36 protein-coding genes are annotated in these 50,955 nt (G+C 71.9%); 26 read left to right on the plus strand and 10 right to left on the minus strand.

From position 1 onward, the window contains the following. Positions 1-379, plus strand: a 379-nt coding sequence (locus BL253_RS31860) for a transposase (protein WP_198946483.1), incomplete at its 5' end; no start/stop codon positions are given. 394 nt (positions 380-773) lie between these two features. Then, positions 774-2,720 carry a RiPP maturation radical SAM C-methyltransferase gene (locus BL253_RS31865; RefSeq protein ID WP_076821042.1) on the plus strand — a complete coding sequence of 649 codons (1,947 nt, stop codon included), beginning with the start codon at positions 774-776 and terminating at the stop codon, positions 2,718-2,720. 59 nt (positions 2,721-2,779) lie between these two features. Here the strand turns inward: BL253_RS31865 and BL253_RS31870 are convergent, their stop codons facing one another. From BL253_RS31870 to BL253_RS31895, 6 genes are all read right to left on the minus strand, one after another. Continuing rightward, on the minus strand, positions 2,780-3,988 hold the full coding sequence (locus BL253_RS31870; protein ID WP_131831618.1) for an ATP-binding protein: 1,209 nt from the start codon (positions 3,986-3,988) through the stop codon (positions 2,780-2,782). A gap of 101 nt (positions 3,989-4,089) precedes the next feature. Continuing rightward, entirely contained in the window at positions 4,090-4,251 is a 162-nt protein-coding gene (locus BL253_RS42555) for a hypothetical protein (protein ID WP_158230456.1), read from the minus strand. Positions 4,252-4,337: 86 nt separating this feature from the next. After that, positions 4,338-6,293 (minus strand): asparagine synthase-related protein, encoded by a 1,956-nt coding sequence (locus BL253_RS31880; RefSeq protein WP_076821047.1) that lies wholly within the window; start codon positions 6,291-6,293, stop codon positions 4,338-4,340. Beyond that, the gene (locus BL253_RS31885) at positions 6,277-6,762 is read right to left on the minus strand and encodes a lasso peptide biosynthesis B2 protein (RefSeq protein ID WP_241835321.1); all 486 of its coding nucleotides are present in this window, start codon (positions 6,760-6,762) and stop codon (positions 6,277-6,279) included. The genes BL253_RS31880 and BL253_RS31885 overlap by 17 nt, the downstream gene beginning before the upstream one ends. A 41-nt stretch (positions 6,763-6,803) precedes the next feature. Then, positions 6,804-7,208 carry a PqqD family protein gene (locus BL253_RS31890; RefSeq protein WP_076821088.1) on the minus strand — a complete coding sequence of 135 codons (405 nt, stop codon included), beginning with the start codon at positions 7,206-7,208 and terminating at the stop codon, positions 6,804-6,806. A 95-nt stretch (positions 7,209-7,303) separates the two neighbouring features. After that, positions 7,304-9,013: an ATP-binding cassette domain-containing protein gene (locus tag BL253_RS31895; RefSeq protein WP_076821089.1), complete on the minus strand. Its 1,710-nt coding sequence runs from the start codon at positions 9,011-9,013 to the stop codon at positions 7,304-7,306. 665 nt (positions 9,014-9,678) lie between these two features. On the opposite strand from BL253_RS31895, the gene BL253_RS31900 reads away from it, so the two are divergent. The 10 genes from BL253_RS31900 to fxsT all read left to right on the plus strand — a co-directional run bounded on the left by BL253_RS31900 (position 9,679) and on the right by fxsT (position 26,443). After that, complete coding sequence (locus BL253_RS31900) at positions 9,679-10,791, plus strand: nucleotidyltransferase family protein (protein WP_076821050.1); 1,113 nt, start codon at positions 9,679-9,681, stop codon at positions 10,789-10,791. A 432-nt stretch (positions 10,792-11,223) separates the two neighbouring features. After that, positions 11,224-11,832: a choice-of-anchor P family protein gene (locus BL253_RS31905; protein WP_076821052.1), complete on the plus strand. Its 609-nt coding sequence runs from the start codon at positions 11,224-11,226 to the stop codon at positions 11,830-11,832. Positions 11,833-12,069: 237 nt separating this feature from the next. Next, the gene (gene priA, locus BL253_RS31910) at positions 12,070-12,810 is read left to right on the plus strand and encodes a bifunctional 1-(5-phosphoribosyl)-5-((5-phosphoribosylamino)methylideneamino)imidazole-4-carboxamide isomerase/phosphoribosylanthranilate isomerase PriA (protein ID WP_076821054.1); all 741 of its coding nucleotides are present in this window, start codon (positions 12,070-12,072) and stop codon (positions 12,808-12,810) included. Next, the gene (gene hisF, locus BL253_RS31915) at positions 12,807-13,571 is read left to right on the plus strand and encodes an imidazole glycerol phosphate synthase subunit HisF (RefSeq protein WP_076821055.1); all 765 of its coding nucleotides are present in this window, start codon (positions 12,807-12,809) and stop codon (positions 13,569-13,571) included. Before priA ends, hisF begins: the two co-directional genes overlap by 4 nt. Positions 13,572-13,734: 163 nt before the next feature. After that, the gene (locus BL253_RS31920) at positions 13,735-15,771 is read left to right on the plus strand and encodes an ABC transporter ATP-binding protein (protein WP_076821057.1); all 2,037 of its coding nucleotides are present in this window, start codon (positions 13,735-13,737) and stop codon (positions 15,769-15,771) included. Then, on the plus strand, positions 15,768-17,768 hold the full coding sequence (locus BL253_RS31925) for an ABC transporter ATP-binding protein (RefSeq protein ID WP_081438899.1): 2,001 nt from the start codon (positions 15,768-15,770) through the stop codon (positions 17,766-17,768). The genes BL253_RS31920 and BL253_RS31925 overlap by 4 nt, the downstream gene beginning before the upstream one ends. Before the next feature lie 157 nt (positions 17,769-17,925). Next, positions 17,926-18,777: an effector-associated domain 2-containing protein gene (locus tag BL253_RS31930; protein WP_131831619.1), complete on the plus strand. Its 852-nt coding sequence runs from the start codon at positions 17,926-17,928 to the stop codon at positions 18,775-18,777. Between the two features lie 192 nt (positions 18,778-18,969). Further along, positions 18,970-20,703, plus strand: a complete 1,734-nt coding sequence (locus BL253_RS31935) for a VMAP-C domain-containing protein (RefSeq protein ID WP_076821061.1) — start codon at positions 18,970-18,972, stop codon at positions 20,701-20,703. 107 nt (positions 20,704-20,810) lie between these two features. Beyond that, positions 20,811-21,893: an AAA family ATPase gene (locus BL253_RS31940; RefSeq protein WP_076821063.1), complete on the plus strand. Its 1,083-nt coding sequence runs from the start codon at positions 20,811-20,813 to the stop codon at positions 21,891-21,893. Next, positions 21,890-26,443, plus strand: coding sequence for an FxSxx-COOH system tetratricopeptide repeat protein (fxsT, locus tag BL253_RS31945; protein ID WP_076821064.1), 4,554 nt, complete (start codon positions 21,890-21,892; stop codon positions 26,441-26,443). The genes BL253_RS31940 and fxsT overlap by 4 nt, the downstream gene beginning before the upstream one ends. A 35-nt stretch (positions 26,444-26,478) precedes the next feature. On the opposite strand, the gene BL253_RS31950 is transcribed toward fxsT, so the two are convergent. From BL253_RS31950 to BL253_RS31960, 4 genes are all read right to left on the minus strand, one after another. Beyond that, the gene (locus BL253_RS31950; RefSeq protein WP_081438900.1) at positions 26,479-28,515 is read right to left on the minus strand and encodes an HEXXH motif domain-containing protein; all 2,037 of its coding nucleotides are present in this window, start codon (positions 28,513-28,515) and stop codon (positions 26,479-26,481) included. Then, a complete protein-coding gene (locus tag BL253_RS42560) occupies positions 28,515-28,688 on the minus strand; it encodes a hypothetical protein (RefSeq protein WP_158230457.1) in 174 nt (57 codons plus the stop codon). Before BL253_RS42560 ends, BL253_RS31950 begins: the two co-directional genes overlap by 1 nt. Before the next feature lie 200 nt (positions 28,689-28,888). Then, positions 28,889-29,560, minus strand: a complete 672-nt coding sequence (locus BL253_RS31955) for a helix-turn-helix domain-containing protein (protein WP_081438901.1) — start codon at positions 29,558-29,560, stop codon at positions 28,889-28,891. Between the two features lie 125 nt (positions 29,561-29,685). Continuing rightward, positions 29,686-30,963, minus strand: a complete 1,278-nt coding sequence (locus BL253_RS31960; protein ID WP_241835322.1) for an amidase — start codon at positions 30,961-30,963, stop codon at positions 29,686-29,688. A 246-nt stretch (positions 30,964-31,209) separates the two neighbouring features. Between BL253_RS31960 and BL253_RS31965 the strand changes: the two genes are divergently transcribed. From BL253_RS31965 to BL253_RS32030, 14 genes are all read left to right on the plus strand, one after another. Next, positions 31,210-32,412 carry an LLM class flavin-dependent oxidoreductase gene (locus tag BL253_RS31965; protein ID WP_076821068.1) on the plus strand — a complete coding sequence of 401 codons (1,203 nt, stop codon included), beginning with the start codon at positions 31,210-31,212 and terminating at the stop codon, positions 32,410-32,412. Positions 32,413-32,441: 29 nt separating this feature from the next. Further along, on the plus strand, positions 32,442-32,852 hold the full coding sequence (gene hisI / locus BL253_RS31970) for a phosphoribosyl-AMP cyclohydrolase (protein WP_076821070.1): 411 nt from the start codon (positions 32,442-32,444) through the stop codon (positions 32,850-32,852). Next, a complete protein-coding gene (locus tag BL253_RS31975) occupies positions 32,839-34,416 on the plus strand; it encodes an anthranilate synthase component I (protein ID WP_076821072.1) in 1,578 nt (525 codons plus the stop codon). Before hisI ends, BL253_RS31975 begins: the two co-directional genes overlap by 14 nt. Before the next feature lie 60 nt (positions 34,417-34,476). After that, positions 34,477-35,211, plus strand: coding sequence for a Trp biosynthesis-associated membrane protein (locus BL253_RS31980; RefSeq protein WP_076821073.1), 735 nt, complete (start codon positions 34,477-34,479; stop codon positions 35,209-35,211). Between the two features lie 501 nt (positions 35,212-35,712). Further along, positions 35,713-36,519, plus strand: a complete 807-nt coding sequence (trpC, locus tag BL253_RS31985) for an indole-3-glycerol phosphate synthase TrpC (RefSeq protein ID WP_076821075.1) — start codon at positions 35,713-35,715, stop codon at positions 36,517-36,519. A 94-nt stretch (positions 36,520-36,613) separates the two neighbouring features. Then, positions 36,614-37,855 carry a tryptophan synthase subunit beta gene (trpB, locus tag BL253_RS31990; protein ID WP_241835324.1) on the plus strand — a complete coding sequence of 414 codons (1,242 nt, stop codon included), beginning with the start codon at positions 36,614-36,616 and terminating at the stop codon, positions 37,853-37,855. A gap of 87 nt (positions 37,856-37,942) precedes the next feature. Beyond that, positions 37,943-38,815 (plus strand): tryptophan synthase subunit alpha, encoded by an 873-nt coding sequence (trpA, locus tag BL253_RS31995; protein ID WP_476644128.1) that lies wholly within the window; start codon positions 37,943-37,945, stop codon positions 38,813-38,815. Between the two features lie 114 nt (positions 38,816-38,929). Beyond that, entirely contained in the window at positions 38,930-40,111 is a 1,182-nt protein-coding gene (gene lgt, locus BL253_RS32000; RefSeq protein ID WP_076821078.1) for a prolipoprotein diacylglyceryl transferase, read from the plus strand. Continuing rightward, complete coding sequence (locus tag BL253_RS32005; RefSeq protein WP_076821080.1) at positions 40,068-40,802, plus strand: VIT1/CCC1 transporter family protein; 735 nt, start codon at positions 40,068-40,070, stop codon at positions 40,800-40,802. The genes lgt and BL253_RS32005 overlap by 44 nt, the downstream gene beginning before the upstream one ends. A gap of 393 nt (positions 40,803-41,195) precedes the next feature. After that, positions 41,196-45,755, plus strand: a complete 4,560-nt coding sequence (gene gltB, locus BL253_RS32010) for a glutamate synthase large subunit (protein ID WP_076821081.1) — start codon at positions 41,196-41,198, stop codon at positions 45,753-45,755. A gap of 34 nt (positions 45,756-45,789) precedes the next feature. Beyond that, positions 45,790-47,235 carry a glutamate synthase subunit beta gene (locus BL253_RS32015; protein WP_076821083.1) on the plus strand — a complete coding sequence of 482 codons (1,446 nt, stop codon included), beginning with the start codon at positions 45,790-45,792 and terminating at the stop codon, positions 47,233-47,235. Between the two features lie 475 nt (positions 47,236-47,710). Beyond that, positions 47,711-48,457: an adenylate kinase family protein gene (locus BL253_RS32020; RefSeq protein WP_241835323.1), complete on the plus strand. Its 747-nt coding sequence runs from the start codon at positions 47,711-47,713 to the stop codon at positions 48,455-48,457. Between the two features lie 342 nt (positions 48,458-48,799). After that, positions 48,800-49,999 carry a cytochrome P450 gene (locus BL253_RS32025; RefSeq protein ID WP_076821086.1) on the plus strand — a complete coding sequence of 400 codons (1,200 nt, stop codon included), beginning with the start codon at positions 48,800-48,802 and terminating at the stop codon, positions 49,997-49,999. Positions 50,000-50,431: 432 nt separating this feature from the next. Next, positions 50,432-50,955, plus strand: a 524-nt coding sequence (locus BL253_RS32030; protein WP_198946484.1) for a hypothetical protein, incomplete at its 3' end; no start/stop codon positions are given.

Raw genomic sequence — 50,955 nt, forward strand, 5'->3', positions numbered from 1 at the left:
AGGCCGCACCGGCGAGCCGAAGGCGTTCGCCTGGACCGACTACCGCGACCTGGTCGTGGAGGCACACCGCCGGCTGGGCCGACCTGTCGTGCTCGTCTGGGACAACCTCAACCGGCACACCTGCGCCGAGATGACCGCGTTCGCCGCCGCCAACGAACGGTGGCTCACCGTGATCCRCCTACCCGCCTACGCCCCCGACCTCAACCCCGTTGAGAACGTGTGGTCCCTGCTCAAACGCGGCGAGCTCGCCAACCGCCTGTTCACCGACGTCGACCACCTCGCCGGCCACATCCGAACCGGCCTGGGCCGCATCCAGCACCACCCACACCTGCTCGACGGCTGCCTGGCCGCCACCGGCCTGACCCTGGAACCAGCATGATCAGCGGAATCGACACCACGGATTAAAGCTCGTTAGCRCCCGCGCGAGCCGGCACGCCCTTCCACCCCGGATATTCCGACGCCGGGCGCACGGCTGCCGGTGTGACTGGTGGGGCCGGGCGGCAAATGTCGGCGTCAACCGCGCTGGAGCCAAGGTGGCCGAATCCATGATTCGGGTGACTCCGCGCGGTGACGTGGCCGCCGGCACGCCGGATCACATCCGTGTCGGGCGGGAACAGGGGCGCTAGGGTTTGCGCGTGGCTTTCGGGCCAGGCGCGGGCGCCAACGTTTCTGTCCGCGTCCACCACCCGCATCCCATTAGGGCGTTCATCGCGGCGTTGGTTCGGGCGCCAAGCTGGAGGAACCGTGGGCGACAACCATTTGGGTGATTTCCTATGAAGGTACTGCTCGTGAGCATGCCCTTCGGGGGTTTGCGGCCGGCTATTGGCATAAGCCTGCTGGCGGTCCGTCTCAGGGAGATCGGCGTCGAGGCGTCCTGTCTCTATCTCAACGTCCGGTTCGCCGGTAGGATCGGCGTCGACACATATGAACAAATCGCGGAGACGACGTCGAGTTCGACGCTGGCCGGCGACTGGGTCTTCGGGGAGGCCGGCTTCGGGCACCGGCCCCATGCCGACGAGGCGTATCTGGCGACGCTTGCCGGCCGGCTCGGCCGCTCGTCCGAGGAGATCGAGGCGCTGGTACGTGCCCGCGCCGCCGCGGCGGACTTCGTCGACGAGGTCGAGCGGGAGGTCGACTGGGGTGCCTGGGACATCGTCGGATTCACGTCCACGTTCAACCAGAACGCGGCCTCGCTGGCGTTGGCCAGGCGCATCAGGGAGCGTGGCCCGGCCCCATTGATCGCCTTCGGCGGGGCGAACTGCGAGGGCGAGATGGGGTTGGCGCTGCACCGCGCCTTCGGCTTCATCGACTTCGTCTGCTCCGGTGAGGCCGACCGCACCTTCCCCGAGCTCGTCTCGAGGGTGGCGTCCGGGGCGGACGACTTCGACATCCCGGGCGTGATCTCGCKGCGGGGGGACACGAGCCACTATGTCCGCCTGACGCCTGAACCGGTGCGAGACCTCGATGAGGTGCCGGTGCCCGAGTATGACGACTACGTCGCCCAGACGCGGCGCTGGCTGCCGGCGGACGAGCGCGGACCGGTCGTGCTGCTGGAGGCGTCGCGAGGCTGCTGGTGGGGGGAGAAGAGCCATTGCACCTTCTGCGGCCTCAACGGGCAGTTCATGAAGTTCCGGAGCAAGAGCGCCGACCGGGTGCTGCGGGAGATCACAACCATGGTCGACCGCTACCGGCCGCGCTACATCCAGATGGTCGACAACATTCTCGACATGGGGTACTTCAGCGATCTCATCCCGAAGCTGCGCGACAGCGGCCTCGAGGTCGGCATGTTCTTCGAAGTGAAGTCGAACCTCTCCAAGGACCGTGTCCGTGCCCTCTACGCCGCCGGTATCCGGACGCTTCAGCCCGGTATCGAGAGCCTCAGCGACCCGATTCTTCGTTCCATGCGCAAGGGGACGACCGCGCTGCAGAACGTCCAGCTGCTGAAATGGTGCCGGGAGGTCGGGATCGAGGTGCAGTGGAACCTGCTGTACGGGTTCCCGGGCGAGGACCCCGCGGAATATGTCAAGATGTGTGGCGTCATCGACGCCATCGGTCATCTGCAGCCGCCGGTCGTCGTGAGCGCGGTGCGTCTTGACAGGTTCAGCCCCTACTTCGTCGAGGCCGACTCCCTCGGCATTCGGAACATCCGCCCCATCCGCGCCTACGAGCACGTGTACGACCTGCCGGCCGACCTGCTGGCGGGCCTGGCGTACTACTTCGAGTTCGACTATGCCGACGGCCGTGACCCCGAGGACTATGCCGGCGGAATCCGRGCGGCGGTGGGCCGCTGGCGCGACAACCTCGGCGGTGGTGATCTCCTGTACGCGGACCACGGCGGCAAGCTCGTGATCTGGGACCTTCGCGCGGGCGCCCGTCGTGAGATCACGGTGTTGACCGGGCCGATGCGGGAGGCTTTCCTCTTCTGCGACCGCCATCGTGCCCGACGCGAGGTCGAGCGCCTGCTGCGCGAGCGGGGACTCGCCGAGGACGCCGCCGGGGCGTTTCTTACCGGGCTGGTCGACGACCGGCTGATGCTCGAGATCGACGGCAGGCTGCTGAGCCTGGCGGTCATGGTCGTGCCCGCCGACCCGGATCCCGGCGCTCGCGGGTTCGTCCCCCAGATGCGGCAGCCAGAGCTTGACCCCGCCGGCGCTCGCGAGCCGAGCGCCGACATGCCGATGGCCGACGGTCGTCGCACGCTCCCGGTGACGCTGGCGTGACGCGGACGGATTGCCTGCGCCGGGGCGAGCACGAGGTGGCGCTCGGGCCGACCGGTGGGTTAGGCAGCGGCCGCGAAGGCGGCCATGAACCTGACGGCGTCGTCGAGCGCGGCCGGGGTGTGCTGGTAGGCCAGGCTGGCGAAGGTGACGCCCTGCGCCCACTGGGTGAGAAAGCGGAACTCCACAGCAGCGCGGCCTACCGTCATCCCGCTGGTTCGTACCAGGCCCGCGCGCAGTACCAGGAGGCCCTCGGCTGGGCGCAGAGGCGCGACGGCGACCGGTGAGGACGGCGCCGAGGCACCGTCCTCACCGGCTCCGGCCGCTCCAGCGGCGTCTGTCATGTCCACGGGAGTACCGGCACCGGCGCGGGCCCTGGACCCGTCCGGGGGGTCGATCCTGACGACCGCGGCCACCGGCACCGGACGATCGGCATTTCCGGCGACCACATGGCGGCTCTTGGCCCCGTAGTGGGGCAGTGGGATTCCGGCACCCAGGCCGAGCAGCCGGCTGGACTCGTCCCAGAGCCGTACCTCGCGGCTGCAGGACAGCACCCGCGCCCTGCGCGGGCTGTGCTGGCTGGCGCCGCCGGAGGGGCGCGCGCCGAGCGGGCCGGGATCCTCGTCGTCCGCGAGCCGCAGCACGGCCGAGTCGTCGCCGAGCAGCGGCCAGCCGATCCGGTGGTGCAGCGCGGCGGCGAGAGTGGACTTGCCCGCCCCAGATGGGCCGCAGAGCAGCAGGGCGCCCGCGGGGCTGACCAGCGTGGCGGCGTGAAGCACTTCGGTATCGGGGCGGCGTGCGAGCGCCCACGGAACGACGGTCGCGACGAGGTAGTCCGTCTCGGCGGTGTGCGGCTCACCGCACAGGTGCCAGTCGACGGTGCCATCGGCGCGGAGGGTGAAGGCCGACAGGCCGTCCGCGGCCAGGACATGGCGGCCGCCGTCGGCGACGCGCACCTCCAGCGGGCCGCGAGGAGTGGGAATGCGGGCCACGGATCCGTCTCCGGGGACGGGTCGCGCCGACCGCCGGACGACGACGGGCAGGCCCGCGGGTCGCGGATCCGGGCCGTCCTCCACCAAGTACCGGTGGTACCCGGGAAGGACGAGGTCGCAGTGCACCTCGACCGCGCCGAACCGGTACCGGTGCGGCAGTGCCCCGCCGGCACCGGTACCGGATGTTCCGAGCCGCGCAGCGGACCCGGCCGTCGAGGGAAGGCCGTCGCCGTGCGCTGATGCGCCACGCGCTCGGCACTGGCACGGCGGCGTATCCATCTGCGTGCGACCTCTCTCCCCGCGGCTGGCCGGCGTACTGCCGGCCGTTGGTGTTTCGTCCGCGTGCCTACTGGGCCCCACGCGCTGGGCGCGGCACGGGCCTAGGAAAGCGGCAGTGTGCCGATGAACTGGTCAGGGTTGAGGCTGAGGCCCAGGTTGCCGGTCTGCACGGCAAGGCTGCCGTGGCAGGTGAGGCTCGGCTTCTCGTAGCCTTCTCGGGGGTTGGTCCGTGCCTCGGTGGCGCTGGGCTGCAGGGCGGTCATCGCACTCTCCAAGGTAGGTGACTGTCATGGCTGATCGTAGCCATGTGCTCCGGTTTAATTACGGAGAGTAGCAGTCGATCTCTCGTCTAGAGCCGTACGCCCGTGTTGGCGAGCCACGTGTCGGCGGCGAGCACGTTCCAGAGGGCCATGAGCCCCCCGTACCGCGGGTTGGCGGGCGCGCGGCCCGCGCGGGCGGCGGCCGCGGCCTCGTTCCAGGCCCGGTCCGCGACGTCGACGTCCACCCAGCCGCCAGTTGCCAGTGGGCCGCCGGCCAGCAGCCCGCGGACCCCACCCGCGGCGTCCACCGCGTCGACCAGCGCTGGGAGGAAATGCACCTTCCCGACCCGGTCGCGCACCAGCTCCGGCAGCGCGTGGCCCGCCGCCGCGCGCAGCACGGCCTTGTTCATGGGCTGATACAGCGTCGCTCCTGGTATCGACAGCGCCGCCTCGATCACCCGGCGGTCATGCAGCGGGTGCCGCCAGTCGAGACCGGCCGTCGCGAACATCGCCCGCGCCGGATCGAGCAGCCGCTGCGCGGCCCGGTACGCCACCGGATGCCACCGGTTCTGATGGTCCGCCGAGGCGAACGCCGCGGCGTCGGCGGCGGCCGCGGTGGCGATCCGGTCATCGATGCCGAGATGGCGGATCCGCTCCGTCCGGATCCACGGGGGGACGGCGTACACCGCGCCCGGCTCGGGAAGGTGGCGTACGTCGGCCCGGTCATGGAGGAAGGCGGCGGCGGCCAGCGAGCGGGTGGTACGCGCCAGCGCGAGCAGCTGCCGGGGGCCGGTCACCGGGCCGAGCTGGCGCAGCAGTATGCCGAGCCGGCCCGCCCGCATCAGGTCTGGCAGGTGCCCGCGGCGGCGCTGGAACCAGTCGTCGCCGCCCTCCCCGGACAGCAGGACGCCAAGCCCCTCGCGCCGCGCGGCTTCCCGGACGGCGTCGGCGAGCGCGGCGTTGGCCCCGGGCGGCAGTTCGAGGGTCTCGGCGCTCCAGGCCCGCCACTTGTCCCAGTCGTAGGCGTCGGGCTTGACCCGCAACACGGGCACGCCGAYGTGCTCCTCGACGGCGTCGATCCACGGTGACTCGTCGTGCGGCTGGCCGGGAAACACCATGCTGATCGGCACCAGCCGGATGGGCCCGCTCGTGCTGGAACCACCGCCTCGCGCCAGGTCGGCCACGACCCCGGCGACCGTGCTCGAGTCCACGCCGCCGGACATCGAGACGCCAACGCCGCCGTCCGCCGCGTCCGAGCAGCGTGCGGCGTCGGCCACCGCGGCCCAGAGCGCCCGCCGCGCCGGCTCGGCCGCCACCTCCACCGGCACGGGCGCAAGCGGCGGGACGATGGAGTACAGCGAGGTGAACGGGCGGCGGACGGGCCGCTCTCCGGCCCGCGCCCGGATCTCGACGAAGTGGCCGGCGACCACGCGCTCGACCCCGCGCAGAAGCGTCTCGTGCTCGGCGGACTGGCCGAGCACGAGCATCGTCTCGACGAGCAGCGGCTCGTTGGCCTCGAGTGGGATGCCCGCGGCGCGCAGCTGGGCGAGGTCGGTGGCGACCAGCACCCGATCGGCGTCGTGATACCACACGAGCTTGCGCAGGCTGCGCGGCGGCCGAGCCAGCACCAGCCGCGCCGTTGCCTCGTCGAACACGAGCGCCGCCCAGTCGCCCAGCAGCCGGTCGAAGCAGGCGACGCCGAGCCGTCCCCAGCTCGCGGCCAACCGGCCGGACACCCGCCATTCCTCCTTCCCGCCGGCCTCCACGCCCGCGGCCTCACCGGGCTGCTCCCTGGCCTCGCGAGCCGGGAGCCCGGCGCCGGGCGGTGACCAGCCGTCGACGACGGCGAGCACCCCGCCCGCGGGATGAGCGAGATCGGCGGCCGGCCCGAGCGCCGGGCCGGCCGCCGCCGCGACGGCCAGCGGCCCGACGGCCCGGGTACGAACGGTGCCCGTCGTCGGGGTGGCCGAGGCGGCGAGCATCCGTTCGGCGAGCGAGGTCGTGGCTGGCTGGCCGTCGAGGCGAAGCTCAGCGCAGAACGTCATGGTTCGCTGCCTCCTCGGGCTGGGTCTGGTGCCGGATCTGCGGGGCCACCGGGTGGTGGCTCATCGGAAAGGTGGCGATCGGCTGGAACAACGCGGTCGGGTCGGCGACCTCGCCGTGGACGGCGCCGTCGAGCTCGACCCAGGCATGCGCCGCGAAGCGGCTACCGGCCTTTCGCCGTACCCCGACGACGAGAGTCGCGCGCCGTCCCACCGAGGCCGCCAGCCAGCAGCGCAGCAGTGACCGGGGCAGGCAGCCCTCCGAGCCGCGCCAGGCGGCGCCAGCCTCGGCGGCTAGCTCGTCGAGCCGGTCGGCGGTGAGCGCGTGACGCCCAACCGGGAACCACCAGGCCGTGGGCGAACCGGCGGCCCGCCCCGCGGCGGCGACCAGTACCGGCAGCGGCCGGCGCCGCACCGCGATCTCGATAGCTCCGGCGGCGAGCCACAGCTGGGCTCTGACCGCGTCGTCCATGGCGATTGCCGTGCGCCGGCGTACCGGCCGGCCCGCCGTGGTCATGCCGGCTGAGGGGCCAGAACCACGAGGCCGCGACGCAGCAGCTCGTCGAGCAGCTCGTGCAGGTCCCGCTCCGCCTCGGATGCCTCGACCAGCCACCTGTCGGTGACGGCGGCGGCTGCCCGCCGCACGGCCGCGCCGCGGGGGACAGCCGCCGTGCCGAGCTGGCGCCACAGATACGCTCCGGTCTCGTTCAAGGCGAAATAGGACCCATCGGCCGGATGCAGAAGGACGATCTCGTCGTCGAGGTCGGCGTTGTGGACTCCTGGGCCGATCCGGACCTCGTCCAGGTCGTCGGGCCGCGGTGGCGGCGCCTCGGCTCGTCCGTCGGCCGGGGCGGGGCGGGCGGGCCCGTCGGTGGCTGGCTCTCGGTGTGGCGGGGCCTGGCGGTAGCTGTCCAGCATCGGTACCTCCGTCATGGGGGCCGAGACCACCGCCGGCCCACGACCTGGCCGCAGGGCGCGTGTAGGTCGTCCGTCGTCCCTGCTGATGGTGACAATCAAAGCACTCTCTGTGCTTCTTTCGGCGTGTAGACGCTCGCCTGCAGCAACGCGTCGCGGAAGTACCCCACCGTCCCCGCGAGGTCCGCCGGGCTCGCGAGCGCCACGAGCCGGCCGTGCTCCAGGACCGCGATCCGGTCGCAGTCGAGCACCGTGGACATCCGGTGCGCGATGATCACGACCGTGGTGGCCGGGTCGGCCCTCGCCACGGCGGTCAGCAGCGCCTGCTCGGCGGCTGCGTCCAGGGCGCTGCTCGGCTCGTCGAGCACCAGCAGGTCGACGGGCCGGACCAGTGCCCGCGCCAGCGCCACCCGCTGTCGCTGCCCACCGGACAGCGCGGCGCCATGCCGGCCGGTGGCGTGGTGGATGCCGTCTGGCCAGGACGCCAGCTCGGGACCGAGCCCTGCCGCCCTCGCCGCGGCCAGGACGGCGGCATCGCTGATTCCGGCTCGTAGGAAGCGGACGTTGTCGGCGATCGTGCCACTGATCATCGTGGGGTCCTGGCCCACGGTGGCGACCCGGCCAAACCAGTCATCCGAGTCGATCTCCGCTCGGTCGACGCCGTCGATGAGGATCTTCCCCGCGCTCGGCTCCAACAGGCCGAGCAGGAGGCGGGCGAGCGTGCTCTTCCCTGCGCCGCTGCGCCCGACGACGCCGAGCCGCTCGCCTGGGCGCAGGGCGAGGTCGAGTCCGGCCAGCGCGGGCCGCCCTCGGCCGGGGAGGTCGTCGCGATGGCGGACCTCGACACCGGTCAGCGCAAGTCTGGCGGCGCCTCCCTGTGGGTACGCACGCCGTCCCGGCGCCCGGGAAGGCGTCCAGCTGGCCAGGCGCTCCTCCACCCGATCCACGTACGCGAGGCGCTCGCGGATCAGGTGCACGGTCGCACCCAGCGCCGACGCCTGTGCCAGGCAGCGCATCGCCAGCAGGATGACCAGGCCGAGGGTCGGCAGCGCCAGGTCACCGAGCCAGAGCACCACCAGCAGGACGACGGTCAGCGCGAGCACGGCGAGGTCACGGGTCAGCCGGGGCGTCACGGTCGCCTGGAACATCGTCTCGCGGTGCAGCCGGCCGGCGAGCTCGGCCCGTTCGGCGAGCGCCGCGGCCTGCGCGTCGCGGACACCGAACACCCGCAGGTCGGCCACGACCAGGGTGGTCTCGGTCAATGCCAGGCCGAGCCGGCTGCCGGCCTCGGTCGCCCGTCGGCTGGCCGTCCTGGTGTGCCGGCCGCCGAACCGGGCGCAGCCGCCGACCACCCCCACGACGACGAGGAGCGCCCCGGTGGCCAGCGGGCTGACGAGCAGGGCCGCGGCGGCGAACGTGGCCAGCCGCAGCGACCCGGCGACCGCGTCCGCGGCGTGCTGGGCGCCCACCGCCACCTGCCCCGCGTCGCTGGTCGCGAGTTCCTGCAGCCGGCCGGTCGGCTCCGCGCGCTGTGCCGGCCAGTCCGCGTCGAGGTAGGCGCGCGTGAGCCGGCCGCGGATCGCGGTGAGCGCGGCCGCGCCGACGCCGGTGGTCACCCGGGCCGCCAACACCGTGACGGCGGCGGAACCGGCGGCGACGAGCAGCGCCGCGGCGGCGAGGGGTCCGCGCCCGCCGGCCAGCCAGCCGGGCAGCGCCCAGCCCGATCGCGCCTGGCCGGCGGCCAGCGCGATCAGGAAGGTCATCGCGAGGAACTCCAGCACCCCAGAGAGCACTCCGAGCAGCGCCATGGCGGCCACCCGGCGGCCCGGCCTGCTTACTCCGGTCGTGGCGCGTTCCCACCAGCGACGAACGCGGGCGCCGGTCGGTCGAAGGCGAGGGCGGGCGGGTGTTGTCATGCCGGGAAGATAACTATCAATCATCGATCGGATACGTTAAGTAATCGATGGTGTCGCCACCCGCTCGGGGCGCGCCGCCATCCGGCAGGTCGGGCCAGGCGGGACGACACGTTGGGGCGGCGATCGGGGTTGGCGAGGCGTCCGGCGTCGTGCCCGCCGGGTCGGTCGGGGCGGGCCGGCCGTCGAGATGGAGTTCTCCGCGGAAGCTCATGGCGTGCTGCCTCCGATGGGTCGCAGTGGGTAGCTGGCGATCGGAGGGGACGCGGCAGGGTCGGTATCGCCAAGGGATAGAGGATGGCCAGTGGTCATCGATCAGTTACGATAGGTAACTGACGGTGCTCTCCGTGGGGCGGCCCGCTCGGTGGCATCCGATGGGCGATAGCTGGCCCGTCGGACGCTCCGCGGGTGGCACAGCGGGAGGCTGGCACCGCGACAGGCGATGCGCGGAACCGGATCGTCGGCCGTGCCGGCGGTCGAGGCTGCCGGGCCGCGGGCCGTGGCAGACCGCGTCGAGAAGCGTCCAGAAGCGCGCAAGCGCGCAAGCGCGAGGAGCGGGGATGTCCGTGCCCATACGACGGTCGGCGCCGGCGGGCGCGATCCCACCGGATGGTGGCTCGAACGACGTGCGCCCGACGTGTCCGTCGGTCCTCGCCGGGCCGTCGGGCCCCCCCAGCCCGGACGCGACGGACCGCGTCGCGCGAGCCGCCCGAGCCCTGGCCCAGGACGCGGCGGACGCCCTGCTGATCGAACGGCTGCACCGGGCCGGCATCCGGCCCATGTTGCTCAAGGGGTCGGTGACTGCGCGCCGGCTGTATCCCGGTGAGCACCGTCCCCGGGCGGACTGCGACCTTCTGGTCCACCCCGCCCAGTTCGCCCAGGCGCGGGCGGTCCTCGTCGCCGCGGGGCTGCGTCCCTATGATCCGTGCCCGTACGCCCAGATGTTCGGGCACCCGACCGGGCAGGCAGTCGACCTGCACTGGACGCTCCCGGTGGCGACCGTACGCGCCGAGCGGCTGTGGGCGGTGCTGTCCCGGCACACCGCCGAGTTCCGGCTGGGCGGGACCGTCGTCGCCACGCTCGACCTGCCCGCGCACGCCTGCCACCTGGCGATTCACGCGATGTCCACGCCCGCCCGGTCGCAGGCAGCGCGCCGCGACCTGGATCGGGCGGCCGCGCTGGTCCCGCTCGTGACCTGGCGGGAGGCGATGAGGGTCGCCGACGAGCTCGGCGCGCGGCCGGCGGTCGTCGCCGCGTTGCGGACTGGCTCGCCGGGTTGCCGGCGGCTCGCGGACGCGTTGGGACTGCCGGTGCGGGTGCCGTTCGCGCAGCGGTTGTGGCTGGCGGACACCAGCCTGCTGCTCACCGCGCGGCAGGTGCTGCGTGCCGCGCCGGCGGAGCACCGCAGGGTGATGCTCCGCCGCTGGTTGCTTCCGACGATGGCTGAGATCGCGCTCTGGGGCGAGCGGCCGGAGGTCCGGGCTTCGACACCGACGGTGCTGCCCCCGCTCGGGCGGATGCTGTGGTACCGCGTCCGTCAGGTCGTGGTGTTCGCGGTCGCGATCCACCGCGCGGCCCGCGCGCCGGCCGGTTCCCGCCGTCCCGACGAACCGGCGCTGTCCGCCCCGAGGCCGCCCGACACGTACCCGCCCGCCGACCTGACCGTCGCCTGACGTGGGCTCGCCGCCAGTGCGGCGAGCCCACGTCACGCTCCCACGTCACGCTCCCACGTCACGCTCCCACGTCACGCTCGCGTCGAGTTTCGGAGTATTGCGGCGTCTTTATCGCCAGGTCTCCACGGATCGGCGGGATTCTCTTCGCTCTCTCCGCGACGCGGCGCGGGTGCGGCGAGGTGAGGAGGCGAGGAATTTCGACGCCAGTTTAGTTCCGTCGAAATTGCGGCGGATATGCGTCGATAAAAGTCCATCATGTTGATGGGCGATGAACCTCCTTTTTCGCTCGTAACCCCTGCCCGGGTACCGCGCGCGTTACCTTCGGCCGGGGAACAAAGTCCCGACACCGCCTAGCCAGGCCCGAGTTAATTGGGGCCGCGGCCGCGCGAGGGCGTACCCGGTCGTTTCTGAAAACCGCGGAAAGGAAATCTCATGAAACTGTGGACTCGACGTGCGGGGCGTTGCGCCTGCATTCTCGCGCTCRCCGTCGGCGTGGGGCTCGTGGCGGCATCCCCCGCCTCCGCCGCGCCGCCGAACAGGGGAATCGGTCTTCAGCTGACCGGGATCATTCCCGGTGTCCCGTTCGTCGCCAGCTCCTACCCGGGCTCCTCGCCGAACCATGCCGGGAGCGTCAACCTGCCGTCGCTGCTCACCACCGGCGTCGTTGACACCGCCGCCGGCCCGACGAACGCGAGTGCGAACGTCAACAACCTCGCCTTCAACCTGACAACGGTCGCGGCCCTGAACGCCGGCACGCTCGCGTCGAGCTGTTCCTTTGACCCGTCCACTGGCGCGGTGACCGGGAACGCCCAGCTCGAGAACGCGAAGATCGTCGTCCTCGGGGCGCCGATCGGTATCGCGCCGAACCCGGATCCGAACACCATCCTTGCCATCCCCGGTGTGGCCACCCTGACTCTCAACCGGCAGAGCACCGCGCCGGACGGCACGCTGACGGTCGACGCGGTCGCGGTCAGCCTGTTCGGTGGCCTGGAGAACGTGGCGGTCGCGACGTCGACCTGCAACAAGGCCAGTCTCGCCTGAGKAACAACCCGAGATGCCTCGGCACTGCCCCGGCGACCCCCCGGCGTAGCCCAGGCTGAAGGGGCGTGGAGCGACCATCGGCGGCACGCATTTGATACGTGGCCTGTTCGGCAAGCCACCCGCATGCCGCCGGTGGTCCCCTTCCATCCGTCCTGCCTGCCCGTACAGGCCCCACACCCGTCCCGCGCTGGGTCTCCGCCGGTCCGGGCCTGGTCCGCGGACCCGTAGGGTGGTCGCGTGACGCTCACCCTGCTGCCCGCCGTGGACGTCGCCGACGGCCTGGCCGTTCGGCTGGTCCAGGGCGAGGCCGGATCGGAGACCTCGTACGGCGACCCGCGCGACGCCGCGCTCGCCTGGCAGCGCGACGGCGCCGAGTGGATCCATCTCGTCGACCTGGACGCGGCCTTCGGCCGCGGCTCCAACCGGGAGCTGATCGCCGAGGTGGTCCGCTCCCTCGACGTCGCCGTGGAGCTGTCCGGCGGGATCCGCGACGACGACTCGCTGGACGCGGCGCTCGCCACCGGCGCGGCCCGGGTGAACGTCGGCACCGCCGCGCTGGAGAACCCGGACTGGGTGCGCCGGGCGATCGACCGGGTCGGCGACCGGATCGCCGTCGGGCTGGACGTGCGCGGCACGACGCTGTCCGCCCGCGGCTGGACCCGTGACGGTGGCGAGCTGTTCGACGTCCTCGCCAGGCTCGACGCCGACGGCTGCGCCCGCTACGTGGTCACCGACGTCCGCCGCGACGGCACGCTCACCGGCCCGAACCTGGAGCTCCTCGCCGCGGTCACCACCGCCACCGACCGGCCGGTCGTCGCCAGCGGCGGGGTGTCGTCGCTCGCCGACCTGACCGCGATCGCCACCGTCCCCGGTGTCGAGGGCGCGATCATCGGCAAGGCGCTCTACGCCGGCGCGTTCACCCTCCCGGAGGCGCTCGCCGTCGCCGGCGGCGAGACCGCGGCGGGCGCCCGGCGATGAGCGTCGCGGTCCGCGTCATCCCCTGCCTGGACGTCGACGCCGGCCGGGTGGTCAAGGGCGTCAACTTCACCGGTCTGCGCGACGCCGGCGACCCGGTCGAGATGGCCCGCCTCTACGACGCCGAGGGCGCCGACGAGCTGACCTTCCTCGACATCACGGCCTCCAGCGGCAACCGGGAGACGACCTACGACATCGTCCGGCGCACCGCCGAGCAGGTCTTCATCCCGCTGACCGTGGGCGGCGGGGTGCGTGCCGCGGACGACGTGGACCGGCTGCTGCGCGCCGGGGCGGACAAGGTCGGTATCAACACGGCCGCGGTCGCCCGCCCCGAGCTGCTGCGTGAGTGCGCGCTGCGGTTCGGCAGCCAGTGTGTCGTGCTGTCCGTGGACGCGCGGCGCTCGCCCGGCCAGGACGGGCCGCGCTTCGAGGTGACCACCCACGGCGGCAGGAAGGGCACCGGCATCGACGCCGTCGCCTGGGCGGCGCGCGCGGTCGAGCTCGGCGCCGGCGAGATCCTGCTCAACTCGATGGACGCCGACGGCACCCGCGACGGCTATGACCTCGAGATGATCGCCGCCGTCCGCGCGGAGGTGGACGTCCCGGTGATCGCCAGCGGCGGGGCCGGCGAGCTCGCCGACTTCGCCCCCGCCGTCTCCGCCGGCGCCGACGCCGTGCTGGCCGCCAGCGTGTTCCACTTCGGCCACCTCCGGATCGCCGACGTCAAGGAAGCCCTGCGCGACGCCGCCGTGCCCGTTCGCTAGGCCCCGTTCGCCAGGCCCCGTTCGTCCGGCCCGAGCCACCTGGCGGCCGCGTGGGAGTACGCGGCCCGTTCCTGGTGTTGCAGGGTGGATGTCACGCGCCTGTCACCGGGCTGTAGCGAAACAGCGGCCGGGCGGGCGTGCGCGCGTTGGTGAGAGGAGAGAGGTGCCCGCACCTGGTGACGTCCCGGACGAGCCGCCGAACCCCGGCGGCCACGTCGTCGACCACCTCAACCCTCCCGGGTTCGCCCGGTCGGCGCTCGCGATCGACGGGACCCGCTCGGTCATCCAGCGCGGGCTGCGGATCCTGCTGCTGGCGGTGCGCGAGGAGCGGCGCCTGTTCGCGCTGTCCGTCTTCGGCAGCGCGCTGTTCGGCCTCGCGACGGTGGCCAGCTCCTACGTCCTCGGCGAGGTGACGCAGCGGGTCATCGTCCCGTACCTGCGCGACGGGCATGCCGCCTGGGGGAGTGTCGTGACCGCCGCGTCGCTGGTGTTCGCGGTCGGCGCGACCCGCGCCGTCGGGATGTTCTTCCGCCGGTTCGCGGCCGGCGTGCTGCAGTACCGGATGCAGGCCCACTACCGGCGCCGTGTCACCCGCCAGTACCTGCGGCTGCCACTGGCCTGGCACCAGCGGCACTCCACCGGCGCGCTGCTGTCGAACGCGAACGCCGACGTCGAGGCGCTGTGGGCGCCGATCGCGCCGTTCCCGTTCGCGGTCGGTGTGGTCGTGATGCTCGCCGCCGCCATCGCCCTGCTGGTCGCGACCGACCCGCTGCTCGCCGCCGTCGGTTTCGTCGTCTTCCCGCTCGTCGGTGTCCTGAACCTCACCTACTCGCGGCTGGTCTCGCCGCTGTTCGCCAGGGTGCAGGAGCTGCGCGCCGAGGTGAGCGCCGTCGCGCACGAGTCGTTCGACGGCGCGCTCGTCATCAAGACCCTCGGCAGGGAGGCCGACGAGACCGTCCGCTTCCGCCGGTCCGCCGAACAGCTGCGAGACGCGATGATCCGCGCGGGCCGGGTCCGCGGGGTCTTCGACCCACTGATGGAGGCGCTGCCCAACTTCGGCGTGCTCGCCGTGCTCGTCGTCGGCGCGCACCGGATCGGCTCCGGCGACCTGTCGGTCGGTGACCTGGTCCGGGTGGCCTACCTGTTCACGCTGCTCGCCTTCCCGATCCGGGCGATCGGCTGGGTGATCAGCGAGATGCCCCGCTCGGTGGTCGGCTGGGGCCGGGTGTCCGCGGTGCTGACAGCCGAGGGCGAGCAGGAGTTCGGCACGGAGCGCCTGGCCGGCACCGGCCCGGCCACGCTGCGCCTCGAGGGCGTCGGCTACCGGTACCCCACCCCGGCCCCCGCCCCCGCCCCCGTCGGCGCCGCCGGCGGCACGGAACGGCCCGGTGGCGACGAGGAGACGGAGGCGGCCGCGGCGCTCGCGGAGGTCACCTTCGAGGCACGTCCGGGCAAGGTGCTCGCGGTCACCGGGCGCACGGGCGCCGGGAAGTCGACGCTGGTGAGCCTGCTCGCCCGCCTCGTCGACCCGGACACGGGCACCGTCCGCCTCGACGGCGCCGATCTGCGCGACCTCGCCGCCGACGAGGTCACCTCCGCGGTCGCCCTCGTCGCCCAGCAGGCGTTCCTGTTCGACGACACGGTCCGCGCGAACATCACCCTCGGCCTCGACCTGTCCGACGACGCCGTCTGGGAGGCGCTGCGCCTCGCGCAGGCGGACCGGTTCGTCGAGGCCCTGCCGAGTGGCCTGGACACCGAGGTGGGGGAGCGCGGCACGACCCTGTCCGGCGGCCAGCGCCAGCGGATCTCGCTCGCCCGCGCGCTGGTCCGCCGCCCACGGCTGCTCGTCCTCGACGACGCGACCTCCAGCGTCGACCCGCGGGTCGAGGCGTCGATCCTCGCCGGCCTGCGGGCGCTCGGCTCGGCGGGGTCGTCGACCGTGGTCGTCGTCGCCCACCGCCGGGCGACGATCGCGCTCGCCGACGAGGTGGTCTACCTGGAGTCCGGCCGGGTCGCGGCGCATGGCCGGCACGACGAGCTGCTCGTCGGCTCGCCCGGCTACGCCGAGCTGCTCACCGCCTACGAGCGCGCCGCCGCCGACCTGGAGGCGCCGACCGGATCGGACGCGCCGGCGGACCTGGGCCTGGACACGGACGACCCCCGCCACGGCGACGCGTTCGACGAGGAGGTCCTGTCATGACGGCCGCCACCCCGCCCGTCCGCGGCGACGAGCGGCCCGAGGTGGACGGACAGCCCGTGAGCGCGTCGGCCCTGCCCGCTCCGGCCGCCCCGATCCCGCCACAGCGCGCGGCGGCGTCGACCGCCCCGGCCGGCGACGACGCGCCCGACTCGGCTGACGCGCGCTCGGCGCGGGAGGGCCTGTGGAGCACCGCCCGGCGGCTGCGCCGGCTCGCTCCGCAGGCGACGAACGGGATCGGCGTGACACTACTGCTCGCCCTGATCGCCACCGTCGGCAAGATCGTCATCCCGCTGACCGTGCAGCAGACGCTCGACCGCGGCGTCAGCGGTGCGGACGGCGTCGACCTGGGCCTCGTGCGTACCGCCGTCACGATCGCGGCGGTCGCGATCGTGGTCACGGCGACCGCCACCTACGTGATGAACGTGCGGCTCTACAAGGTCTCCGAGGGAGCGCTCGCGACGCTGCGGGTGCGCGCGTTCCGGCACATCCACGACCTGTCGATGCTCACCCAGGCGACCCAGGCCCGCGGTGGCCTGACCGCCAGGGTCACCACCGACGTGGACCAGATGTCGCAGTTCCTGCAGTTCGGCGGCGTGATGCTGGTCGTCTCCGTCGGCCAGATGATCGTCGCGACCGTGCTGATGCTGGTCTACTCGTGGCCGCTGACGTTGCTGGTCTACGTCTGCTTCGTCCCGATGGTGTTCGCGACCCGCGGCTTCCAGCGCCGGCTGTCCACCCGGTACGCCCTGGTGCGCCGGCGGGTCGGGGACATGCTCGGCGCGGTGTCCGAGTCCGTGGTCGGGGCGCACGTGGTGCGCGCCTACGGCGCCCAGCGGCGCACCGCCATCCGGGTCGACGACACCGTCGAGGCCTACCGCTCGGCGCAGAGCAGGGCGCAGGTGCTGGTCGCCGTCGTGTTCTCGGCGGGCGAGCTGGTCAGCGCGGTCGCGCTCGGCGGGGTGGTGCTGCTCGGCGTGAGCCTCGGTGTAGGCGGCCACCTGTCCACCGGCCGGCTGGTGGCGTTCCTGTTCCTGATGACGCTGTTCGTCATGCCGGTGCAGATGCTCACCGAGGTGCTCAACGACGGCGCGAACGCGCTGGCCGGCCTGCGCCGCGTCCTGGACATCCTGGACACTCCCAGCGACGTCCGCGATCCCGCCGAGCTCGACGTCGGCGGTGAGGGCTCGGGCGGCCCCGCCGGTTCTGACAGCTCCGGCGGCTCCGGCGGCTCCGGCGGCCGGGACCTGCCGCCCGGCTCGCTCGACGTGACCTTCGACCAGGTCACGTTCCGCTACCGGACAGGCCCGCCGGTCCTGCACGGCATCGACCTGCGGATCCCGGCCCGCGCCCGGGTCGCCGTGGTCGGTGAGACCGGGTCGGGCAAGACGACGATCGCCAAGCTGCTGACCCGGCTCATGGACCCGACCGCGGGCGAGGTCCGCATCGGCGGGGTGCCCCTGACCGAGGTGCGCTTCTCGTCCCTGCGCGGCCGGGTGGTCATGGTGCCGCAGGACGGTTTCCTCTTCGACGCGACGGTCGCCGACAACGTCCGCTACGGCCGGCCCGGTGCCACGGACGAGGAGATCACCGCCGCCTTCGAGCGGATCGGCCTCGCCGACTGGCTCGCGGGCCTGCCGGCCGGGGTGCGCACGGCGGTCGGCGAGTCCGGCGGGCTGCTGTCGGCGGGCGAGCGCCAGCTCGTCGCCCTGGCCCGCGCCGAGCTCGCCGGCCCCGACCTGCTCGTCCTCGACGAGGCGACCTCCGCCGTCGACCCGGCGACGGAGGTCCGCATCGGCCAGGCGCTGCTCGAGCTCACCCACGGCCGCACGTCCGTGACGATCGCCCACCGCCTGTCCACCGCCGAGACGGCCGATCTGGTGCTCGTCATCGACGCCGGCCGCGTCGTCCAGCGCGGCACCCACGCCGACCTCGTGACCCAGCCCGGCGTCTACCAGCGCCTGCACGAATCCTGGTCCGCCGGCATCGCCGTGTTGTAGCGGTGGGCATCGCTGCCACGCGGTGGTCGGCCAGCTGCCACATGGCCGAAGGTTTTGCTGGTCGGTAACCATCCGGGCGCGCCGGGTCCGGATGGCCCGTTGCACAAGTACGGACACTGTCGGACACTGGCCAGACGCGCCGATCAGGATGACCGGCGTGGCCGAGCCGGGGGGACCGATGACCGGGGCGGACGGTGGTGCCGGCGTGAACCGCTCCGGCGCCAAGTCCGTCCCGCCTCACCCTTCCCCCGGTGCCGGCACGGTGGGGCCCCGGCTGGCGTACGACCGGGATGCCGACCTGGAACGGCTCGTCGACGCGCTGGAGCGAGCGCCGAACTTCGCCCAGAACGCGAGCCGCCGGCTCCTGGTCGCCCGGGTGGAGCGGTACGCCGAAGGCCGGCTGTTCGTGCCGGAGCACGACATCGCACGCAACTGGTTCACCGAGCTGGTCAACACCCTGGACGAGACGCCGGGCGGCCTGGCCGCCCTGGCACGAGCTGTCACCATGCTCGCGTCGAAATCGCGTCTGGCCGACACGGTCACGGTGCTCGCCACCCGTCTCACCGCCGCGCCGGTGCCAGCCGGTCCGGTGCCGGCAGCACCAGCGCCGGCCGACGCCGGGGACACCTTGGCGGGCCACGCGCCCGCTGCGTTGCCGCCCTCCGGGCCGGCGGGCGCGGCCGCGTCGCCGATGCCCAACGGGGCATCCCCCGGGTCATCCGCTGGACCGCCGGAGGAGCCCCGCGACCTGACCGAGGTCGAGCTGGCAGAGCTGGCCCGTCTGTTCGTCGAGCCGGCCGACGCCATCAGGGTGCTGGTCGACGCCGGCGTTCCCCGCGTCCGCGTGCCTGCCTGGGGCACCCGAGACCCGGACGGGTACTGGTACGACATCGCCGTGCGGCTACGCGACGGGCTCCTGATGGACGGCCGCCGCCGGGTGCTGGCGGCAGCCCTGCAGCGATACCCAGGTAACTGGATCTTCCTCGGCCTCGAGCCCCCCCTCGGGTGAGCCGGGGTGACGTTGGTGGCTGCTCCGCCGGAAACACGACACGGCCGCCCGGTTCAGCCTGCAATGAGCGACTCTGGTTGCCACAAGGCTGTGCGGACTACCCTGAGCGGCAAAGCTGTTTCGATCCGTCAGAGTGCGGCATCGCCGACATCGGCAAAGACCTTGACCGTGTTGCGATCTTGCGGGGGATTCGTGACCGACCTGGACCCGTCGCGGCCGTGGCGCGACGCTGTCCGGGCATCGATCGTCGACCAGATCATCGAGTACCTGGACCGCGCCACCGACCTGCGCAGTGCTCCTGTACGCGAACTCCTGCTGCAGCGCTTCTCCAAGCACGCCGGCCGGACGTTGTACGTGCCCGAGTTCGAGGTGGCGCGCGACTGGGTGGTCGCGTTCGTGGACGGCGCGGCCGAGCTGGAGGACGGGCTGTCCGCGCTGGTCGACACGGTCTGCTTTCTTCGCCCCGGCTCACAGATCGAGCGGGACCTCCGCCGGCTGTTGGACGAGTGGGAGGCCGCGCCGGTGGCCGCGACAGACCCGGCGGTATGGCACCTGCTGCGATCTGAGTTCGGCCCCCTGCTGGCGGTCGACGTCGGTGCGGCCTATCACCGCGCCGGACTCGGGCTACATCCCCCCGCACATTGCCGAACCGCCTGGCACGTGCTGGTCCACACGGCCGCGCGCTATGTTCCGCCGCGATCGCTGCCGACCTGGCTGCTCTTCTTGATCCAGAGCGCCGACCTTCTGAAGCCCGCGACGCAGCGGCGGGTGGAGCAGTGGCAGCGGAAGTTCGCATACGAGGCGCAGCTGACGCCGCAGCTCGATGTAGCTCTCATGGCGGGCGGAAGCCGGCTCACGGCACGTGACCATGCTGGTGGAAGGCTCGAGGAGTTCTACGTCGTTGTCCAGTTCGAGCCAGATCTGGCCGCTTCCGGCGGATTTCTGATGACATGCTGGCATCAGCGGCCGGGTGACCCGCAGTTTTACCTGTGGCRCCGCCGCAACGTCACTCGCTCGGAACTTGAAGAGGCGACCCGCGACGAGCTGGCCGACGCGGACACGCTCCTCGCCGCTCAAACGGTCGACGTCGTCCTGGAGATGATTCTCCCGATCGAACTCCTCAACGTACCGATTGAGACATGGTTGAAACACACCGACCTCGGGTCCGGGATGCTCCTGGACGACTACCCTGTGGTGATACGCAGTCTGGACCRCCTTCGGCGTCCTGGGTTACACCGAGCCTGGCGGGTCCGTTGGGAGAAGATGCGTACGCACGGTTCGCGGCAGTGCGCGGGACTTGCTGGGGGGATCGGACGTGGTGCAATGTCGAGCATTCGCGCCGTCATCGCCGCAGATGAGGCCGCGACCGCTATGATCCTGACCGCACCTCCCGAAGCGCCCCATGATCTCGGACTGCAGCAGCTAAGCGCTGCCCTGCGCGGTGGATTGCCGCTGATCGCCTGGCACCGGCTACCCGCGGCAAGCGCCGACGAGCACGCCGAGCTGCGCGGCATTGTCGACGGGGGCGACCCGGCCCAGCTGCCGCGGGTGGTCCGCCGCACCAACCTCGACCGGATAAGCAAGGCCGACGCCGCCGTCGGACCCCGGAAGGGCGGTCTAGATGACGGAACCGGTGACGGCATGCGCTACGTCCGCGATGACAGTGGCTTGGCGCCKCGTGGTGGGTACGGAGGTGGTCCTGTGGCGAAGATGATCGCGTTGTTGCTGGATGATCCGGACCGCCAGCCGGAGGGGTCGCCGGCAGTCGGCACGGCCAGGCCCGGCGGTGTGTCGCCGACCCCCGGTGGGCCGTCGCTTCCGGCTGTGCTTGAGGGCGGCGCCATCCCGGAGGAGGGCCGCGGCAGCGGTGGTGTCCCGATGACCCGCGAGCGGCCGACGGACGACAGGGGGCTGACTCAATGGTGACCGGGCGGTCGGGAGATCCGGGACCCGTTGGCAGGAATTCCCCGGGCGGTGACGGACGGAACCCGGACCACGACGCGACCGCCCGTCCGACGGCGCCACCGTGGTGGTTGTTCGAGGGGACGGGTGTCCCTCTCGACCCGGCGGACCGCGATGCGCGCTGGCCCGAGGCTCCGCCGTGGCGGCGCTTTCTCGGTGTTCCGTCGGAAGGCGACCCGCCCGATGACGAGGCCGAGGCGACACGCCGGCTCGGCCTGGCCGCAGCCACCCTGCTGGAGCGGAGCGACATCGGGCTGGTCAACGCGGCCATGCATCTCCGACGCCCTTTGCTCATTACCGGCAAGCCCGGTTCCGGAAAATCCAGCCTCGCTTATCTTATCGCCCGGGAGCTCGGGCTCGGCAGGGTGTTGAAATGGCCGGTGACGAGTCGGACCACGCTGCGCGACGGTGTCTATGAATACGACGCCATAGGTCGCGCGCAGGCTGCGCTGAACAGCCGCGCCAACCTCGCTGGCCACGGTGGTACGGTTGCGAAGAGCATCGCGCGGATGAGGGTCGACAGCCGGCAGTCCGGCCGCGAGAGCGAAATGCGCCCCGACCCCGGCGGTCCGCCGATCAGCGATTTCATCCGCCTCGGCCCGCTGGGAACGGCGATGGTGGCGCGGCGGCTTCCCCGGGTGCTTCTCGTGGACGAGCTCGACAAAGGCGACTTCGACCTTCCAAACGACCTGCTGAACGTATTCGAAGATGGCAGCGTCGTTATTCCTGAATTGGTCAGGCTGCGTGCGGCAAGCGAAAGCGTGACGGTGCTCACCGACGATCCTGGGCACACCGCGGTCGTGGACTCCGGGGTCATCCGCTGCGCGGAGTTTCCCATTGTCATTGTCACCAGCAATGGTGAGAGAGAATTCTCGCCAGCTTTTCTGCGGCGCTGTGTGCGGTTGGCTGTACGGGAACCGGCGGGCGACCGGCTGAACGCGCTCGTCCGAGCTCACTTCGCGTCGGCGGAGAATTTCGCCGACCTGGTCCGCCGGTTCGAGGAGCAGCGCGATCTCGGGGACGAGCTGGCCGCCGACCAGCTACTGAACGCCGTCCACCTGGCGAAGGCCGGTGCCCTCGACGATCCGCAGGCTGTCGATGACCTGCTCGGTGCCGTCTGGCAGAGCCTGTCCCCAGGGGCACGGCCACGGTGAGCGAACCGCCGGACGGCGGTCGCTACCGGCCAGACCCCGTCGAGATCGCCGACGTGGTGTGGATGTGGAGTCGGATGGCCGCCGCGGGTGTGCCCGCGCGGCCGCGCTCCGTCCCGCCGGGCGGTCTCGCCGTCGACGGACCGGTACCGGATGCGCCGAGCGGCATCGAGGACGGTGCCGTCCCGCCGGCGGCCGCCGAGAATCTCCCTTCGCAGCGTTCGGCGGAGGAGCCTGCCCCGAACGAGGAGCCTTCGTCCGCGATCCCAGGCCATTCTGCTGATTCCGGCGCCGCGCGGGGCGGTGCGCGTGGCGGCGACGCGAGCGGCCTCTTCATAGACGCGGTTCCCGGGCCTGAAAGCGGGCGGGTCGAGACTCGGGACGCTCCCGACCTGAAGTCGCAGGTCCGCTACCTGGACACGCCCGTCGAGCCGGACCCGTTGCCCGCCATCCGGGAGCAGGCGGCGATGGCGCGCGCGCTGCGTCCGCTGGCACAGCGGGTCCTGTCGCCGCGCCTCCGGGAGGTGGACGAGGACGCGACCGCCGAAGGGATGCTGGACGAAACGGCGCCATTCCCCGTCCTGCGGCCGGGAACCGAACGTCGGTGGGAGCTGGCGCTCGTCGTCGATGACAGCGAGACAATGTCGGCGGTCTGGTCCGACGCCATACCCGGTCTTGTCGGCTTCCTTCAGCAACTCGGTGTCTTTCGCAATGTGATCGTGCGGTACATGGATTCGGATGCCGTTCCGTCGACGATGGCAGCCAATGAGAATGGTGCCGACGCCGACGCCGACGCCGACGCCGGGTCGGGCAGCGGACGGTCGAGCGGTAGTGGGCAAGGCTGGGCACCGCGCGCTCCCTGGTTGCGACGTTCGCCGCTGGATGCGAGCGCGCGAGCGCCATCGGACCTRCTCGATCTGTCTGGCCGCCGCATCGTCTGGGTGCTGACGGACGGCCTGGGTGAAGCCTGGAGATCCGGCGCGATGTTGGCGGTGCTCGGCGCCTGGAGCCGTCGGTCCCCGGTGTCCATCGTGAACGTTCTGTCCGCCCACCTCTGGAAACGCACCGGGCTGCAGGTGGAGCGGGTGCGGGCTCGGGGCGTCGGCGGATCTGGTGACGCGCCGAGCCGGTTCTGGCACCTTATGGATCCCCTTGCCGAGGTCGAGCCGGACAACGGCACTGTGCCGGTCCCGATCCTCGAGCTCGATCCCGGTTGGATCGGTCGGTGGGCGAGTCTTGTCGCCGCGCCCGAGCCGGTCTGGGCTGAGATGGCGGCTGTGCTCGTCCCATCCGGGCCCGCTCCCAGCCGCCGGGTCGCCTCCGCCGCGCCGTCCGCCCGCACCTCGGCCGGGGCCGAGTTGGTGCGTGGATTTCTCGCCACCGCCTCGCCGGAGGCCAGGCGGTTGGGGACTTTTCTGGCCGCGGTACCGGCGGCGCGCCTCGGCACGGACTCGGCGCGCCTCGTGGTCGACATGGCCCGGGCTGATCGCTGCCATCTGTCCGAGCTGTTCGCTCTGGGTCTGCTGCGCGTCACCGACCCGAAGCGGGCGAATTTCGATCTTGTTGCGGGTGTCCGGGACTCTTTGCTCAAACTGGGCACGCGCAGCGAGCTAGACCGTGCGCGACGGGCCGTGGTCGCGTCCGTCGTCGCGCCGGACCGTGGCACGCCGGATGGCCGCGGACCCGGGGGAATGCCGCGGACGGAGCCTGGTGCGCACGGCTCCTTCGAGGTAGCCCCCGAAATGTCGTCCGAGGACGGACCGGCGCGCATGGGCCCGTCCTCGCTCAGTGAGGACCAGCCACCGTCACACGGCGACCGGGACGCGGCCGCGTCCGCGCTGCGTGAGGCGGAGCTGGCCGTGATCGAAGGTGCAGACAGCATTACTATGAGTAGCGCACTTGCCGGTGGATCTTCGGCGCAGCCGGCAGCGGGGGCGGCACGCGGCGACCATCTGGCCGAGGGGGAGCGCCGCGGCGAGGCGRCCGTCGGAGGAGGAGTATCTGTGGCTCCGGGCGTCAGTCCAGGCGTACCGCGGGTGCCGCCAGCCTCAGGGGCCAGGTTGCCCGGCCGGCTGCCGTCCGTATGGGGAAACGTGCCGCCGAAGAATCCGCATTTCACCGGACGCGAGGAACTCCTTCAGCTACTGGAAACCAGGCTAAGTGAAGGTACCACGACTGTGGTACCCGAGGCGTTGCACGGCATGGGTGGAGTCGGGAAGTCCCAGCTTGCGATTGAATACGTCTACCGCCATCTATCTGACTATGACGTCATCTGGTGGATCCCGGCGGAACGGACAGTCCAGATAGCCAACGCTCTCGTGGAGCTGGGGGGGCGACTCGGGCTTTCCGTCGGAACCGAGGCCAACGTTGCCGTGCGCGAGGTCGTCGAGGCGCTCCGAATCGGGATGCCATATTCGCGGTGGTTGCTGGTATTTGACAACGCCGAGGATCCGCGGGCGGTCCGCGAGTACTTCCCGCGCGGAGCCGTGGGGCAGATTCTGGTAACGTCCCGGGACGCGAGCTGGAGAAACGTGACCCGACCAATCGAGGTGGCCGTCTTCCAGCGTGAGGAGAGCATCCAGCTGCTGCGTAGCCGGGGAGGACCGTTGGACGAGAAAGACGCGGATCTCGTCGCGGAGGCTCTCGGCGACCTGCCCTTGGCTGTTGAGCAGGCGGCCACCTGGCGCGCCGAGACCGGTATGTCCGCTCAGGAGTACCTGCGGCTGTTTGGAGAAAAGAGGACCGAGCTGCTCGGCACCGCACCCATGGACTATGACCTGCCTGTCACCGCCGCGTGGAACGTGTCGCTCGACACGCTCGCCGACAGCAATCCGGCGGCGCTTGAACTGCTGCAGGTATGTTCATTCTTCGCGCCCGAGCCGATCTCGCGGCAGCTGCTTTCCCGGGGCTACAACGAGACGATCTCGCCAGCACTTGACGCGGCGCTGCGGGACCCGGTGAGGATGAGCCAGGCGATCCGCGAGGTCAACCGGTACGCCTTGGCGCGCATCGATCATCGCAAGAACTCGATCGTCATGCACCGGCTGGTCCAAGGTGTGCTAATTGCTCGGATGAATGATGAGGAGCGCGAGCGGATGCGGCGCGGCGCCCATGTGCTGCTCGCTGCGAGTGACCCGAACGAACCAACGCAGCCGGCTTCCTGGGCCGCGTACGCGGACCTTTATCCGCACGTGGTGGCATCCCAGGCGGCTGATTCTCCTGAGCCTCGAGTCCGCCGGCTGCTCGTCAACCTGGCCGAATACCTCTACAAGTGGGGGGATCACGAGGCCAGCGCACGGCTTACTCGAGATGTCTACGAGGCGTGGCGGAACCGGTTCGGGGAGGAGGATCCGAACAGCCTGCAGATGGCCCTCCAACTCGGATGGATCCTCAACGTGATCGGCAGGTACCGCGAGGCGGCCGAGATCAACGAGCGGCTCCTGGAGAACTCGCTGCGCATCTATGGCCAGGACAACGAGTTGACCCTGGAGGTATTTGGAAACGTTATCGCAGATCGCCGGGTTGCCGGTGACTTCGAAGGTTCACTCGCGTTGGCCGAAGAGGCCCACGAAGCCGCGAAACGGGCACTCGGGCCCGACGATCCCGTGACACTGAGTACTGCGCAGAACATGTGCGTCAGCCTGCGGCTGCTCGGGCGGTTCCGCGAGGCAGAGCTACTGGACGATGACACTTGGCGGCGGCGCATCCAGCTGTTTGGCGAGGACGATGAGCGAAGTCTCAACACGCGCCGCGGGCTGATCCTCGATCGGCGTGAACTAGGTGACTACCTTGGCGCGCAGTCGGCGGGGGAAGATGTGTACAACCGCTACCTGCAGACGTTCGAGGATCGGAATAACCCCTCGCTACTGCGCGCCGGCCGAGAACTGGCGGTCGCCCACCGCAAGGCCGGGAACCACGAGAGTGCGCTTCCACTCTCCCGCGATGTGGAGCAGAGGCTCTTCAACCGATACGGCGGCAGCCATCCGGACAGCATGGCGGCGGGTTTGGCGCTGTCGATCGACCTGCGCCACGCTGGCGAGCTTACCGAGGCGCTTGAGGTCTGTGAGCGTGAGCGCGTCCGGTACGTCGAGGCGTTCGGCGCCGATCATCCACACACCCTCGCTGCATCGGTGAACCTTGCTGTGATTAACCGTCTCATTGGCCGGGTCGATGAAGCCCTCCGGCTCGATGAGCATGCGCTCGCCGCGTTCACGGGCCATCTTGGGCCACGTCATCCGTCAACGCTGACGGCGGCGGCGAACCTGGCTAGCGACCTCTACGGCCTAGGCCGGTTCTCGGAGGCGTATGAGCAGGACGAGGCGACTCTGCGGATCGCGACCGAAGCTCTTGGTGAGGTGCACCCGACGCGGCTCGTCGTCGCTGCGAACCTGGCGATGGACCTTCGGGCTCTGGACCGCAAGGACGAGGCATTGCGGATGCAGGCCGACACGCTGCGCCTCCTTGACACGGTGCTGGGTACGGACCACCGGGCGACGCGACAGGCGGCGGCGTGGGTGCGATGCGATGCTGACGTTGACTCGATGCCCTTGTGACGAGTTTTGGCCTGCGTACGGTGCCTGGCGCGCCGTCAGCGTGCCAGGCACCAGCCGCCGCCCGGCTCGGCAGAGCCGGGCGACCAGCCGGCCGGCGGGCCTGATTCGTCGGCAGCGGGTTCGGCGTGGCGGGCGGTGACGAGCGCTGGCGTAAGCCAGGCAGCCAGCGCTGCCGGCGAGGGCCGTCGTCCGGTGGTCGCTGCCACGGTCGAGCTCACAGCGAGCGCAAGGTCGGGACGGGCTACAAGCGCCTGGTATTTGGGCCTCGTAAGTCCGAGGCCGACCCACGCTGAGATCTTTTCGGGCGCGTCGGCAAGCTCCGACAGGTAGAGCTGGCGGGCTGCTGCGCGATCACCCGAGACCAGAGCACAATCGGCGGCGACGGTTCCCGCCACCTCCCGCGCGGGGCCGGCGCCGGCGACCCGCCGGAATCGATCGCGGTCCAGCAACCACAGCCGCGCGAGGCACGCACGCCCGTCGAGATCGCGCACGGCCGGCTCCGGGACGAGACTCTCGGGGCCGGCCGCCTCGATGGCCGCACGTGAGGCGGCGCGGCCGTCAGCCCATGCCGCAGCGAGTTCGGTGACCAGCGCCGCCGCTGGCTGTAAGTGATGTGCCCGCCAGAGTGCCTGATGATCTCGAACCATGAGCTGGGAGAGCTCAGCGACTTGGAACGGCACTGGCTCGGAGCACCAAGGCTCCAAGGACACCAACACACCGTCGAGAAAGCGACGGCCAAGGTCTGTCAGGCCGGCGCTGGCCCGCAGCAGGCGGGCAGTCTGGCGGGTCTGGCCTCGCCAGAACGCGAACTCAAAATGGGCGAGCATTGCCTCGCCGGCAGTCGTGAGTGCGCGCTGGCGGCGCCAGAAAGCCGTCACGTGAAAAAATGCGTAGATCCCGTGCAGAATTCCTCGAATCGGCCGAGGATCATCCCGCCACGGCGCATACCCAAGCCTGGTCCAGGACGGGTCGGTCAGGTCGAAGAGGTGCAGAATTCCGCCCAGCTTGAAATGTGCGAGTTCGTGGACAAGGGTTGAGGCGAGCTGCGTGGGGTCGTCCGGCTCCGAGATCATGGCGCTCCCAAATGCGTCACCTGTCGACGCGCTGCGAGGCCGGAACGGCGCTGCTCTCGGCAGCGGTGCCAAAGCCGTGGTCAGCGCCGACAACTCGCGCGCCACGCTTGGGTGTCCGTCTACCAGGAGTTCCCAGGCCGCTCCAAGAGCCGATTCCCAGCGGCCGATGTCGGCGGACCGCAGCGGGGCCGGCGCCGTCGTGCGTCCGGCCAGCCGGTAAGGATCGGCGTCCTCCAGTCCGATCGAGAGGCTCGCGCCTTGGCTGACCACCCTCACCGACGAGTGCGGCCACCACGATCCGCTGTTTCCGGTCGTCCGCGGCCCCAGCTGGCTCGGCGCGGGGACGGTAACCGAGCCTTTCGCCCCGATGATCTCTGCGAGCTCGGTCGAGGAACCCGAGGTTGCAGGGTCTGGCGACACCCTTTTCGGCTCCGATAACCGCGTGGCAATGTGAATCCACGCTACGTCCCACTGCTCTCGCATGGGCAACAGCGCATGGCCAAGCATCGGTAGATGTACCGCGCCCCGGCGCATCGGTACGGGCACCGAGGCCTCGATTCCCGCTTGGATGGCCGCAGACGCAGCGAGGGCGTGCAGGTGTCCTGCGTCCACCCACAGCGGGGTGTCGTCGTGCACCTCCTCGTACAGTCGGCGCAGCATGTGGGCTGCCCAGGCGCCGACCTGCGGGCAGGCAATGAGACCGGCGATCTTGACGGGCGCCTTGCTTTCGGCCGCGACGAGCAGATCCCACGCCGCATCCGGGGACCGCAATGGGCCGCGGGCCGTCGGGTCTCGGCGGAGCAGGTCGAGGACCACGCGCAGGGCAAGACGCCGGTAGCTGCCCTCCGCTTGCCGTAGGCGATTGATGACTGCCCGATCTGCAATCCCGGCTGCCAGTGCGTCGAAATCGCTCTCGGAAAGGTGATGCCGATGAAGCGGGACCTGGAATGGCGCTGTCTTGGCGGCTTGGGCCCGCACCGCTGAAGCAGTGGGCTTCATCAGTCGAGTCGGCGCCTTTCGCTGTCACCGAATCGATGGTCGGGCGAGTGGACCAGGCTCACCATGCGCCGGATGGCGTCCGTGAGTAGCTCGTCCTGGCTGCCGCGAACCCCGTCCAGGTCCAGGCCGGTGAGGTCGGCCAGGGTGGACTCGATGTTCTGCCCCGTATCCATTCCATCTCCTCCTGCCGGATGCGCTCCTCCGCGGGGCAGGCCCGCCGTGTGGACAGCCGACACGTCGGCTGAGGTACACGGGCGGGAAGGCCGGCGAAACGGAGAAGAAACGCGCAGCCCGAGTGTCGCACGAGGAGTCGCCCCGCGCGCGCGTTTCGAGCTCCGGCCCGATGAGAGGAAACCCCGGATGTTCCGCCCGGTCAGTGGGTGGGGGCGCGGCTTTCCTGGACGAGCAGGACCTGGCTGGTGGGGCCGGGGAGCTGGCGCCAGCGGTGGGGGACGACGCCGGGGTAGTAGAGGGTGTCGCCTGGGCCAAGGGTGAACAGGCCCTCGCCCGCGACGTCGACCTCGATACGGCCGGCCAGTACGAAGGCGAACTCGTCGCCGAGGTGGGTGAACGCGTCGCCGAACTCGGTCGGCGCACCCTCGAAGAGCACCGGGTACATCGCGCGGGTGCCGGACACCAGCGAGCGCGCGATGCCGACCGGGTTCTGCGCCAGGACGCCGCCGCCGGCCCGCACCAGGCTCACCCGGCGCCCGGCGGGCTGGGTCGCGCCGTCGGCGTCCTCGGCGGCGTCCATCGACATCAGCTCGAGCTGCGTCGTGCCGAGCGCCTCGGCGATCCTGTGCAGCGAGACCATGCTCGGCCAGGCGAGGCCCCGTTCCAGCTGGCTGAGGAACGGGTGCGACAGCTCCGCGAGGGCAGCGAGCCGCACGAGCGTGAGCCCCCTGCGCTGCCGCAGCGTCCGGATCGACCGCCCGATCCGCTCGCGCACCTCCTGTTCGCTCGGCCCGGTCCCGGTCCCGGCCCCGCTCCCGGCCCGGTCCCRCTGGCCGACCTGGCCGGCCTGGCCGACGTCATCCGTGCACATGGGCGTCATCGTCCCATTTGCGCCGACAGTTCGGCCCGCGACGAACCGTTAGGTGGCGGTGCGCCATCTTTCGGGGATCCGGACATGGCCCATCCGGGCGGATCGTGTTCTCCTGCGCCCGCCAGTCAGACCCGGGCGGCCGCGGCACGGGTGGCGAGCGTGAGCAGCGCGCGGTCGGTGCCGGGCGCGCCGACGAGGGCCAGGCCCACGGGGCGGCCGTGCACCCGCAGGAGCGGGAGGACGACGACCGGGAGGCCGGCGAGGCCGGCGGCGCAGGTCAGCGTCAGGGTGGCGGCGCGCAGGCGGTCCTTGGCGTCCACGGCGAGGCCGATCGCGGGTGCCGGGCCGCTGGCCGCGGGAACGACCAGCACGCTGCCCCCGCCGAGCGCGGCGTCGAACGTCGCGCGGACCTGGGCGCGGACCGCGCGGGCCGTCGCCAGCTCCTCGCCGGTGACGGCCGCCGCCGCGGCGAACCGCCCGGTGATGCCGGGTCCGAGGACGCCGGGGTGGGCGGCGACCCACGCGCCGTGGGCCTGGTCCGCCTCGAAGCCCTGGCCGTGGCGGAAGGCGAGAAACCAGTCGTGGAGCCGGCCGGCCGCGATCGCCGGGACCTGGCGGACCGGGAGGTCGAGGGCCTTGGCGAGCGCCGGGACCGCGCCGGCCAGCGCCGCGGCGGTCGCGGGCTCCGCGAGGGCGACGAGGTCGTCGGCGACGAGCAGGGCGGTGGGCGCGGGCGGCGCCGGATCGGCGGGCGGCAGCAGCACGTCGCCGACCCGGGCGAGCGTGACCGCGTCTCGGGCGAGCCACCCGACGGTGTCGAAGCTCGGCGCGAGCGGAACCACGCCGGTGGCCGGGACCGCGCCGTGCGTCGGCCGGATGCCGAACAGGCCGCAGTAGGACGCGGGCACCCGCACCGAGCCGCCGGTGTCCGTACCGAGGCCGATGTCGGCCTGGCCGAGCGCGACGGCGCTCGCCGAGCCGCTGCTGGAGCCGCCGGGGATGACGCCCGGCGCGGTCGGGTTCGGTGGCGTGCCGTAGTGGACGTTCGTCCCGGACAGGCTGTACGCGAGCTCGTCGGTCTGCGCGATGCCGGCGACCTCGGCGCCGGCCGCGAGCAGCGCGGCCACCGCGGGCGCGTGCTCGGCCGCGGGCGCCGCCTCGGCGAGCCACACCGGGTTGCCCGCCCCGGCCCGGTGACCGGCGATCGCGAACAGATCCTTGACGGCGACGGTCAGGCCTCGCAGCGGTCCTTCCCCCGCTCCCGCGACCAGCGGCTGCCCGCGTACCCGCCAGACAGGGGCGTCAACGGGCTCGCCGGCCAGGGCGGGCACGCCGGGCGACCGAGTTCCGTGGGACGCGTCAGCGGACTGGCCGACCACGTGGAAGCGGACGTCGCGGGACACGGGCAGCTCCTTCGGCCGCGGCTGCGACTGCGTCGAACGACGTGTCGGACGACCGTGTCGGACGACTGCGTAGGACGACCGCGTCGGACGACACTGCATCAGGCGACAAACCGCATCAGTAGACCACCTGACGCGGCCGAGGCGGGCGCGGCGCACGGCGCTTGAGGGGCGTAACGGGTGGGTGATGGCGCTGAAACACCCGGACGGCAGTGTTCATGGCATCAACACCGTGGCGAGAGGAGTGCGATGCGCGTCGGCGTGTTTCTCTTCGGGGCAGTCGAGATGGGCGACACCATCGGCACCGGCGGCATCGAGCCGACCGCGCGCCGCTACACCCAGGCCGACTTCCTGTCAGCGACGCGCCGCATCCTGGACACCGGGGTGCTCGCCGACGAGCTCGGCTTCGACGCGTTCTGGCTGACCGAGCACCACTTCCAGCACGAGGGCTACGAGGTCGTGCCCAACGGCCTGCTGTTCGGCGCGTTCCTCGCCGAGCGGACCCGCCGGATCCGCATCGGCACGATGTTCAACGTCGTCGGCCAGTGGCACCCGCTGCGCCTGGCCGAGGACTTCGCGATGCTGCACAACCTCTCCGGCGGCCGTGGCATCCTCGGCGTCGGCCGGGGCACCGTGCCGCGCGAGATCGAGCCGCTCTCGCTCGGCCGGATGTCGATCGGCTCCACCGACAATCCGGACGCGCTCGCCGCCGACGCCGTCAACCGCGACGTCACGAACGAGGCGCTCGACCTGCTGCTGACCGCGCTGGACAGCGAGATCTTCAGCCACCGCGGCAGCTACTTCCAGGCACCCCCGCCTGGCATCCCCGACCGCGGCGGCGAGGTGGAGTCGCTCACCCTCATCCCGCGCCCGGCCTACCCGTACGACGTGTGGCAGGCGATCAGCAGCCCCGGCTCGCTGGTGGCGGTGCCCGCGCGCGGCTTCGGCGGCGTGTTCTGGCTGGCCAGCCGCTCGCTGCTGCGTGCCCGCTGGGACCGCTACGCCGAGGTCTACGCCGACACGCACGGCGGCGCGGCGCTCGCTCCCGGCGAGAAGCGGATGGTCGTCCTCAACACGTACCTGGCCGACACCCGCGAGCGGGCGATGGAGCTCGCGCGCCCCGGCCATGACGAGTTCTGGCGTTTCCTCGGCCCCTACGGCTGGAACCGGGCCTACCTCGGCCCCGACGGCGGCATGCCGCCGGCCGGCTGGGTACCGACGCTGGAGGACTCCGTCGAGCAGGGCGTGTGGGCGGTCGGCACCGCCGAGGACGTCGCCGAGGCGATCCTGCGGCTGCGCGACGACCTGGGCGGCCTGGCCGACCTGACGATCTTCCCGACCGGCCCCGGCGAGAGCTACGACACCACCGACGAGCAACTGCGCCGCTTCGCCCGCGACGTCCGCCCGCTCCTCGACGCGGCCACACCAGTCCGCCCCGCCCTCGTGCCCTGATCGGGCCCTCGGGCCGGCACAATGGCACCGTGAGCGTGACCTCGTCCGGGCTCGATCCCGTGCTGGCAGGGCGGTTGAAGCGGGATGCCGCCGGACTGTTCCCCGCCGTCGTCCAGCAGTACGACACCGGCACCGTGCTGATGGTCGGCTGGATGGACGACGAGGCGCTGCACCGGACGCTGACCAGCGGCCGGGCCACCTACTGGAGCCGCAGCCGCCGGGAGTACTGGGTCAAGGGCGACACGTCCGGCCATGTCCAGTGGGTGCGCTCGGTCGCGCTCGACTGCGACGGCGACACGGTGCTTGTCCAGGTCGACCAGGTCGGCCCCGCCTGTCACACCGGCGCCCTCAGCTGCTTCGACGGCCGCGCGCTGCCCGCGGCGCTCGGTTCGCCGCAGGGTCCGACGCCACCGACGGGAGACCCAGATGACGACCGGTGAGATCTCCCCCGACCGCGCCGAGTTCCGCGCGCTGGCCGCCAGTCACGCGGTCGTGCCGGTCACCCGCCGGCTGCTCGCCGACGGTGAGACGCCCGTCGGGGTCTACCGCAAGCTCGGCGGGGGGCCGGGCACCTTCCTGCTGGAGTCCGCCGAGCACAGCGGCACGCGGTCCCGCTACTCGATCATCGGTGTGCGCGCGGCGGCGACCCTGGCGGAGGTGGATGGCGAGGCTCGCTGGACCGGCGGCGCGCCGCCGCCGGGGGTGCCAACCGGTGGCGACCCGCTGGCGGTGCTGCGCGCCGTGGAGCGTGCGCTGCGCGCGCCCCGGCTGCCGGGCACGCCGCCGCTGATGGGCGGGCTCGTCGGCTACCTGTCCTACGACTTCGTGCGCCGCATCGAGCGGCTGCCGGACCACGCCGTCGACGACCTGCGCACACCCGAGCTGCGGCTGCTGCTGTGTACCGACCTCGCCGTGCTCGACCACGCCGACGGCTCGTGCCTGCTCGTCGCCAACGTCTTCACCCGCGCGCCGGGCGCCGACGGCGCGCCGGGCGACGCGCCCGCGGCGAGCGGGACCGACCCGACCGTGCCGCTCGACGAGGCGGCGCTGGACGCCGCGTACGACGACGCGGTCGGGCGCCTGGACGTGATGACCGCCGAGCTGCACAAGTGGACCGAGCCGACGGTCGCCGCGACCGGCGCGCTCGCCGCCCTCGACATCGCGCGGTTCACCTCGGCGATGGCCCCAGGCCAGTTCCAGCAGGCGGTGGAGCGCTCGATCGAGGAGATCCGGGCCGGCGAGTGCTTCCAGATCGTCGTCTCGCAGCGGTTCGAGCGGGCGACGTCCGCCGACGCGCTCGACATCTACCGGGTGCTGCGCGCGTCCAACCCGAGCCCTTACATGTACCTGCTGCGCTTCGGCGACTTCGACGTCGTCGGCACGTCGCCCGAGGCGCACGTCAAGGTCACCGGCGACCGGGCGCTGCTGCACCCGATCGCGGGCAGCCGCCCGCGTGGCCACACGCCCGAGGCCGACGCGGAGCTCGCCGCCGAGCTGCTCGCCGACCCGAAGGAACGGGCCGAGCACGTCATGCTCGTCGACCTGGTCCGCAACGACCTGGGCCGGGTCTGCGTGCCGGGGACGGTGCGGGTCGTCGAGTTCGCCACGATCGAGCGCTACTCGCACATCATGCACATCGTCTCGACCGTCATCGGCCAGGTCACGCCCGAGCGCAGCGCCGTCGACGTGCTGGCGGCGACGTTCCCGGCGGGCACCCTGTCCGGGGCGCCGAAGGTACGGGCGATGGAGGTCATCGACGAGCTGGAGCCGACCCGCCGCGGCCTGTACGGGGGCGTCGTCGGCTACCTCGACTTCGGCGGCGACCTGGACACCGCGATCGCGATCCGCACGGCGCTGGTCCGCGACGGCCGGGCCTATGTCCAGGCGGGGGCCGGTATCGTCGCGGACTCGGACCCGGACACGGAGGATCGCGAGAGCCGTACGAAGGCCGCGGTTGTGCTGCGCGCGATCGAGATCGCCGAGTCCCTGCATTCCCCCGGCTGAGGCGGGGCGCGGGGCGCCGGGGGCCTCGTGCCCTCCGTACGTGATCGGGAGTCCAGTCAGATGAAGCAGAACCCCAGTGTCGACGGGGACGAAGTGGCGGTCGGTTCGTCGGCGACCGTGCACACGGACGTGCAGATGCACGTGCGTGATGACGACGGCAGCCCCGAGGGGCACCCAGCCGGCCGTCCCGCCGGCCGCCGAGCGGGGCTGGCTGGCCGCGGGGGCCTGGGCGCCGCCATGATCGCCTGTCTCGTGGGCGCGGCGCTCACGCTGTTCGCCAGCTCCGCGACGTGGGCCCGTGCCGAGGTGCGCGACGCGGCCTCGGCCGGCGGGCCGACGATGAGCACGCCGCTCACGGTCGCCCTCGCTGGTGGCGACCTCGCGCCGGCGGTGAGCGCGCTCGGCCTGGTGGGCCTGGCCGCGGCGGTCGCGCTGGTGGCGACCAGGGGCGTCGGCCGGCGGGTCGTGGGGGTGCTGGTCGCCCTGGCGGGCGTGGGTGTGGTGGTGGTCGCGGCCCGGATCGGCTTCGCCCCCGAGCCGGCCGTGCGCGCGGCGCGCCACGTCGTGGACCTCGCCCCCAGCGGGCATCCGCGGATCGACCGGGTCCGGCTCACGGCCGCGCCGTGGGCGGCGGTGCTCGGGGGTCTCGCGTTCACCGGCGCCGGCGTGCTGGCCGCCGCGCTCGGTCCCCGCTGGCCGGGCATGGGCGGCCGCTACCAGACGCGTGCACCCCGCCCGTTGGACGATTGGGACGCGATCGAACGTGGCCAGGATCCGACGGCCTCGTCAAACTAGGTCCCGGAACACGCCCTGACGCCCGGATCGCCGTGTTTGACACCGGGGGCGGGATCGGTGCGGAACGGCGAATGATGTGTGGGATGGCGTGCCGGATGATGCGCTTGGCCCGWGAGCGGGCCRGCCRCTCTCTCGGTCCCGCCCCGCGGCCCGGGCGCTGTCCGGTGGCTGTCCAGTCGCTGTGACTTTGCCGTCAAACGACCCCTTGGGCTCCCGGCGGACGGGCCGCCGCGCCCGGGTGGGAACCCCGAACGTGTGGGATTCCCTCGGTGGGGAAGGAAGAGCAACGACAAGACAACGACGCTGCGTGTCCGCCTAGACGGCTGTTCATACTGGATATGGCCTGGTCATCCGCTGATTATCAGCAAATATCCGGTCCTGACGATCGTCGAGCAACTACGGACGGTCAAGGGTCCGACGCGGCCATGGGGGGCGATGTGCGTTCCMGGTGGGTGGGCCTACCATCGGCGCCATGGCAGCTAGAGCCAGAGGAGCCCGGCTGTGACCGTCCTCGACGAGATCATCGCCGGTGTCCGTGCCGACTTGGCCGAGCGCGAGGCGCGTATCCCACTCGACCTGCTCAAGCAGCGGATCGAGAAGGTTCCCGACCCACGCGACGCCCTGGCGGTGCTGCGCGCCCGCCGCGTCGCCGTGATCGCCGAGGTGAAGCGGCGCAGCCCGTCGAAGGGTGAGCTCGCCGGGATTCCCGACCCCGGCGCGCTCGCCGGCGTCTACGAGTCGGCCGGCGCCGCCGCCGTCAGCGTGCTCACCGAGCGACGCCGCTTCGGCGGGTCGCTAGCCGACCTGGACGCCGTCCGCGTAGCCGTCGACGTGCCGGTCCTGCGCAAGGACTTCATCGTCTCGCCGTACCAGGTGCTGGAGGCACGGGCGCACGGTGCCGACCTCGTGCTGCTGATCGTCGCGGCACTTGACCAGCCCCGACTTCTCGGCCTGCTCGAGCGGATCGAGTCGCTMGGCATGACCGCGCTGGTCGAGGTCCACGACGAGACCGAGACCATGCGCGCGCTCGACGCGGGCGCCAGGCTCGTCGGCGTCAACGCCCGTGACCTCAAGACGCTGGAGATCAGGCGCGACACGTTCGCCCGGCTGGCCCCGCTGGTGCCGCCCGGCGTCCTGAAGGTCGCCGAGTCCGGCATCCGCGGCCCGCACGACCTGCTCGCCTACGCCGAGGCCGGCGCCGACGCGGTGCTGGTCGGCGAGGCGGCCGTCAGCGGCTCCGACCCCCGCCAGACGGTCGCGGACCTCGTCGCGGCCGGCGCCCACCCCGCCACCAAGGTCGGCCGCTGAGACGTGCCCTGACCACCCGCCCCGATAGAGTCGGGGCGTGAGCGCCAGCAGCGCCGGACCTACCGGCACCGCCGTCCCGCCAGCCTCCTCGTACCTGGACGCGGAGCCCGGTGCGTGGGAGAGCGTGCCGGACGCGCTGGGGCACTTCGGGGCGTTCGGCGGGCGGTTCGTGCCGGAGGCGCTGATGGCCGCCCTCGACGAGCTGTCCGCCGCCTACGAGCAGGCGCGCACCGACCCGGCCTTCGTCGCCGAGCTCGACGGCCTGCTGGCCAGCTACGCCGGCCGGCCGACCCCGGTCACCGAGGCGCGCCGGCTCACCGGGCACATCGGCGGCGCCCGGCTGCTGCTCAAGCGCGAGGACCTCGCGCACACCGGGTCCCATAAGATCAACAACGTTCTCGGCCAGTGCCTGCTGACGAGGCGCATGGGCAAGACCCGGGTGATCGCCGAGACCGGCGCGGGCCAGCACGGCGTCGCGACCGCGACCGCCTGCGCCCTGCTCGGCCTGGAGTGCGTCGTCTACATGGGCGAGGAGGACACCCGCCGCCAGGCGCTCAACGTCGCCCGGATGCGCCTGCTCGGCGCCGAGGTCATCCCGGTCACCTCCGGCAGCCGGACGCTCAAGGACGCCATCAACGAAGCCCTGCGCGACTGGGTCGCCACCGTCGAGCGCACCCACTACTGCATCGGCTCGGTGATGGGTCCGCACCCGTTCCCGATGCTGGTGCGCGACTTCCAGCGGATCATCGGCGTCGAGGCCCGCGAGCAGGTGCTGGCGCTCACCGGGAGGCTCCCGGACGCGGTCGTCGCCTGCGTGGGTGGCGGCTCGAACGCGATGGGGATCTTCCACCGCTTCATCCCGGACGCCTCCGTCCGGCTGATCGGCTGCGAGGCCGGCGGCGACGGCCTCGCCACCGGCCGGCACGCGGCGGCGATCGCCGGCGGTTCCTCCGGCGTGCTGCACGGCATGCGGTCGTACTTCCTGCAGGATGACGACGGCCAGACGAAGGTCTCGCACTCGATCTCCGCCGGCCTCGACTACCCGGGCATCGGCCCGGAGCACTCCTGGCTGCACGAGACCGGCCGGGCCTCCTACCGCGTCGTCGACGACACGGCGGCGATGGACGCGCTCGCCCTGGTCGCGAAGACGGAGGGGATCCTGGTCGCGATCGAGAGCGCGCACGCGTTCGCCGGCGCGTTCGACGTCGCCCGCGAGCTCGGCCCGGACGCGACGGTGCTGATCAGCTGCTCGGGCCGGGGCGACAAGGACGTCGACACGGCGGCGCGCTGGTTCGGCGTGCTCCCCACCGACGGCGGCGAGGCCGCCCGGGACTGACCTGGTGCCGGAGCCGGCGGGCGGCGGCGCGGGGGCCGTAACCGCCAGATGACGGCGCCGCCTCGGCGATATGTGCGGGACATCACGGTGACACGACAGAACGGACAGCAGGTGCAGGCACAGGGCACGCGCGGGCGGCTCGCGGACACGTTCGCCGCGGCGCGCCAGGAGGGCCGCTCGGTCCTGGTCGGCTACCTGCCGGCCGGCTACCCGACGGTGGACGGCGCCATCGCGGCGATGCGCGCCATGGTCGAGGCCGGCGTGGACGTGGTCGAGGTCGGCCTCCCGTACTCGGACCCGACGATGGACGGCCCGGTCATCCAGGACGCYGCGGACGCCGCGCTGCGCGGCGGGGTCACCACCACCGACGTGCTGCGCACCGTCGAGGCCGTCGCCGAGACCGGAGCGCCCACGCTCGTCATGACCTACTGGAACCCGGTGGAGCGCTACGGCGTCGAGCGCTTCGCCGCCGCCCTCGGCGCCGCCGGTGGGGCAGGGGTCATCACCCCCGACCTGCCGCCGGAGGAAGCCGGCCCGTGGCTCGCCGCGGCGGGCGCGCACGACCTCGACCCGGTGTTCCTGGTCGCGCCGAGCTCGACCGACGAGCGGATCCGGATGGTGACCAAGATCACCGGCGGCTTCGTCTACGCCGCGTCGCTCATGGGCGTGACGGGCGCCCGCCAGTCGGTCGGCGCCGCGGCCGAGGGCCTGGTCAAGCGGGTCCGGGCGGTCACCGACCTGCCGGTGTCGGTCGGCCTCGGCGTGCGCGACGGCGCCCAGGCGGCCACCGTCGCGGCCTTCGCCGACGGCGTGATCGTCGGCTCGGCCCTCGTCGGCGCCCTCCTGGCCGCCGAACGTGCCGGCAGCGGACTCTCGGCCGGCCTGGACGGCATCCGGGGGCTCACCGCGGAGCTCGCCGCCGGGGTCCGCCGCCCCGCGCGGCCCGCGGGCGACGCGTGAGCGCCTGAGAGCCCTCTGACACCGCCGGGCGACCGTCGGTGGGGCGGACGCTGTCCAGCTCTTGTTCACAGGAGGGGTGGACGGCGGCGTGGTGTCGCTGGGTAGCCTTGCGCCGTGGTACTAGCCGCGATTCCCAGCCCATCCCGAGGCGTCATCCACCTCGGGCCGCTGCCACTGCGCGCCTACGCCTTTATGATCATTATTGGCGTCGTCGTCGCGGTCTGGCTGACGGGGCGGCGGCTGCGCGCCCGCGGCGCCGACCCGAACCTCGCGGGTGACGCCGGGGTGTGGGCGGTGCTGTTCGGCATCGTCGGCGCCCGGATCTACCACGTCATCACCAGCCCCGACGCGTACTTCGGGGCGGACGGGCACGTCGCCGACGTCCTGAAGGTGTGGAACGGCGGCCTGGGGATCTGGGGCGCGGTCGCCGGCGGCGCGCTCGGCGTCTGGCTCAAGACGAGGCGTTCGGGCGTCTCGTTCCTGCTGTTCGCCGACGCGGCGGTGCCGGGCATCGTCCTCGCCCAGGCGATCGGCCGGTGGGGCAACTACTTCAACCAGGAGCTGTTCGGCCGGCCCACGACCCTGCCGTGGGCACTGAAGATCGATGCCGCGCACCGGCCGGCCGGGTACGAGCAGTTCGCGACGTTCCACCCGACATTCCTGTACGAGTCGCTCTGGTGCGTGGGTGTCGCCGTCGCCCTGCTTCTCGTCGACCGGCTTCACCGCCTCGGCCGCGGCCGGCTGCTCGCGCTCTACGTCATGCTGTACACGATCGGCCGGTCCTGGATCGAGGCGCTGCGCATCGACGACGCGAAGCACATCGCGGGCCTGCGGCTCAACGACTGGGTCAGCGCCGTGGTCTTCCTGGGCGCCCTCCTGATGTTCATCCTGCTGCGCAAGCCGGCGGACCGCGCCGGCGAGCAGCCCGTGGTGGCCACGACCAGCGAGTCCAACGAGTCCAGCGAGTCCGACGCGACCGGTGACGCCCCGGCCCCGGCCGAGCAGGATCCGAAGGCGGAAGCCAAGCCGACGGAAGCCAAGTCGACGGAAGCGGCGGTCGCCGCGGAACCCGCGAACGCGACGGCGGCGGACGCGGCATCGGCCGGCGAGAAGCCGGTGGAGCCGACGCTGGGCGACGATCCGCTCGGCGTCACGACGCCCGCCGAGACCAAACCCGCTGAGGTCGTCACGGCCGGCGCCGGCGCCGCGCGGGTCGGCCTGGACAAGACGAGCGGCGCGGCGGCGGCCGGCGATGGCGATGACAGCCCGGCTGGCGGTCGCCCGCGCGATGCCTGACCCGCGCCGCGGCCACCAGCACCGCGACATCTCCGGTGGCTGGCTGCGCCCGGCGGTGTTCGGTGCGATGGACGGGCTGGTCAGCAACGTGGCGCTGCTCTCCGGCTTCGCCGGCGGCGCGTCGTCGCGGTCGACGGCGGTGCTCGCCGGCCTCGCGGGGCTGGCCGCCGGCGCGTTCTCGATGGCCACGGGGGAGTACACGTCGGTCACGTCACAGAACGAGGCGATGGCGGCCGAGATCGAGGTGGAGCGCCGCGCGCTGTCGGACTTCCCGGTGGACGAGCGCGCCGAGCTCGCCGCCACCTACGAGAAGAAGGGCGTCGACCCGGCGCTCGCGGACGCGGTGGCCGGCCAGCTGCACGTGGACCCGGAGGTCGCGCTCGYGATCCACAGCCAGGAGGAGCTGGGGGTGACGCCCGGCCGGCTGCCGAGCGCGCTGGTCGCCGCGGGGGCGTCGTTCGCCGCGTTCGCCGTCGGAGCCTTCATCCCCGTGCTGCCGTACCTGCTGGGCGCCGACACGTTCCTGGCGAGCGCCGTGCTGGCCGCGGTCGCGCTGGTCGCCGTCGGGGCGGCCGTCAGCCGTTTCACCGGCCGCCCGCCGCTGCTGTCCGGCGCCCGCCAGCTCGCCCTCGGCGCGCTCGCGGCCGGCGCCACCTACCTGGTAGGTGTTCTCGTCGGAGGTGTCAGCTAGCCGGGCCGCCGGCCTGCCGGGACGGCGGTGCATACCCCCCAAAGGAGGGGGACGAACCGGGCACGCCAGGGTAAGACGGCATGGTGCGGAACACAACTGTCACATTCATGTGACCTGACGGACACTGACGATCTCAGCGAAACGGGCGGCCACGTGGCACACTCGTTGCAGCGTATGACGCGACTGGCTCACCGCGCCCTGCCCCARCCGACCTGGTCCCAGCTGCTCGGGTCCTAGCTGCTCGGGACAAGTCTTCCGTGCCCCCGGGAGACTCAGAGGTGCGTTGTGCCCGGGCACCGTGCCTCGCGCCCGGTGCCACCAGGCCGTCGTCGCGTCACCCGGACAGCGTCGTCCGCACCCTTCAGGCCCTGAAGACGGACAGGACACCTCCGGATGCCGACTAAGCAAGGTCTGTACGACCCCTCCTTCGAGCACGACGCCTGCGGCGTCGGGTTCGTCGTCGATGTGCACGGCCGGCGTAGCCACGAGCTGGTCGACCAGGGCCTCACGGTACTGCGCAACCTCGACCATCGGGGAGCCTCGGGTAGCGACCCGGACACAGGCGACGGAGCTGGCATTCTCGTCCAGGTCCCGGACGTGTTCCTGCGGGATGTGGCGGGCTTCCCGCTGCCGGCCGCCGGCCGGTACGCCGTCGGCATCGCGTTCCTGCCGCAGGTGGCGGGTGACCGTGACGAGGCCGTGCGCACCATCGGCCGGCTGACCCGGCAGGAGGGCCTGCGGCTGCTCGGCTGGCGCGAGGTGCCCGTCGTCAGCCACATCGTGGGCCACGCCGCGCGCGAGGTCGAGCCCCGGATGCGTCAGCTGTTCGTGACGCTGCCGGGCGTCGCGGTCGCGCCGGCCGTCGGGGCGCCGGTCGAGGACGACGCGCCGTTCGACGTCATGGAGCTGGAGCGGCGGGCGTTCTGCCTGCGCAAGCGGATCGAGCGGGCGACCGGCGTCTACCTGCCGTCGCTGTCGGCGCGCACGCTGACCTACAAGGGGATGCTGACCACCCACCAGCTGTCGGCCTACTTCCCCGACCTCGACGACCCGCGGTTCGCCAGCGCCATCGCCCTGGTGCACAGCCGGTTCTCGACGAACACCTTCCCGAGCTGGCCGCTGGCGCATCCCTACCGCCTGATCGCGCACAACGGCGAGATCAACACCGTCCGCGGCAACCGCAACTGGATGCGCGCCCGCGAGGCGCTGCTGACCAGCGACCTGATCCCCGGTGACCTCTCCCGGCTGTTCCCGATCTGCGCGAACGGCGCCAGCGACTCGGCCAGCTTCGACGAGGTCCTCGAGCTGCTGCACCTGGGCGGGCGCAGCCTGCCGCACGCCGTCCTCATGATGATCCCGGAGGCGTGGGAGAACCACGCGGAGATGGACGCGAAGCGGCGGGCCTTCTACAAGTTCCACGCCACGCTCATGGAGCCGTGGGACGGCCCGGCGTCGATCGCCTTCACCGACGGCACGATGATCGGCGCGGTGCTCGACCGCAACGGCCTGCGCCCGTCGCGCTACTGGGTCACGGACGACGGCCTGGTCGTCATGGCCTCCGAGGTCGGTGTGCTCGACATCCCGCCGCACCGGGTGATCCAGAAGGGCCGGCTGCAGCCCGGCCGGATGTTCCTGATCGACACCGCCAAGGGCCGGATCGTCAGCGACGACGAGATCAAGTCGGACCTCGCCTCGGCGTCGCCCTACGGGGAGTGGCTGCACGCCGGCGTCATCGAGCTCGCCGACCTGCCCGCCCGCGAGCGGGTCGTCTACAGCCACGCCTCGGTCACCCGCCGCCAGCAGGTCTTCGGCTACACCGAGGAGGAGCTGCGGGTCATCGTCGCGCCGATGGCGCGCGCCGGCGCGGAGCCGATCGGCTCGATGGGCACCGACACCCCGATCGCCGCGCTCTCCGAGCGGCCGCGGCTGCTGTTCGACTACTTCCAGCAGCTGTTCGCGCAGGTCACCAACCCGCCGCTGGACGCTATCCGCGAGGAGCTGGTCACCAGCCTCGGCAACTACCTGGGCCCGGAGGGCAACCTGCTGGCGGCGAGCCCCGCCACCTGCCGGGTGGTCCACCTTCCCTTCCCGGTGATCAGCAACATCGAGCTGTCGAAGATCATCGGCATCAACGACGACGGCGACATGCCCGGCTTCGCCGCGGTCACCGTCCGCGGCCTCTACGAGGTCGACGGCGGGGGCGCCTCGCTCGCCGCCCGGATCGAGGAGATCTGCGCCGGGGTGAGCGCGGCCATCGCCGACGGCGCCCGCATCATCGTGCTGTCCGACCGCGACTCCGACGAGCGGCTCGCCCCGATCCCGTCGCTGCTGCTCACCGCGGCCGTGCACCACCACCTGATCCGGGAGAAGACCCGCACCAAGGTCGGCCTGATCGTGGAGAGCGGCGACGCCCGCGAGGTGCACCACATCGCGCTGCTCGCCAGCTACGGCGCCGCCGCGGTCAACCCGTACCTGGCGTTCGAGAGCGTCGAGGACCTCATCCGCCACGGCGAGATCGAGGGCATCAACCCGGAGCACGCCGAGAAGAACCTCATCAAGGCGCTCGGCAAGGGCGTCCTGAAGGTGATGTCCAAGATGGGCATCTCCACCATCGCCAGCTACACCGGTGCCCAGGTCTTCGAGTCGATCGGCCTGCGGTCCGACGTCATCGACCGGTACTTCACCGGCACCCCCTCGCGCCTCGAGGGCGTCGGCATCGACGTGCTCGCCGCCGAGGTCGCCGCCCGGCACACCCGCGCCTACCCGCGGGTGGCCACCGAGCTCGCGCACCGCAGCCTCGAGATCGGCGGCGAGTACCAGTGGCGCCGCGAGGGCGAGCTACACCTGTTCAACCCGGAGACGGTGTTCCTGCTGCAGCACGCCACCCGTACCCGCCAGTACGAGGTGTTCAAGGAGTACACGGCCCAGGTCGACGCGCTCTCCAAGCGCAACGCGACCCTGCGCGGCCTGTTCGAGCTGCGGCCCGGGCTGCGCCGGCCCATCCCGATCGAACAGGTCGAGCCGGTCTCCGAGATCGTCAAGCGGTTCGCCACCGGCGCGATGTCCTACGGCTCGATCAGCGCCGAGGCGCACGAGACGCTCGCGATCGCGATGAACCGCCTCGGCGGCAAGTCGAACACGGGCGAGGGAGGCGAGGACGCCGAGCGGTTCGTCCCGGACGAGAACGGCGACCTGCGCCGCTCGGCGGTCAAGCAGGTCGCCAGCGGCCGGTTCGGCGTGACCAGCGAGTACCTCGTCAACGCCGACGACCTGCAGATCAAGATGGCGCAGGGCGCGAAGCCGGGCGAGGGCGGCCAGCTGCCCGGCCACAAGGTCTACCCGTGGATCGCGAAGACCCGGCACTCGACGCCGGGGGTCGGCCTGATCTCGCCGCCGCCGCACCACGACATCTACTCGATCGAGGACCTCGCCCAGCTCATCCACGACCTGAAGAACTCGAACCCGAAGGCGCGGGTGCACGTCAAGCTCGTCGCCGAGGTCGGTGTCGGCACCGTCGCCGCCGGCGTGTCCAAGGCGCACGCCGACGTCGTGCTCATCTCCGGCCACGACGGCGGCACCGGTGCCTCGCCGCTGACGTCGCTCAAGCACGCCGGCGCCCCGTGGGAACTGGGCCTGGCCGAGACGCAGCAGACGCTGCTGCTCAACGGCCTGCGCGACCGGATCGTGGTGCAGGTCGACGGCCAGCTCAAGACCGGCCGCGACGTCGTCATCGGCGCGCTGCTGGGCGCCGAGGAGTTCGGGTTCGCGACCGCGCCGCTGGTCGTCGCCGGCTGCGTGATGATGCGGGTCTGCCACCTCGACACCTGCCCCGTAGGCGTGGCGACCCAGAACCCGGCGCTGCGCGCCCGGTTCACCGGCAAGCCCGAGTTCGTCGAGAACTTCTTCACCTTCATCGCGGAGGAGGTGCGCGGATACCTCGCGCACCTGGGCTTCCGGACGCTCGAGGAGGCCGTCGGCCGCGTCGACCTGCTCGACGCGACCGCCGCCGTCGAGCACTGGAAGGCCGAGGGCCTCGACATCAGCCCGCTGCTGCACACCCCGGAGACGCCCTTCGGCGGGTCGCTGCGCAACTCGGCGAGCCAGGACCACGGCCTCGACAAGGCGCTCGACAACTCGCTCATCCAGCTGTGCGAGGGCGCGCTCGAGGACGGCCGGCCGGTGTGGCTGGAGATGCCGATCCGCAACGTCAACCGGACCGTCGGCACCATGCTCGGCTACGAGGTCACCCGCCGTTACGGCGCGGTGGGCCTGCCGGATGACACGATCTCGCTGCGCTTCACCGGCTCCGCCGGGCAGAGCTTCGGCGCGTTCGTCCCGCGCGGCATCACCCTCACCCTCGAGGGCGACGCCAACGACTACACCGGCAAGGGCCTGTCCGGCGGGCGGATCATCGTCTTCCCGCCCAAGGAGACGCCGCTGCGCGCCGAGGAGAACACCATCGCCGGCAACGTGCTGCTCTACGGCGCGACCGCGGGCGAGGCGTACTTCCGGGGCGTCGTCGGCGAGCGGTTCTGCGTGCGCAACTCGGGCGCGACGGCGGTCGTCGAGGGCGTGGGCGACCACGGCTGCGAGTACATGACCGGCGGCACGGTCGCGGTGCTCGGGCCGATCGGGCGCAACTTCGCCGCCGGCATGAGCGGCGGCGTCGCCTACCTGTACGCCCCGGTGGTCGCTCGGGTCAACACCGAGATGGTCGACGTGGAGCCGCTCGACGCCGAGGACCGTTCGCTGCTGGTCGGCCTGCTCACCCGCCACCGCCGGGAGACCGGCTCGACGGTCGCCGCCCGGCTGCTGGCCGACTGGGAGGACGAGCAGGAGAAGTTCGTCAAGATCATGCCCCGCGACTACAAGCGGGTCCTGACGGCGATGAGGCAGGCCAAGGAGCAGGGCATCTCCGCCGAGGACCTGATCATGGCCTCGGCCCGCAGCTGACGCGCCGCATACAGCAGAACCTGACAGGAGCACTATGGCTGACCCCACTGGGTTTCTCCGGCACCACCGGGAGCTGCCAGCGCGCCGGCCCGTGGACGTGCGGATCCAGGACTGGCGTGAGGTGTACGAGGAGTTCGCCTCGCCCGCGCTGACCGCGCAGGCGGCGCGGTGCATGGACTGCGGCATCCCGTTCTGCCACAACGGCTGCCCGCTCGGCAACCTCATCCCCGAGTGGAACGACCTCGCCCGGCGGGGTGAGTGGTCCGAAGCGATCGACCGGCTGCACGCGACGAACAACTTCCCGGAGTTCACCGGGCGGCTGTGCCCGGCACCGTGCGAGGCGGCCTGCGTCCTCGGGATCTCCGACGACCCGGTGACGATCAAGCAGATCGAGGTCTCGATCATCGACCGGGCGTTCGCCGACGGCCGAGGTGTCGACCCCGTGCCGCCGTCGACACGCACCGGGAAGAAGGTCGCCGTCGTCGGCTCCGGGCCCGCCGGGCTCGCCACCGCCCAGCAGCTCACCCGGGCCGGCCATGACGTCACGGTCTACGAGCGCGCCGACCGGATCGGCGGCCTGCTGCGGTACGGCATCCCCGAGTTCAAGATGGAGAAGGCGGTTCTCAACCGCCGTCTCGAGCAGATGGCGGCCGAGGGGACGAAGTTCGTCACCTCCTGCGACGTCGGGGTCGACATCGGCGTGGACGAGCTGCGCGCGTCGCACGACGCGGTGGTGCTGGCCGGTGGGTCGACCATCGGGCGCGACCTGACGGTGCCGGGCCGGGAGCTGTCCGGCGTCTACCAGGCGATGGAGTACCTGCCACTGGCCAACAAGGTGCGGGAGGGCGACCTCGCCGAGCCGCCGATCACCGCGGCCGGCAAGCGGGTCGTCGTGATCGGCGGCGGCGACACCGGCGCCGACTGCCTCGGCACCGCCCACCGCCAGGGCGCGGTCTCCGTGCACCAGCTGGAGATCATGCCGCGCCCGCCGGCGTCTCGACCACCGGCGAACCCGTGGCCGAGCTTCCCGGTGATCTACCGGGTGTCGTCGGCGCACGAGGAGGGCGGCGAGCGGGTCTACGCCGTCTCGACCGAGTGCTTCCTGGGCGACGACGAGGGCCGGCTGCGCGCGCTGCGGATGCACGAGGTCCAGATGGTCGACGGGAAGTTCCAGAAGGTCGAGGGCACCGACATCGAGCTGCCCTGCGAGCTGGTGCTGATGGCGATGGGCTTCGTCGGCCCGCAGCGCGAAGGCCTGCTGGGCGATCTGGGCGTCGAGCTGGACGCACGCGGCAACGTCGCCCGTGACGCCGGCTGGCAGAGCTCGGTGCCCGGCGTGTTCGTCGCCGGGGACATGGGCCGTGGCCAGTCGCTCATCGTCTGGGCGATCGCCGAGGGTCGCTCGGCCGCGGCCGCCGTCGACCGCTACCTGGTCGGCACCACCGACCTGCCGGACCCGATCACCCCGACCCGCCGTTAGCCGGTCGCCAGGCTGGCGTCCCTCTGTTCCAGAGCTGTTCCAGATCTTCTACATTCCTGTGGAAATTCCCGTAGCTGGTTGCCGTGTCGAGTGACACGGCAACCAGCTACCGGCGGCGGCATTACTATCGGCGGCGGCATTAGTAGAATGTGATTTGCTTTCCTGAGAATGGGATTTTCCTCGCGGTTCCCGGTGGGCCGCGGCCGGCGGCTCGCGATGGGTTCTCCGTTGTCGTGGGCGGCATGGAAGCGGATCGAGCCCGACGGCCCAGGGAGCCGGAAGACGCGCGGCGGCCCATGGAGTACGACCGGGTGGACGTATCGCGACGCTGACGGATACGCTGCCCGGGCCCCCGGCGGGACTGATGGCCTCCGGGGACCGCCAGTGATTCCCGCCGCGGTCCCGATACGCCGGGTCAGATTTCTTACAGAACATTCATGTTTATGGGGGTTTGGTGCGGGGTAGGGTCCACTCGGTGAGAGTCGTGCTGCTCGGACCGCCGGGCTCAGGCAAGGGGACGCAGGCCGCCCGGATCGGCTCCCGTTACCGCGTCCCAGCGATCTCCACCGGTCGGCTGCTCGACGCCGAGATCGCCGCTGGTTCCCCGCTCGGCCGCCGCGCCGAGGCCTTCGTGCGCGCGGGCGAGCTCGTCCCCGACGAACTGGTACTCGACCTGGTCGCCGACCGCCTCTACGGCTCGACCGCCGCCGCGGTGGTCGACCATGTGCCCGCGACGGCGCGCGCCTCGATGGACGCGGCTCTCGGCGCGTCGTCCGGCGCGGGCGCGGGCGCGGGTTCTGGTGCTGGCGCTGGTACGTCCGTGGTCTCCGGCGACACCCTGACCGCCGCGCCGCCGGCCACCCCGGCCGCGGACGTCTGCCAGGGCTTCCTGCTGGACGGGTTCCCGCGCACGCTCGCGCAGGCGGAGGCGTTCGACGCGAGGTTCGCCGCGGCGGGCTGCGCGCTCGACGTCGTGCTCGACCTCGACGTCGACGAGTCCACCGTGCTGGAGCGGATCAGGCGCCGCGCCAGTTCCGAGGACCGACTGGACGACGACGAGGAGACCGCCCGGCGGCGCCTCAAGGTCTTCGCCGAGCGCACGGCTCCGCTGCGCGCCTACTACGCGGCCAGTGGCATCCTGCGCACCGTCGACGGCTCCGGCACTCCCGACGAGGTCGCCGCCCGCCTCGAGGCCGTCCTCGCCGACGTCACCCGCGGGTAACCAGACCTCGACTATTTGTCACGCGCCCCCGGTTGTTCCCTGACCGGGGGCGCGTCGTCGTATCCGGGTCGCCAGGCGTCCGGGTCCGCGGAGGTTGTATCCGCCTCGCGAATTGGATACTTTATGCCTGTTATGCGCTGACGCCCGACTGGTGTCCGGCTGACGTCCGGTGTCCGCCGGTCGCCGCCCGCGCGGCGACGGGCGGTACGCGTTCCTCACTCTCTCCCGGGCGGGTCGGTATCCGCCTCACCTGCCTCGCGCGTCCCGGCGTCTGCTCGCGTCCCTGCGTTCTGCTCAGTCCCTGCGTTCTGCTCAGTCCCTGCGTTCTGCTCAGGAGTGCGGATGGTCGAGTTCAACCCGTACGACCTCGCGACCTATCGTGACCCGTACCCGGTCTACCGCGCGTTACGGGACGAGGCGCCCGTTCATCACAATGCCGAGCTGGGCTTCTGGGCGTTGTCGCGGCACACCGACGTCCTGGCGGCGCACAACGACTGGCAGACCTATTCGAGCACCGGTGGCGTCACGATCGAGGGCCGCGAGGCCGGCGCGCCAATGATCATCTTGAGGGACCCGCCGGAACACCGCTGGCATCGCAAGATTGTCAGCAAGGTGTTCTCGCCCCGCCGGATGCTGGCCCTCGAGCCGTACATCCGCCGCCGCGCCGGCGAGCTGCTCGACCGATTCCTCGACGCCCACGAGTTCGACGCCGTCCGCGACTTCTCCGTCCAGCTGCCACTGGACGTGATCAGTGAGCTGCTCGGAATCCCCGAGGAGTACCGGCAGACCATCAACGAGTGCAGCGACCGCATGCTCGCCCGTGGGGACGGCGTCGACGACGAGGCGGAGTTCGTGGCCGCCAACGTGGAGATCCTGAACATCTACCTCTCGCTGGCGGCCGAACGGCGCCGGAACCCCACCGACGACCCGATCAGCCTGCTGATCAGCACCGAGGTGGATGACGACGAGGACGGCTCGACCAGGACGCTGCCGGACGAGGAGATCGCGTTCCGGTTCCTCGAGCTGGGCACCGCCGGCCACGAGACCGTCGCCAAGGCCATCCCGAACGGCCTGATGGCCCTCACCCGCTTCCCCGACCAGCGCCGGCTGCTGCTGTCCGACCCCGCCCTCTACGACCGCGCCGCCGGCGAGACCCTGCGCTTCGACGCCCCCTCCCAGCTGCAGGGCCGGACCGCCACCCGCGACGTCGAGCTGCACGGCGTCACGATCCCCGCCGGCCAGCGGGTCATGCTGATCACCGGTTCCGCCCTGCGCGACGAACGGGTCTACGAGAACCCCGACGCGTTCGACCTGAACCGCCACGACGAGCCGTCGACGGTGTTCTTCGGCTTCGGCATCCACCGCTGCCTCGGCGCCCACCTCGCCCGCCTGGAAATCAAGATCGCGCTGGAGGAGGTCCTGAAGCGTTTCCCCGACTTCGTGGCTGATCCGAACCGGGCCGTCATGAAGGTCTCGTCGAACGTCCGCGGCGCCGCCAACCTGCCCTTCGTGACAGCGGGCGCCGCCGTCTCGCAGGTGTAGCACCCAGGCCGCCGCGGCATCGACGACGCTCGCCGGGCCGTCACGCCGTCCCGGGCTGGCGCCCACCGGCGGAGCCGGCCCGGATCGGCGGTGTTGGCCCGGATCGGCGGTGTTGGCCCGGATCGGCGGTGTTGGCCCGGGCGGGCGTCGTTGGCGGCATTGGCCTCCGGGCGGTTCTCCCGTCACGGTGCTACGGGCGAAGACTCCAACAACTGCCAGATATAGACGCCCGTTGTGCGATACCGTTCGCGTTCGTCGAGTGACGAACGGTGGCTTTCGTGTCGGGAATCTCCCCGGCTGAGAAGGCAAGTCCTGATCGTCAAAACGGCGCACCCGTGCTCGTTGGCGCATCGGACCATCGAGACCATCCGGACCGGTCTAGACCGGATTCCGGTTGGGTCGGCTCGGCCGATGGCCGATGGCCGATGGCCGATGGCCAGTGCGACGGTGCGCGGCTCGCTCGTGCCCGAGTCGCTCGACGCGAACTATCGGCCCGCGGTTCCGGCGTGGTTCCCGACCTGGTCATCGCGGTCACCGGCCAGGTCTCCGGACGATGCGCTCGGGTGGGAGGACGTCGGGATGAGCAGCGAGTGGCAGGTAGTGGGTCTGGGGGCTGATCCGACTCCGGGTGATCCGGAGGCGGTGCGGGCGCTGGCCACCAAGCTGGATCTGCATGCGACGACCGCTGATGGGGGTACGACGCGGTTGCGGACGATCGCGGCCGATGGCGGCGGGGACCTGGCGATGCAGGGTGACTATTCCGCCGGCTACTCCGAGGCGTTGCGTGATCTGCCTGATCAGCTTGCGAAGCTGGCGAGGGCTTATCGCGGCGCGGGTGTGGCGCTGGCTGCGTATGCGACCACGCTGGCTGACGCGAAGATCCAGTCTGGTGCGGCGTTGCGCAATGGTCTCGATGCGCAGGTTCGGTATCAGGGTGCTCTGACGCAGGTCGAGGT

The sequence above is a fragment of the Pseudofrankia asymbiotica genome (assembly GCF_001983105.1).
GTDB classification, from domain to species: domain Bacteria; phylum Actinomycetota; class Actinomycetes; order Frankiales; family Frankiaceae; genus Pseudofrankia; species Pseudofrankia asymbiotica.

What these genes read in the sequence shown, in the direction of transcription:
- BL253_RS31870 (WP_131831618.1), bottom strand. Translation starts at nt 3,988, where the DNA reads ATGGATACGCCGCCGTGCCAGTGCCGAGCGCGTGGCGCATCAGCGCAC.
- BL253_RS42555 (WP_158230456.1), bottom strand. Translation starts at nt 4,251, where the DNA reads ATGACCGCCCTGCAGCCCAGCGCCACCGAGGCACGGACCAACCCCCGA.
- BL253_RS31885 (WP_241835321.1), bottom strand. Translation starts at nt 6,762, where the DNA reads ATGGACGACGCGGTCAGAGCCCAGCTGTGGCTCGCCGCCGGAGCTATC.
- BL253_RS31890 (WP_076821088.1), bottom strand. Translation starts at nt 7,208, where the DNA reads ATGCTGGACAGCTACCGCCAGGCCCCGCCACACCGAGAGCCAGCCACC.
- BL253_RS31895 (WP_076821089.1), bottom strand. Translation starts at nt 9,013, where the DNA reads ATGGCGCTGCTCGGAGTGCTCTCTGGGGTGCTGGAGTTCCTCGCGATG.
- BL253_RS31900 (WP_076821050.1), top strand. Translation starts at nt 9,679, where the DNA reads ATGTCCGTGCCCATACGACGGTCGGCGCCGGCGGGCGCGATCCCACCG.
- hisF (WP_076821055.1), top strand. Translation starts at nt 12,807, where the DNA reads ATGAGCGTCGCGGTCCGCGTCATCCCCTGCCTGGACGTCGACGCCGGC.
- BL253_RS31925 (WP_081438899.1), top strand. Translation starts at nt 15,768, where the DNA reads ATGACGGCCGCCACCCCGCCCGTCCGCGGCGACGAGCGGCCCGAGGTG.
- BL253_RS31950 (WP_081438900.1), bottom strand. Translation starts at nt 28,515, where the DNA reads ATGAAGCCCACTGCTTCAGCGGTGCGGGCCCAAGCCGCCAAGACAGCG.
- BL253_RS42560 (WP_158230457.1), bottom strand. Translation starts at nt 28,688, where the DNA reads ATGGATACGGGGCAGAACATCGAGTCCACCCTGGCCGACCTCACCGGC.
- BL253_RS31965 (WP_076821068.1), top strand. Translation starts at nt 31,210, where the DNA reads ATGCGCGTCGGCGTGTTTCTCTTCGGGGCAGTCGAGATGGGCGACACC.
- BL253_RS31975 (WP_076821072.1), top strand. Translation starts at nt 32,839, where the DNA reads ATGACGACCGGTGAGATCTCCCCCGACCGCGCCGAGTTCCGCGCGCTG.
- BL253_RS31980 (WP_076821073.1), top strand. Translation starts at nt 34,477, where the DNA reads ATGAAGCAGAACCCCAGTGTCGACGGGGACGAAGTGGCGGTCGGTTCG.
- gltB (WP_076821081.1), top strand. Translation starts at nt 41,196, where the DNA reads ATGCCGACTAAGCAAGGTCTGTACGACCCCTCCTTCGAGCACGACGCC.
- BL253_RS32015 (WP_076821083.1), top strand. Translation starts at nt 45,790, where the DNA reads ATGGCTGACCCCACTGGGTTTCTCCGGCACCACCGGGAGCTGCCAGCG.
- BL253_RS32025 (WP_076821086.1), top strand. Translation starts at nt 48,800, where the DNA reads ATGGTCGAGTTCAACCCGTACGACCTCGCGACCTATCGTGACCCGTAC.